The organism is Gordonia sp. GONU, from assembly GCF_024733855.1.
Lineage (GTDB): Bacteria > Actinomycetota > Actinomycetes > Mycobacteriales > Mycobacteriaceae > Gordonia > Gordonia amicalis.
On the sequence record NZ_JANRHB010000025.1, the window covers coordinates 1 to 57,671 of the forward strand.

45 protein-coding genes and 5 pseudogenes (1 of these 50 running past the window's edge) are annotated in these 57,671 nt (G+C 66.3%); 26 read left to right on the plus strand and 24 right to left on the minus strand.

The features are described from left to right. Positions 1-69 precede the first annotated feature (69 nt). Positions 70-4,026, plus strand: coding sequence for a DNA-directed RNA polymerase subunit beta' (locus NWF34_RS18560; RefSeq protein WP_024499812.1), 3,957 nt, complete (start codon positions 70-72; stop codon positions 4,024-4,026). Between the two features lie 65 nt (positions 4,027-4,091). Here NWF34_RS18560 and NWF34_RS18565 read toward each other — a convergent pair whose 3' ends face one another. The 6 genes and pseudogenes from NWF34_RS18565 to NWF34_RS18590 form a co-directional block, all read right to left on the minus strand. Next, the gene (locus tag NWF34_RS18565; protein ID WP_024499813.1) at positions 4,092-5,090 is read right to left on the minus strand and encodes an alpha/beta hydrolase; all 999 of its coding nucleotides are present in this window, start codon (positions 5,088-5,090) and stop codon (positions 4,092-4,094) included. 51 nt (positions 5,091-5,141) lie between these two features. After that, entirely contained in the window at positions 5,142-6,383 is a 1,242-nt protein-coding gene (gene glsA / locus NWF34_RS18570; protein ID WP_024499814.1) for a glutaminase A, read from the minus strand. Positions 6,384-6,419: 36 nt separating this feature from the next. Further along, positions 6,420-6,789 (minus strand): annotated as a pseudogene (locus NWF34_RS18575) (VOC family protein). 150 nt (positions 6,790-6,939) lie between these two features. Beyond that, positions 6,940-7,820 (minus strand): annotated as a pseudogene (locus NWF34_RS18580) (endonuclease domain-containing protein). 141 nt (positions 7,821-7,961) lie between these two features. Next, positions 7,962-8,900, minus strand: a complete 939-nt coding sequence (locus NWF34_RS18585; RefSeq protein ID WP_159405515.1) for a helix-turn-helix domain-containing protein — start codon at positions 8,898-8,900, stop codon at positions 7,962-7,964. 104 nt (positions 8,901-9,004) lie between these two features. After that, a complete protein-coding gene (locus NWF34_RS18590) occupies positions 9,005-9,331 on the minus strand; it encodes a hypothetical protein (RefSeq protein WP_024499816.1) in 327 nt (108 codons plus the stop codon). 470 nt (positions 9,332-9,801) lie between these two features. Between NWF34_RS18590 and NWF34_RS18595 the strand changes: the two genes are divergently transcribed. After that, positions 9,802-10,098: a hypothetical protein gene (locus tag NWF34_RS18595; RefSeq protein ID WP_024499817.1), complete on the plus strand. Its 297-nt coding sequence runs from the start codon at positions 9,802-9,804 to the stop codon at positions 10,096-10,098. A 16-nt stretch (positions 10,099-10,114) separates the two neighbouring features. On the opposite strand, the gene NWF34_RS18600 is transcribed toward NWF34_RS18595, so the two are convergent. Together NWF34_RS18600 and NWF34_RS18605 are read right to left on the minus strand one after the other, a co-directional pair. Further along, positions 10,115-10,654 (minus strand): RNA polymerase sigma factor, encoded by a 540-nt coding sequence (locus NWF34_RS18600; RefSeq protein WP_024499818.1) that lies wholly within the window; start codon positions 10,652-10,654, stop codon positions 10,115-10,117. A 73-nt stretch (positions 10,655-10,727) separates the two neighbouring features. After that, entirely contained in the window at positions 10,728-11,111 is a 384-nt protein-coding gene (locus NWF34_RS18605) for a hypothetical protein (RefSeq protein WP_024499819.1), read from the minus strand. Between the two features lie 211 nt (positions 11,112-11,322). Between NWF34_RS18605 and NWF34_RS18610 the strand changes: the two genes are divergently transcribed. The 5 genes and pseudogenes from NWF34_RS18610 to NWF34_RS18635 all read left to right on the plus strand — a co-directional run bounded on the left by NWF34_RS18610 (position 11,323) and on the right by NWF34_RS18635 (position 17,865). Next, positions 11,323-12,705 (plus strand): GTPase, encoded by a 1,383-nt coding sequence (locus NWF34_RS18610; RefSeq protein WP_236577681.1) that lies wholly within the window; start codon positions 11,323-11,325, stop codon positions 12,703-12,705. A 31-nt stretch (positions 12,706-12,736) separates the two neighbouring features. Next, positions 12,737-14,571 (plus strand): annotated as a pseudogene (locus NWF34_RS25390) (dynamin family protein). 55 nt (positions 14,572-14,626) lie between these two features. Next, positions 14,627-16,423: an Hsp70 family protein gene (locus NWF34_RS18625; protein ID WP_159405513.1), complete on the plus strand. Its 1,797-nt coding sequence runs from the start codon at positions 14,627-14,629 to the stop codon at positions 16,421-16,423. Between the two features lie 39 nt (positions 16,424-16,462). Then, the gene (locus NWF34_RS18630; RefSeq protein WP_159405512.1) at positions 16,463-16,972 is read left to right on the plus strand and encodes a hypothetical protein; all 510 of its coding nucleotides are present in this window, start codon (positions 16,463-16,465) and stop codon (positions 16,970-16,972) included. A 2-nt stretch (positions 16,973-16,974) separates the two neighbouring features. Beyond that, positions 16,975-17,865 carry a universal stress protein gene (locus tag NWF34_RS18635; RefSeq protein WP_159405511.1) on the plus strand — a complete coding sequence of 297 codons (891 nt, stop codon included), beginning with the start codon at positions 16,975-16,977 and terminating at the stop codon, positions 17,863-17,865. A gap of 7 nt (positions 17,866-17,872) precedes the next feature. On the opposite strand, the gene NWF34_RS18640 is transcribed toward NWF34_RS18635, so the two are convergent. Both NWF34_RS18640 and NWF34_RS18645 read right to left on the minus strand, forming a co-directional pair. Then, positions 17,873-20,233 carry a heavy metal translocating P-type ATPase gene (locus NWF34_RS18640; RefSeq protein WP_258325754.1) on the minus strand — a complete coding sequence of 787 codons (2,361 nt, stop codon included), beginning with the start codon at positions 20,231-20,233 and terminating at the stop codon, positions 17,873-17,875. 5 nt (positions 20,234-20,238) lie between these two features. After that, complete coding sequence (locus NWF34_RS18645; RefSeq protein ID WP_191834769.1) at positions 20,239-20,658, minus strand: Hsp20/alpha crystallin family protein; 420 nt, start codon at positions 20,656-20,658, stop codon at positions 20,239-20,241. Between the two features lie 183 nt (positions 20,659-20,841). Here NWF34_RS18645 and NWF34_RS18650 point away from each other — a divergent pair, with 183 nt between their 5' ends. Beyond that, positions 20,842-21,357, plus strand: a complete 516-nt coding sequence (locus NWF34_RS18650) for a flavodoxin domain-containing protein (RefSeq protein WP_258325755.1) — start codon at positions 20,842-20,844, stop codon at positions 21,355-21,357. A 39-nt stretch (positions 21,358-21,396) separates the two neighbouring features. Here NWF34_RS18650 and NWF34_RS18655 read toward each other — a convergent pair whose 3' ends face one another. After that, positions 21,397-21,951, minus strand: a complete 555-nt coding sequence (locus tag NWF34_RS18655) for a YdhR family protein (RefSeq protein WP_258325756.1) — start codon at positions 21,949-21,951, stop codon at positions 21,397-21,399. 244 nt (positions 21,952-22,195) lie between these two features. On the opposite strand from NWF34_RS18655, the gene ppsA reads away from it, so the two are divergent. Beyond that, a complete protein-coding gene (gene ppsA, locus NWF34_RS18660; RefSeq protein ID WP_258325757.1) occupies positions 22,196-24,517 on the plus strand; it encodes a phosphoenolpyruvate synthase in 2,322 nt (773 codons plus the stop codon). A gap of 16 nt (positions 24,518-24,533) precedes the next feature. Here ppsA and NWF34_RS18665 read toward each other — a convergent pair whose 3' ends face one another. Then, on the minus strand, positions 24,534-25,475 hold the full coding sequence (locus tag NWF34_RS18665) for a 1-phosphofructokinase family hexose kinase (protein WP_040004579.1): 942 nt from the start codon (positions 25,473-25,475) through the stop codon (positions 24,534-24,536). A gap of 248 nt (positions 25,476-25,723) precedes the next feature. Here NWF34_RS18665 and NWF34_RS18670 point away from each other — a divergent pair, with 248 nt between their 5' ends. Next, on the plus strand, positions 25,724-26,104 hold the full coding sequence (locus tag NWF34_RS18670) for a hypothetical protein (protein ID WP_006435347.1): 381 nt from the start codon (positions 25,724-25,726) through the stop codon (positions 26,102-26,104). Here the strand turns inward: NWF34_RS18670 and NWF34_RS18675 are convergent. The 3 genes and pseudogenes from NWF34_RS18675 to NWF34_RS18685 all read right to left on the minus strand — a co-directional run. Next, positions 26,098-28,845, minus strand: coding sequence for a cation-transporting P-type ATPase (locus NWF34_RS18675; RefSeq protein ID WP_258325758.1), 2,748 nt, complete (start codon positions 28,843-28,845; stop codon positions 26,098-26,100). The two genes, NWF34_RS18670 and NWF34_RS18675, sit on opposite strands and share 7 nt — an antisense overlap. 11 nt (positions 28,846-28,856) lie before the next feature. Next, positions 28,857-29,417, minus strand: coding sequence for a hypothetical protein (locus NWF34_RS18680; RefSeq protein ID WP_258325759.1), 561 nt, complete (start codon positions 29,415-29,417; stop codon positions 28,857-28,859). Beyond that, positions 29,395-30,081: pseudogene (locus tag NWF34_RS18685) on the minus strand (DUF4389 domain-containing protein); the annotation flags it as partial. The pseudogene NWF34_RS18685 and the gene NWF34_RS18680, both read right to left, overlap by 23 nt. Positions 30,082-30,413: 332 nt before the next feature. Here NWF34_RS18685 and NWF34_RS18690 point away from each other — a divergent pair. Both NWF34_RS18690 and NWF34_RS18695 read left to right on the plus strand, forming a co-directional pair. Further along, positions 30,414-31,151, plus strand: a complete 738-nt coding sequence (locus NWF34_RS18690) for a hypothetical protein (RefSeq protein ID WP_258325760.1) — start codon at positions 30,414-30,416, stop codon at positions 31,149-31,151. A gap of 53 nt (positions 31,152-31,204) precedes the next feature. After that, positions 31,205-32,341 carry a DNA polymerase IV gene (locus tag NWF34_RS18695; protein ID WP_258325761.1) on the plus strand — a complete coding sequence of 379 codons (1,137 nt, stop codon included), beginning with the start codon at positions 31,205-31,207 and terminating at the stop codon, positions 32,339-32,341. A gap of 56 nt (positions 32,342-32,397) precedes the next feature. Here NWF34_RS18695 and NWF34_RS18700 read toward each other — a convergent pair whose 3' ends face one another. Together NWF34_RS18700 and NWF34_RS18705 are read right to left on the minus strand one after the other, a co-directional pair. Next, complete coding sequence (locus NWF34_RS18700; protein WP_258325762.1) at positions 32,398-33,573, minus strand: alkaline phosphatase family protein; 1,176 nt, start codon at positions 33,571-33,573, stop codon at positions 32,398-32,400. After that, complete coding sequence (locus NWF34_RS18705) at positions 33,570-34,415, minus strand: GNAT family N-acetyltransferase (RefSeq protein ID WP_258325763.1); 846 nt, start codon at positions 34,413-34,415, stop codon at positions 33,570-33,572. The genes NWF34_RS18700 and NWF34_RS18705 overlap by 4 nt, the downstream gene beginning before the upstream one ends. Positions 34,416-34,500: 85 nt before the next feature. Here NWF34_RS18705 and NWF34_RS18710 point away from each other — a divergent pair, with 85 nt between their 5' ends. The 4 genes from NWF34_RS18710 (at position 34,501) to NWF34_RS18725 (ending at position 37,266) form a co-directional block, all read left to right on the plus strand. Then, entirely contained in the window at positions 34,501-35,022 is a 522-nt protein-coding gene (locus tag NWF34_RS18710; protein WP_096273275.1) for a hypothetical protein, read from the plus strand. Positions 35,023-35,108: 86 nt separating this feature from the next. Further along, positions 35,109-35,831 (plus strand): YcnI family protein, encoded by a 723-nt coding sequence (locus tag NWF34_RS18715; RefSeq protein WP_096273277.1) that lies wholly within the window; start codon positions 35,109-35,111, stop codon positions 35,829-35,831. Further along, positions 35,824-36,375, plus strand: a complete 552-nt coding sequence (locus NWF34_RS18720) for a copper resistance CopC family protein (RefSeq protein ID WP_096273279.1) — start codon at positions 35,824-35,826, stop codon at positions 36,373-36,375. The genes NWF34_RS18715 and NWF34_RS18720 overlap by 8 nt, the downstream gene beginning before the upstream one ends. A 3-nt stretch (positions 36,376-36,378) precedes the next feature. Then, on the plus strand, positions 36,379-37,266 hold the full coding sequence (locus NWF34_RS18725; protein WP_258325764.1) for a copper resistance D family protein: 888 nt from the start codon (positions 36,379-36,381) through the stop codon (positions 37,264-37,266). Between the two features lie 100 nt (positions 37,267-37,366). Here NWF34_RS18725 and NWF34_RS18730 read toward each other — a convergent pair whose 3' ends face one another. Further along, a complete protein-coding gene (locus tag NWF34_RS18730; RefSeq protein WP_258325765.1) occupies positions 37,367-38,284 on the minus strand; it encodes an alpha/beta fold hydrolase in 918 nt (305 codons plus the stop codon). Between the two features lie 30 nt (positions 38,285-38,314). On the opposite strand from NWF34_RS18730, the gene NWF34_RS18735 reads away from it, so the two are divergent. Next, positions 38,315-39,214, plus strand: coding sequence for an alpha/beta fold hydrolase (locus tag NWF34_RS18735; protein WP_258325766.1), 900 nt, complete (start codon positions 38,315-38,317; stop codon positions 39,212-39,214). A gap of 453 nt (positions 39,215-39,667) precedes the next feature. On the opposite strand, the gene NWF34_RS18740 is transcribed toward NWF34_RS18735, so the two are convergent. Further along, positions 39,668-40,915 carry an HNH endonuclease signature motif containing protein gene (locus NWF34_RS18740; RefSeq protein ID WP_258325767.1) on the minus strand — a complete coding sequence of 416 codons (1,248 nt, stop codon included), beginning with the start codon at positions 40,913-40,915 and terminating at the stop codon, positions 39,668-39,670. Between the two features lie 484 nt (positions 40,916-41,399). Continuing rightward, positions 41,400-42,202: pseudogene (locus NWF34_RS18745) on the minus strand (integrase core domain-containing protein); the annotation flags it as partial. 348 nt (positions 42,203-42,550) lie between these two features. Here NWF34_RS18745 and NWF34_RS18750 point away from each other — a divergent pair. After that, on the plus strand, positions 42,551-43,255 hold the full coding sequence (locus NWF34_RS18750) for a hypothetical protein (RefSeq protein WP_258325768.1): 705 nt from the start codon (positions 42,551-42,553) through the stop codon (positions 43,253-43,255). A gap of 58 nt (positions 43,256-43,313) precedes the next feature. Here NWF34_RS18750 and NWF34_RS18755 read toward each other — a convergent pair whose 3' ends face one another. Continuing rightward, complete coding sequence (locus NWF34_RS18755) at positions 43,314-44,141, minus strand: SGNH/GDSL hydrolase family protein (RefSeq protein ID WP_258325769.1); 828 nt, start codon at positions 44,139-44,141, stop codon at positions 43,314-43,316. A gap of 94 nt (positions 44,142-44,235) precedes the next feature. Then, positions 44,236-45,462 (minus strand): lipase family protein, encoded by a 1,227-nt coding sequence (locus tag NWF34_RS18760; RefSeq protein WP_258325770.1) that lies wholly within the window; start codon positions 45,460-45,462, stop codon positions 44,236-44,238. 66 nt (positions 45,463-45,528) lie between these two features. Here NWF34_RS18760 and NWF34_RS18765 point away from each other — a divergent pair, with 66 nt between their 5' ends. The 3 genes from NWF34_RS18765 to NWF34_RS18775 are packed head-to-tail and all read left to right on the plus strand — an operon-like array spanning position 45,529 to position 49,587. Next, on the plus strand, positions 45,529-47,274 hold the full coding sequence (locus tag NWF34_RS18765) for a cellulose synthase catalytic subunit (protein WP_258325771.1): 1,746 nt from the start codon (positions 45,529-45,531) through the stop codon (positions 47,272-47,274). Next, complete coding sequence (locus NWF34_RS18770; protein WP_258325772.1) at positions 47,271-47,453, plus strand: cellulose synthase (UDP-forming), glycosyl transferase family 2; 183 nt, start codon at positions 47,271-47,273, stop codon at positions 47,451-47,453. The genes NWF34_RS18765 and NWF34_RS18770 overlap by 4 nt, the downstream gene beginning before the upstream one ends. Before the next feature lie 16 nt (positions 47,454-47,469). Next, the gene (locus tag NWF34_RS18775) at positions 47,470-49,587 is read left to right on the plus strand and encodes an acyltransferase family protein (RefSeq protein WP_258325773.1); all 2,118 of its coding nucleotides are present in this window, start codon (positions 47,470-47,472) and stop codon (positions 49,585-49,587) included. Positions 49,588-49,749: 162 nt separating this feature from the next. Here the strand turns inward: NWF34_RS18775 and NWF34_RS18780 are convergent, their stop codons facing one another. Together NWF34_RS18780 and NWF34_RS18785 are read right to left on the minus strand one after the other, a co-directional pair. Next, positions 49,750-50,040 (minus strand): hypothetical protein, encoded by a 291-nt coding sequence (locus NWF34_RS18780; protein WP_258325774.1) that lies wholly within the window; start codon positions 50,038-50,040, stop codon positions 49,750-49,752. A gap of 62 nt (positions 50,041-50,102) precedes the next feature. Continuing rightward, on the minus strand, positions 50,103-51,122 hold the full coding sequence (locus tag NWF34_RS18785; RefSeq protein WP_258325775.1) for a glycoside hydrolase family 26 protein: 1,020 nt from the start codon (positions 51,120-51,122) through the stop codon (positions 50,103-50,105). A gap of 772 nt (positions 51,123-51,894) precedes the next feature. Between NWF34_RS18785 and NWF34_RS18790 the strand changes: the two genes are divergently transcribed. From NWF34_RS18790 to NWF34_RS18810, 5 genes are all read left to right on the plus strand, one after another. Beyond that, the gene (locus NWF34_RS18790; RefSeq protein WP_375295687.1) at positions 51,895-53,271 is read left to right on the plus strand and encodes a sugar transferase; all 1,377 of its coding nucleotides are present in this window, start codon (positions 51,895-51,897) and stop codon (positions 53,269-53,271) included. Continuing rightward, on the plus strand, positions 53,271-54,572 hold the full coding sequence (locus tag NWF34_RS18795; protein ID WP_258325777.1) for a UDP-glucose/GDP-mannose dehydrogenase family protein: 1,302 nt from the start codon (positions 53,271-53,273) through the stop codon (positions 54,570-54,572). Before NWF34_RS18790 ends, NWF34_RS18795 begins: the two co-directional genes overlap by 1 nt. A gap of 56 nt (positions 54,573-54,628) precedes the next feature. Further along, positions 54,629-55,672 carry a GDP-mannose 4,6-dehydratase gene (gmd, locus tag NWF34_RS18800; protein WP_258325778.1) on the plus strand — a complete coding sequence of 348 codons (1,044 nt, stop codon included), beginning with the start codon at positions 54,629-54,631 and terminating at the stop codon, positions 55,670-55,672. After that, entirely contained in the window at positions 55,669-56,640 is a 972-nt protein-coding gene (locus NWF34_RS18805; RefSeq protein ID WP_375295688.1) for a GDP-L-fucose synthase family protein, read from the plus strand. Before gmd ends, NWF34_RS18805 begins: the two co-directional genes overlap by 4 nt. A 61-nt stretch (positions 56,641-56,701) precedes the next feature. Continuing rightward, on the plus strand, positions 56,702-57,671 hold the 5' portion of the coding sequence (locus NWF34_RS18810; protein ID WP_258325779.1) for an NAD-dependent epimerase/dehydratase family protein. 8 nt of this gene lie beyond the right edge of the window; only the first 970 of its 978 coding nucleotides appear in the window; its start codon is at positions 56,702-56,704; its stop codon lies beyond the right edge, outside the window.

Below are 57,671 nucleotides of genomic sequence, written 5' to 3' on the forward strand. Positions count from 1 at the left end.
CGGCCGCCGGTTCGTTCGCCACGACCGGCGGCCCGACCCACTGACAACAGAGCTCTGGAAAGGTAACAAGTGCTCGACGTCAACTTTTTCGACGAACTCAAGATCGGCCTTGCGACGGCCGACGATATTCACAACTGGTCGTACGGTGAGGTCAAGAAGCCGGAGACGATCAACTACCGCACGCTGAAGCCCGAGAAGGACGGCCTGTTCTGCGAGAAGATCTTCGGACCGACTCGCGACTGGGAGTGCTACTGCGGCAAGTACAAGCGTGTCCGCTTCAAGGGCATCATCTGTGAGCGCTGCGGCGTCGAGGTGACCAAGGCCAAGGTGCGCCGTGAGCGCATGGGCCACATCGAGCTGGCCGCACCGGTCACGCACATCTGGTACTTCAAGGGTGTGCCGAGCCGCCTGGGCTACCTGCTCGACCTGGCGCCGAAGGATCTCGAGAAGATCATCTACTTCGCCGCCTACGTCATCACCGCGGTCGACGACGAACTCCGTCACAACGAGCTCTCCACGCTCGAAGCCGAGATGGAGGTCGAGAAGAAGGCCGTCGCCGATCAGCGCGACGCCGACCTGAACGAGCGTCAGCAGAAGCTCGAGCAGGATCTCGCCGAGCTCGAGGCCGAGGGTGCCAAGGCCGACGTGCGCCGCAAGGTGCGCGACGGCGCCGAGCGCGAGATGCGTCGTATGCGCGACTCCGCTCAGCGTGAGCTCGACGGTCTCGAAGAGATCTGGGACAAGTTCGTCAAGCTCTCACCGGGCGACCTCATCATCGACGAGAAGCTCTACCGCCAGCTCGAAGAGCGCTACGGCGAGTACTTCCAGGGTTCGATGGGTGCCGAGGCGATCAAGAAGCTCCTCGAGACCTTCGACATCGACGCCGAGGCCGAGTCCCTGCGCGAGACCATCCGCAGCGGCAAGGGCCAGAAGAAGCTTCGTGCTCTCAAGCGCCTCAAGGTCGTCGCCGCGTTCCAGCAGTCGGGCAACTCGCCGCTGGGCATGGTCCTCGACGCCGTGCCGGTGATCCCGCCGGAGCTGCGTCCGATGGTTCAGCTCGACGGTGGCCGCTTCGCGACCTCCGACCTGAACGACCTGTACCGCCGCGTCATCAACCGCAACAACCGCCTCAAGCGTCTGATCGACCTCGGTGCTCCCGAGATCATCGTGAACAACGAGAAGCGGATGCTGCAGGAGTCGGTCGACGCCCTGTTCGACAACGGTCGTCGTGGCCGTCCGGTCACCGGACCGGGCAACCGCCCGCTGAAGTCGCTGAGCGATCTGCTCAAGGGCAAGCAGGGTCGTTTCCGTCAGAACCTGCTCGGCAAGCGCGTCGACTACTCGGGCCGTTCGGTCATCGTCGTCGGTCCTCAGCTCAAGCTGCACCAGTGTGGTCTGCCGAAGCTGATGGCTCTCGAGCTGTTCAAGCCGTTCGTGATGAAGCGTCTGGTCGACCTGAACCAGGCCCAGAACATCAAGTCGGCCAAGCGCATGGTCGAGCGTCAGCGCCCCGCGGTGTGGGACGTCCTCGAAGAGGTCATCTCCGAGCACCCGGTGCTGCTGAACCGTGCACCGACGCTGCACCGCCTCGGCATCCAGGCCTTCGAGCCGCAGCTGGTGGAGGGCAAGGCCATCCAGCTGCACCCGCTGGTGTGTGAGGCCTTCAACGCCGACTTCGACGGTGACCAGATGGCCGTGCACCTTCCGCTGAGCGCGGAGGCGCAGGCCGAGGCCCGCATCCTGATGCTGTCGTCGAACAACATCCTGTCGCCGGCATCGGGTCGCCCGCTCGCCATGCCGCGTCTGGACATGGTGACCGGTCTGTACTTCCTGACCTCCCTCAAGGAGGGCGCGGCAGGCGAGTACACCCCGGCAACCGCCGACGACGTCGAGCGCGGTGTCTACTCGAGCCCCGCCGAGGCCATCATGGCCGTCGACCGTGGACAGCTCACCGTTCAGTCGCGCATCAAGGTGCGCCTGACCGGGCAGCGTCCGCAGGCCGAGGTCGAGGCCGAGCTGTTCCCCGAGGGATGGCGTTTCGGTCAGCCGTGGACCACCATCACCACGCTGGGCCGCGTGCTCTTCAACGAGCTGCTGCCGATCGAGTACCCGTTCGTCGACGAGCAGATGCCGAAGAAGCGTCAGGCCGCGATCATCAACGATCTCGCCGAGCGCTACCCGATGATCGTGGTCGCCCAGACCGTCGACAAGCTCAAGGACGTCGGCTTCTACTGGGCCACCCGTTCGGGCGTCACCGTGTCGATGGCCGACGTGCTCGTGCCGCCGCAGAAGGCGGAGATCCTCGACCGTTACGAGGAGCGTGCCGACGGCTTGGAGCGCAAGTTCCAGCGCGGTGCCCTCACGCCGGATGAGCGTCGCGACGCACTGGTGGAGATCTGGAAGCAGGCCACCGAAGAAGTCGGTAAGGCCATGGAGGACTTCTACCCCGAGGACAACCCGATCATCATGATCCCGAAGTCGGGTGCCACCGGTAACCTGACGCAGGTTCGTAACCTGTCGGGCATGAAGGGTCTGGTGACGAACCCGAAGGGTGAGTTCATCCCGCGTCCGATCAAGTCCTCGTTCCGCGAGGGCCTGACCGTCGCCGAGTACTTCATCAACACGCACGGTGCCCGTAAGGGTCTGGCGGACACGGCTCTCCGTACCGCCGACTCGGGTTACCTGACCCGTCGTCTGGTCGACGTGTCGCAGGACGTCATCGTTCGCGAGACCGACTGTGGCACCGAGCGCGGCATCAACGTGCCGCTGGGTGAGAAGCAGCCCGACGGCTCGATCATCCGCGACGCGCACGTCGAGACCTCGGCCTACGCACGCACCCTGGCCGCCGATGCGGTCGACGCCGACGGCAACGTCATCGTCGAGCGCGGCCACGACCTCGGCGACCCCGCCATCGAGGCTCTCCTCGCTGCCGGCATCGCGCAGGTCAAGGTTCGTTCGGTCCTCACCTGTGCCACCGGCACCGGTGTGTGTGCGCACTGCTACGGCCGTTCGATGGCCACCGGCAAGCTCGTCGACATCGGTGAGGCCGTGGGTATCATCGCGGCCCAGTCGATCGGTGAGCCCGGTACCCAGCTGACGATGCGTACGTTCCACCAGGGTGGCGTCGGTGACGACATCACCGGTGGTCTGCCGCGTGTCCAGGAGCTCTTCGAGGCCCGCGTCCCCAAGGGCGTCGCGCCGATCGCGGAGGTCTCCGGCCGGGTGCGTCTCGAGGACGACGACCGCTTCTACAAGATCACGATCATCCCGGACGACGGTTCCGAAGAGGTCGTCATCGACAAGATCTCGAAGCGTCAGCGTCTGCGCGTGTTCAAGCACGAAGACGGTTCCGAGCGGCTCCTCGCCGACGGTGACCACGTCGAGGTCGGCCAGCAGCTCATGGAGGGCTCGGCCAACCCGCACGAGGTCCTGCGTGTCATGGGTCCCCGTCAGGTGCAGATCCACCTGGTCAACGAGGTCCAGGAGGTCTACCGCAGCCAGGGTGTGTCGATCCACGACAAGCACATCGAGACGATCGTTCGTCAGATGCTGCGTCGCGTGACGATCATCGACCACGGTGCGACCGAGTTCCTGCCCGGTTCGCTCGTCGAGCGTGCCGAGTTCGAGGCGGCCAACCGTCAGGTGGTCACCGAGGGTGGCGAGCCCGCCGCCGGACGTCCGGTGCTCATGGGTATCACCAAGGCCTCGCTCGCGACCGAGTCGTGGCTGTCGGCGGCGTCGTTCCAGGAGACCACGCGTGTCCTGACCGACGCGGCGATCAACAGCCGCAGCGACAAGCTGATCGGTCTCAAGGAGAACGTGATCATCGGTAAGCTGATCCCGGCCGGTACCGGTATCAACCGCTACCGCAACATCCAGGTTCAGCCGACCGAAGAGGCACGTGCCGCGGCCTACGCGGTGCCGTCGTACGACGACACCTACTACAGCCCGGACGGCACCTTCGGTGCTCCGGCCGGCGCTGCGGTGCCGCTGGACGACTACGGTTTCTCCAACGAATATCGGTAAGCCGTACTGAGCTGAAAAGCCCTCGCACTCGTTGAGTGCGAGGGCTTTTCGCTTGTCTTCGAGCCTCAGCGCACAGGGAGTGTGGTGACGGTGCGTGTCGCGAGCAACAGGTCGTAGTAATCGCCACCCGGATAGTAGGTCGCGGTCACCGAGCCGGTGACCATGTCCGACGACCATCCGGTGGCCAATGCGCGGATGACCCGACCGTTGCGGGGTCGCGGCGTGCCGACCTCTGACAGTTCGCCGATCAGGTCGGTGGAGTCGCCCTCGGCGTCGATGTGGATGCCGGTGACCAGCCGCGAGCCGAGAAACTCCTGCCGTGTCGTCCGCTCGAGGACGGCGACCCCGGACCCGAAGGAGTTGGACACCGACGGCTGCGATGCGATCACCCGGATGGGGAGCCGGTCAGCGCCGAGAGATGATGCGGCAGAAGCGAAGTGGCCACCGAAGAAGGAGTTGACGGGGTCGAACAGCATCAGCCCGGCCAGGCGCCGGAAGGCGACCGGGTCCGCGCGTCGGAGTGCGTCGGCTGCCACGACGACGAATTCGCCGCCGGCCGAGTGGCCCGCGAAGACCATCCGGTACGGCATCGTCACATCGGGACGGTGGGCGGCTTCCCGGGCTCGGATGAGGCTCGTCGCGAGCGGGCTGCCGGCTTCCCGGCCCGACCCGAAAACCCCGCCGATGGTCCGGGCGAACGCCGCATTGTCGGCGATGTTGAAGGCGACGGCGCACCCGCCGAGGTTGATCGAGTCCAGCGTCGGGCTCACCACGAGGAAACCGGCGTCGGCGTAGGCGCGAGCCACGGCGCCGAGATTGGCCGCGGTCCGGGAGAAGCCGTGCTGCAACCAGACGAGCGCCGTGGGCCGGCCGGGCGGGAAGTACCAGCGGGCGGCGACCCGGATGGGCTTGCCCGCACATTCGGTCGCGACGGAGGACGACGAAACGACCACCGGTGGGCGGGCGGCCGGTGCGGCCAGAACCGCCGATGGCGTCACACCGAAGAACATGGCGATCGCAGCGAGGGTCGCGACCCACGGCCGGCGGAATCTTCGTCTCGACATCCGCCCAGTCTAGGGTCGGGCGGATGCCGGGAACGGGGATCTCCGGGGAGTTCAGGCGCGGGGCTGGTTGGTGTCCCGGTCGTCGGTGTCCCGGTCGTCGGGGCCGGATTCCATGAGCTCGTTCGGGTCCTCGATGTGGACGTCGTGGTCGTCACCGAGGCGCCGGGCCACCTCGCGCAGCAGTTCCCGTGCGGCGTCGTCCATCACGCGGACATGGGTGAGGTCGAGGATGACCTCGTCGGTCGAAAATCCTTCGCACGCACGGCTTGCGATGATCTCCGCGCCTGCGAAGCGGACGTCGCCCTGGAGTTCGACGACGGTCGCACCGTCGCGTTCGTGTACCGACCGAAGCGCGGGCATTCCCGACGGTGCCACGTGCATCATGTGCAATTCCATGTCGCGGGAAAGTCTTTCGAAGACGGCGACGCCACGCACGCTGTTGCCCTGCTCGTCGAGCCGCGGCGACCACACCGCAACCCCGACCTGGCCCGGAAGCACTCCCAGGATCGCCCCGCTCACACCGCTTTTCGCGGGAATCCCGACCGTCGCCATCCAGCTGCCGCTACCGTCGTACATGCCGCAGGTGGCCATCACCGACAGCAGGTGCCGGGTGATCCAGCCGTCGAGGAGGCGTTCGTCGTCCGTGGTCGACAGTCCGCCGTTGGCGAGGACCGATCCCATGACGGCGAGATCGCGGCAGCTGACCTTGATCGCGCACTGTGCGGCGTAGCCGTCGACGACCTCGTCGGGTTCGTAGTCGAGCTTGCCCGCGGAACGCAGCAGATACGCCAGTGCGGTGTTGTGGTCGTCGGAGGCGAGTTCGGCGGAGTGAACCTCCCGGTCCACGGACAGTTCTCGCCCGGCGAGCGTGCCCATCAGGTCGACGATGCGGTCGACCCGTTCGGTGGCGCCGTCGCCGTCGAGCATCCCGTGAACGGCGATGGCACCGGCGTTGATGAGGGCGTTGCGGGGTCGTCCGGTCTCGGCTTCGAGCGAGATCTCGTTGAAGGCGTCGCCGGACGGTTCGGTGTCGACGCGGTCGAGGACGCCATCGAGCCCCCGGTCCCGCAGTGCGAGTGCGTAAGCGGGCAGTTTCGCGATCGACTGCATGGAGAACTCGTGGTCGGCGTCGCCGGCGGTGTAGACGGTTCCGTCGACGGTGGTCAGAGCGATCCCGAAGGACGACGGGTCCGCCCGCTCGAGTTCGCGGTTTCCGGACATGACGTCCCCGGCGTCGTCATCGCGGCAGTCGCGGAGAACCTCGTGGAGATAGTCGTCGATGGGGGATCGCATATCCCACCGTAGCCGCGACCCTCGGTGGTGCTGCGTTCAGTTGTCGCGATACGGCAGGTACTGCGCCGACCACTGATTCCCGTCGGGGTCGGTGAAGTACACGAAATGACCCCACGGCTGCACGTCGACGTCACTGGCGTCGACGCCGGCGGCGAGCAGCTGTTCGCGGGCGGCGTCGATGTCGGTGACGCAGATGATGATCGGGCCGGTGGACCCGGGCGCCTTGTCGGTCAGGCCCTTGCCGAAGGCGATCGAGCAGTTCGAACCGGGAGGGGTCATCTGGACGAAGGGATCTCCTCGCTCACGGTGTGGTCGTGATCGGGGTTGAATCCGATCGACTCGTAGAACGCCTTGTGCGGTCGACGTCCGTGACGGGCAGGGTGACGACTTCGAGTGTCCAGTTCATGCTTCCTCCTGATGTCCTGGGTCGTGCGGTCTGAGACAACCATCCCAGGAATCGAGGACGGTTTCGGTCCTCGTTTGTCGTGGTGTGTGAATCGGCCGGAAAATCGTCCATCTGAGCGCGATCCAAGGGCATATTGCCCCTCGGTGGCGCTCAGATGGACGCGGTTCCCCGACGGCGAGGGTCGTTGTCCCGCCTGATGCGGTGCCGGTCGCTTCGGGTGACGGCCCGAACATCCTCGAGTACCCCGTCCCAGTGGTAGAGAACGTCGTCGTAGGTCAACCGCATCGTCATCCATCGGTCGATCATCGTCATGCGGTCGCGGCGGCGATCGTTGCGAAAGGTCTCCACATCCGAGTGGTAGGCCCTGCCGTCGCATTCGATCAGCAGTGCTCCGACTCGGAGGTCCGCGTGTTCATGTGTGCCGATGCCGGGTTGGACCTCTACCTCGAAACCGGCCGCGATCAGGCGCAACCGGGCGATCGATTCGGTTCCGGATTGGGAGCGGGCATCGCACCGACCGAACATGGCCGTCACCGCCCTGGCCACGCGACCCATCTCGGCCTGGATGTCGGGGATGGTCAAGTCGGTCGAGTTGAGGACGGAGTCGACGGTCGCAACCCATTCCTCGGCAGTGAGACATCGTGCCGCGCAACCGAGTGCGATCGGGATCGAGTCGACCGCGGTGACCACCGGTAGTGGTTGGCCGTAGCCCTGACACCATCGGAAGGGTCCGCTGGGACGAGGTCTGCCCTTCATGTGCTTACTCAGAGGACATGGGTCTCGGTGTACCCGGGTGGAACCCAGATTTCGCTCGATCCGTGCGTCTGGTGAAAGCGCAGCGCGCCGACGCACGACAACGCGCCCCCCGCCGCCACCGCTGCGACCACTCGGGGGTCGGCGGTCGCTGACCGTACCCACCCGTGAGCCACCGGGATCAGGGTTCCCGACCGTCGAGCGCGCGTGATGTCGTCGGGCGACCAGTCCATCGCCGCCAGTTCCTTGAGCGTGTACACGCCAGAATCCGAGGTCATGACGACTTGGACGCATGCGGAGGTCGATCGGTTTCCGGAGTTGGGGAATTCGCGTCCATCTGGCGGTCCCGCAAGGGCAGATTGCCCTTCGAAGTGCCTCAGATGGACGAGTTTTCGCGCTGCTGGCTCGGCGGAACGGTCTCAGACCGACGAGAACCGCACCGCCGCCCGAACCTGGGCGGCGAGCGCACGACCGGCGCCGAGCGGCCAGCGGTGCATGACGTATTCGGCGGCCTGGTCGACGCTCAGCTGCCGGCTCGAGTTGCCGGCCCGCACCCAGAACTCGGGTAGCGCGTTGTTCTTCATGCCACGCAGGTACACCGGCCTCGGCGACGGAGTGCACTCCACCCGGCACACCAGGACGTCGGTCGGGCTCGCGGAGGCTTCGGCGTCGCCGGCGGGTCGCGCGACCTGCTCGAACGAGATGCCCACCTCCGCGGCGGTGCTCTGGCCCAGCGTGGCGGTCAGCAGGTCCCGCAGAAACAGTTCGAACCGGTCGGCGTCGGGATGGCGGAGCGTCGTGAAGTCGGCGTCGAGGCCCAGGGGAGTGCCGTCGTCGACTCCGATCAGCAGGTTCCCGCCGTCGGAGTTGAGGAATGCGGCCACCGTCTTCACGATCACCGTCTCCATCGCGACGTCCCGCTGCTTGGTGTGCAGGTTCACGCGGGCGGTCGACTTGAACTCGACCCGCTCGGATTCCCCGGATGCGAGCAGTTCGGCGACCGGGATGCCGGTCGGGACCTGCAGCCGTGCCGCGACCATCGCGTAGGCGCCGACCGCCACGATCGAACTCGCCAATCCCAGCACGATGGTGACGGGGTGCCACACGTTCATGCGATGGTCGATCGCCCCGGCGATGAACAATCCGACGGCCGTACCGAGGATCGACAGCACCATGCAGGTGGTGGTGTTCAGTCGTGCCCGGTGACGCAGCAGCCATTTCGCGACGGAACCGAAGAACCAGGCCACGATCAGCACCAGCACCAGCGCGGTGGCGGTCGCCCACACCGGAATGGCGAATTCCAGCGATCCGATGCTTCCGCGATCGTTTTCGGCCAGGGGGATCAGGTCAGCTCGCACACCGGACAGTATGACGAATCGGACATGGGTTCGGGCCACCCGGACGCACAGCGAAATCCCGGTCGCGTGCGACCGGGATTCGGCGTGCGAGTGGACTCGTCAGATCAGACCGCGTCGCCGCCGTCGACGCTGCCGAAGTCGCCTACCTCGACATTGCCCTCGTCGTCGACGGCGGTGTCGAAGGTGCCGTCGCCATCGGTGTCGGCGACCGCGAGGTCGGTGTAGCCGTCGCCGTCGGTGTCGGCCTCGATGACGTCGATCTCGCCGTCGGAGTCGGTGTCGTAGGCGACGGAGTCGGCGTGGCCGTCACCGTCGGTGTCGAGGACGGCGTCGGTGGTGCCGTCGCCGTCGACGTCGGCCAGTGCGGCGTCGATGGTGCCGTCGCCGTCGGTGTCGACGAGTACTGCGTCTTCGGGGATCTCGGTGCTCATGGTGTTTCCTTCCAGGGATGGTGTGGCTTGTGGTTTTTCGTGCTCTGGTTACTTGGAGATGGACCGGGCGGAGTTTGTTCCCTGGGAGGAGTCGACTTGTCGTCGATCATCCGATCAGATGACCCGGTGCCCGCCGGTGAACACGTCGATGATCGTAATTGCGCGGCGAGCGGTCCACGCATAATTCAAGTGGCTGAAACAACCGACAGCAGAGCGCGATTCGTTAGCATCGCGCACTTGGATCTGTCGCTCACGCGAAGGAATGTCCAGCCGAATGTAAACCGTCGTTGCAGTGGTCGTGCGACGGTGAGGTCATGCGGATACTCGGACGTCGTGTTCAGGTCGGGATCGCGGCCGCAGGTCTCGTTGCAGCGGTCACCGGGATTGCCGGGGCAGGTGTTGCGGCAGGCGTCTAACCCGCCAGGGGCCCTGCGGGATTCGCGCGCATACTCCAGGCGGCTCCCCACCCCGTGGCCGGCGAAGTCGTCCTCGGTCGTGCCGACAATGAGTACTCGGTCGGCTATGGCACCGCGCGGCCGGCGACGCTTTCACTCAATTCCCTGTGCGCGAACACCATCAGCGACATCACCTGGTCCACGTGGGGTGGCCCCGAGGCGAATGGCCGGGGAGTGCTGTGCGCACCGGCGGGGTCACCCGAAAGCGGTGGGCCTGTGACCCTCACCGCCACCGACCGCGGCACCTGCGCGGGGCGCATCGCCTACCGGCAACTGTGGATCGACGGCAAGCCCACCTGGAAGGTGTGCTGAACCGGGAAGAAGGCCCCTACCGCAGATCCGCGAGCAACTCAGCCAGGATCGACCGTGCCCGCGAGATCCGGCTGCGTACGGTCTGTAAACCGATGCCCTGGGCCTCGGCGATCTCCGAGTAGCTCAGCTCGCCGTAGACCCGCAGCACGAAAGTGGCGCGGTACGCGTCCGGGACCTGCGCCAACGCCTCCTGGATACGGTCGGAGACGACGACCTGCTGCGCGACGTCCACCGAACTCATCGGGTCGTGGTCGTCGATGTCGTCGGCGTCGGATCGTTTACGGATACGCGCGAGCGCCGCATTCGACCCGATCCGGTACAGCCACGTCGACACCTGTGCGTCGCCCCGGAAGCCGCCGATCGCGCGCCAGGCGGCGACCAATGCGTCCTGAAGGGCGTCCTCGGCGTCGTGCTGGTTGCCGGTGATGCGTAAACAGATGGCCCACAGCCGATCCCGGTGCTGCTCGACAAGCGCGGTGAAGGCCTGCTGGTCGCCGGCGCGCGCACGTTCGAGAAGGTCTGTGCCCGACTCGGATTCGTCGATCAACGTACACACCCGCTCATCGTGGGGCGCAGACCTGTGGATGGCCTGGGACGTTCGGGCAGTGCATGTCCAGAAGTCTCCATCCTCAGAAGTCGTCACCGAGGGATGAGTCGTCGAAAGTCGTATCCCCGAATGACTCGCCGCCGTCGTCGTCGTCGCCGAAGACGTCCGGGGTGTCGAAAGTGTCCTCGAAGTCCCCACCGGGACCGTCACCGAGATCGTCGCCGAATCCCGCGAGTTCGGTGTCGCCGGAGAGGGAATCGTCGGATTCCTCGGACAGTGGGTCCGGGCCGGGCACGGCGGTGAGGTCCTCGGACAGTTCGTGCGACGGGTCGAAGGCGGTCTCGACCGCCGAATCCCAGGTCGCGGCCGGTACGGCCAGCTCACTCGGCGGATCGCTCTCGCGCAGCCAGGAGTCGAAGTCGTCCCCGTCGAGGGGGTCGTCCCAACCGGTGTTGCTGTCGGTCATCGTCGTCGGCTCCTGCTCGGATCTGCGACGCGCACGACGCCGGCCCGGATACCGTCATCCGGTCGACTGTCAGGGCGTCGACGGTGGTGGAGAATTCTCGTCACGTGACTAGGAGTGTCGGCGACGCGGGAATGTTCCCGGCGGTGACGACACGGTGGACTATCACGAGGCAATGTCCGTGAACTGGAGGACCGATCGCGTGGAGCAACGCATGACCGTGCGGGGACGCGTGGAGCAGTTGCTCGACGAGGTCACCCCGCTCGCGCCCGACGCCACGGTGATCGGTTCCCTGCGTGCGCAGCTGGCGAACCCGCTCACGGTCGCGCTCGTGGGACGCGTCAGCGCCGGCAAGTCGACGCTGCTGAACGCGCTCGTCGGCGACCGCGTCGCGCCCACCGACCGCGCCGAGTGCACCAAGGTCGCCGCTCTCTACACCGAGGGCAACCCGCAGCGCGTCGAGGTCGTCGGCCTCGACGGCACCGTCACCGAGATCCCCGGAACCATGCGCGGCGATCTGGGCCGGCGTCCCGACGACATCGACCACGCGGTCGTCCACACCCCGTCACGCCTGCTCCGCGAACGGTTCCGGGTCATCGACACCCCGGGTCTGTCCGGGTTCACCGACACCGCCGAGATCGCCACCCGCCGGGTGTTCTCCGGGGAGAGCCGCCTCCCGCGACCCGACGTCATCCTGTTCCTGCTCGACGACGCCGCGGGCCCCAAGGCCGACGAGGTGGCGTTCCTCTCCGACGCCGGGGCGTCGGCGCAGAACACGATCCTGGTGATCTCGCACGCCGACCTCATCGCCGCCGACAACCCGATGCTCAAGGCCCAGGAGATCGCCCGACGGGTCTGGCGACGGTTCCCGGCGATCGCGGGTGCGGTGGTCGCGGTGTCGGGACTCATGGCCGAGGCCGGGGTCTGCGGGGTGACCGAACGTGAGACCGCGCAGATCTCCCGCCGAGGAGCCCTCGAATCGTGGGAGCTGCTCAGCATCCTCGACGGCGCGGCCCCGCCGCCACCGGGTCTCGACGTCGACCTGCTCGGCCGGCTGGAGGAACTGGTCGGAACGTACGCGATGGACGCCGGCGCCGACGTCGCCGGCCAGGGTGCGCGTGCGTATTGCGAATGGCTGCACCGGGTCTCGGGTATCGACGAACTCCGCCTCGCGATCGGCCGGCGCTTCCTCGCGGTCGGCGACATCCTCAAGGCCCGCACGGTGCTGGCCGAACTGCGCGAGGCGGCGTACCGCAGCGCACGCCGCGACGCCTTCCTGGAGGCGATCGAGGAGGCCGAGACCGCTCCCGAGCTGCACCGGGTGCGCGAGGTCGCCGCGCTCGAGGCACTCGCCCGCTGGCAACCGGACAGCGAGCTGATCGGCGAGCTGAACCTGGTCGTCGCGAGTCGCGATGTGCGCGTGCTGTTGTCGCTGCCGCCAAATGCCGCACCGCCCCAGATCGCCGACGCCGCACGGGAACGCGCCACCGACTGCCGCACCCGCCGTGCCTTCGCCGCGACGTCGGCCGAACGAGAGGCGTTGCTGGTACTCGAACAGACCTATCAGCTGGTGCGCCGCGGACGGTGGACCCATTGAGCCGGCCGGCAGTGAGACGAGGAGTGGCCCGATGAGTCTGGAGAAGACACCCGCCAAGCCCGCCGCTCCCACCCCCGACGCCGTGCTGCGGACGGCGGTGGACATGCTGCGCAAACACGGCGAGGACGCCATCGCCGACCGTACTCTGCGCGTGAAGGACCGGCCCGCCCCGCAGGGGACCGTCGTGGTGATCGGCGAGGTCAGCCGGGGCAAGAGCTCGCTGGTCAACAGCCTCGTCGGCGTGAGCGGACTGGCGCCGGTCGACACCGAGATCACCACCTCGGTCTACGTCCGGTTCACCCCCGCGACCGAGGATCTGCCCGCCGGTTCGGCACTCGTCGAGTTTCCCGGTGCGGCACACCGCATCCCGGTCGCCGACCTCGCCTCCTGGGTCACCGTCGGCGGCCGGCACGCGGCGGGCGTCCCCGCCGAACGCCTCGCCCCCGACGCCGCGGTCGATTCCGTTCTCGTGCCGCCGGTCTCGGCCCGCGTGGCCGTCGACTCCGCGCTGCTGCCGGGCGTCACCATCGTCGACACCCCGGGCGTCGGGTCGCTGGTCCCCGAACACGTCGAGGCGGCGGTCAGCGCGGCCCGCGGCGCGTCGGTGCTCGTGATGGTGTGCGACGCCACCGCACCGCTGTCGGCCCCCGAACTCGCCTTCCTCGGAAGCGTCAGCGAGGAGGTCGCCTCGGTGGTCCTGGTGGTCACCAAGATCGACGTGGTGATGCGGCAGTGGCGCACCATCGTCGCCGAGAACCGAAAACTCATCGGCGCCAACGCGCCTCGGTTCGCGCACATCCCGATCATCGGTATCTCCAACCGCATCGCCGAACAGGCGGCCGCCATCACCGACCCCGACCGCCGCGAACGCGCCTTCGCGTCGTCGGGCATCGGCGAGCTCGTCGACGCGCTCACGCCGCTGGTGGCCGAGGGCGCCGCGTCGCCGGAACGCAATGCGCTGCAACTGACCTTCGCCGGACTCGACGACGTCCGCAAGCGCCTCGTCCTGGAGATGAGGCCGCCACCGCGACCCCCGCCGGACGCGCCGACATCGAAGCCGAACGGGATCGCCTGCAGCGACTCAAGGATCGACGACGCGAGTGGCGCGCACGGCTCAACCAGGACATCACCGCCGCGTCGTTGCAGACCGACGACCTGATGCGCGACCGCTTCGACAAACTCCTCGGCCAGTGGTCGACGCGGATCGACAAGCTCCGCTTCTACGAGCCGCACCGCGCCGGACAGGAACTGATCGGGCAGATGACCGTCGACCTCGAGGCCGCCGCACGCGAGGTGAGCGCGTTCTTCGTCGCCGCGATCGAGCGCATCGCCGACGCCCTCTTCGCCGATGCCACCATCTCCGGTGAACTCGTCGACCGGATCTCCGGCAACGTCGCCGACCTCAAGCTGCGTGAGCAGGAGAAGATCTCGCCCTGGAAGAACATGGTCGACCCGGTGCTGTTGTCGATCGTCGCCGCCGGCGGCCCGCTGGCCATCATCCCGGTGATCAACGTGGTGGCCGTGCCCGTGTGGGCGGGTGTGGTGGTCGGGTTCCGGGCGTCGAAGGTCGGTAAGGAGAACCACCGCAAGTGGCTGACCAAGGCGGTCAACGACATGAAGGCCGACGTGCGGTCTCAGCTGCAGTCGATCAAATCCGAGGCGAGCGCCGACCTGCAGATCGCCTACGACGAACTGCTCGAACGACTCCTGGCCGAGTCGACGAAGATCATCAACGACGCCGCGGTAGAGGCCAAGAAGTCGGCCGCCGAGCGGGAGAAAACGGCCGCCGATCTGCGCAACCAGATCGTGGCCGTCGACAACGTCCGCAAGTCGATCGCCCGAGTTCTCCGGGCGCCCACCGGATGAACGCCGGTCTCGTGTGTAACGATGTGCCCCGGGGCGGATGGCGGGAGGTGTTCAGGTGACACAGGAGAGCCGCAGGCGACTCTGTATCGACTTCGGTACCAGCAACACTGCGGCCGCATACCGCGTCGGGCTGGCCGAGCCGGTCATCGTGCCGCTGGGCCCGGGCGGCCCGGCCATGCCGTCGGCGGTCTTCGCCGGCGACGGCGGGATCGTGGTCGGACAGGACGCCGTGCTGCGCCGCGTGCAGGCCCCGGACGCCTACGAGGACTCCCCGAAGTCGCGGATCGACGAGGGCGAGATCGAACTCGGCGACCGGTTCTGGCCGATCGAGGACCTCATCGGCGCCGTGCTGCGTCACGTACACCGGACCGCGCTGCACCACAGTGGTCTCGCGGCTTTCGACTCGATCATCCTGACCCATCCCGACAAGTGGAGCGAACGACGCAAGGGTGTGCTCCGACGCGCCGCCGAGCGCGCCGGTATCTCCGCTGACCGTCTGCGTATCGCCTCCGAATCCCTGGCCGCCGCTTGGTATTACGTCTACCGCGGCCACGACGTCACTGGCGACGAACGCATGTGCGTCTTCGACTTCGGCGCAGGCACCTGCGATGTCGCCGTCCTCATCCGCGCCGGGGCCGACGGCTTCACGGTCACCGGGTCCGGCGGCGACAACAACCTCGGTGGCCGCGATCTCGACGCCCGCATGACGCGCTGGGTTCTCGACGAAGCGGCCGAACTCGACCCCGAACTCCCGGCCCGCCTCCGCGCCCCGGCCGCCGCCATCGCGCTGGCCGACCACGTCCGCTCGGCCAAGGAAGCCCTGTCCGACACCGCGCAGGCCGTCATCGAACTGCCCGGCACCCGGCACACGCTGTTGCTGACCCGCCGCGAGTTCGAGTCGATGATCGCGCCGTTCGTGGAGCGGGCGGTCGAACTCACCCGAGACGCCATCGCCCGCGCCGACGCCGCCGGCACCGGCCCCAAGGGACCGGTCATCGTCTACGTCACCGGCGGCACCAGCAGCATCCCGATGCTGCAGTCGGCCTTGTCCTCGGTGGGACGCGTCGCCCGGATCGGCGACCCGAAGGTCGTCGTCGCCCAGGGCGGCCTGCTGCGCTCGACCAACGTCGTGCCCGGCGCCGAGACGGAGAAGGTCGGAGCCCGACAGCACCGGGCCCAGCCGTACGAGCCGCGCCCGAACGACCAGCCGTCGACGACCGCGGTGGACGCCTCGGCACGCCGGATCGCCTTCCCCGCACTGCCGCCCGGCGCGGTGATCAGCGGCGTCCTCGCCCGCACCGGCCAGATGGTGCGGGCCGGCGAACCGCTCGCGACGCTCGAATCGGCGTCCGGCCGGCTGACGGTCGACGCCCCGGCGGCGGGCGTACTGCACGGACTCGATCTGCGTCCCGGGGTCGTCGGCCAACCCGGCGTCGTCTTCGGTGCGGTCGGTCCGGCCGATCTCCGCCCCGAGCAGTGGGCGCAGCTTCACCGCGCGCCGGCCGGGGTGTCCGCGGCCCCACCGGTCGCGCCGCCCCAGCCGGTCCACGCGCCATCGCGGCCGCCGTACCCGCCCCCGCAGCCCGGCTATCGTCCGATGGAACTCGCTGGGGCGCAGCCGGTTACGGCGTCCTCGTCGGGTGTCGACACCTACGGCCTGGCGGGACTGATCGTGGGCATCCTCGGGTTCCCGATCTGTCTCGGCACCATCGTCGGCATGGCACTGACCGTCATCGGCCTCAACCGGGCGGAGGGTCGCCGCGATGCCCTGCTGATGACGGCGCTCGGCGTCAACATCCTCGGCACCATCGCCTGGGTCGGGTTTCTCATCTGGATCCTCGTCAGCGGCTGAGGGAACCCGCGCCGGTACAGGACTTTCCGCCCGACACCGGTGACCTTCGACTACGGTGTCGGTATCGGCGCCACGGCGACGATGAGAGGTGCCGGAGAGGAAGGGCTGACCGTGACCACCTCGGAGTCTTTGTCGCACCACCGGCCGGACGCCATGCGACGGCGGGTCGGTTACTCGGTGAGCATCGTCGTGAACTCCGTTCTGCTGGTTGCGATTCTCAGGGTGCCCGGGTGGGATGTGCTGCCCTTCATCACCGATGATTTCCGTCAGGTCCTCGGCTGGGTGGTCGCCGGGCTGATCGCCGGGGTGGTCGCGAATGCGATCTACGTCGTCGCCGACCCGCCGGCGATCAAGGCCCTCGGTGATCTGGTCATCGACGCGCTCGGACTGGTCGCCCTGATCCGGCTCTGGCAGGTTTTCCCATTCGACTTCGGGGACAGCACCTTCCCGTGGTCGACGATCGTCCGCGTCGTGCTCGTCGTGGGTATGGCCGGCACCGCGGTGGCGATGATCGTCCTCATCGTCCAGACGGTTCTACGGAGGAGATGAAGATGGCAGATGCAGGAACCGACCCGTCCGCACCGATCGTCGTCGCCGTCGACGGCTCGGAGTGTGCGCTGGCCGCGGTCCGGTGGGCGGTGGGTGCCGCCGGGCGCGAGAAGCGGCACCTGCGGGTGCTGTCCGCGGTGGGGATGGTGCCGGGGGCCTATGCGCCGATGGTGATGATGACCTCGCCGGCGGTGGTCGAGGCCATGCAGGCCGAGGCATCTCGTGCCGTCGACGCGGCGATGGCCCTGGCGAAGGAGGTCGACCCGGACGTGTCCGTCGACGGCAAGATCGTCGGCGGCTCACCGATGCTCGCCCTGCGGTATGCGTCCAGCGAGGCGCACCAGCTCGTCGTGGGGCGTCGAGGGCTCGGCGGGGTCAGGGGCCTGTTGCTCGGCTCGGTGAGCGCCGACGCCGCCGCGCACGCCGAATGTCCGGTGGTGGTCGTCGGTGGCGAACCGCCCACGACGGGGCCGGTCGTCGTCGGCGTCGACGGTTCGCCGACGTCGACCACCGCGATCGAGCATGCCTTTCGTCAGGCCGACCTGCTGCAGACGTCGTTGCTCGCGGTGCATGCGTTCGGCGGTTTCTCCGGTGCGGCCTTCTACGGCCGCCAGGAAGAGCAGATCATCCGTCAGCTTCGCGACGAGGCCATGGAACTGCTGGGCGAACAGCTGGCCGGATATCCCGAGGACTACCCGGACGTGCAGATCGAACGCCGCGTGGAGATCGGGTCACCGGCGGACGAGATCGTCGACGCCGCGGAGTCGGCGCAACTGGTGGTCGTCGGGACGCGGGGTCGTGGTGGCTTCCGGGGGCTGCTGCTCGGATCGACGAGCCGGGCGGTCCTGCAGGTCGCGTCGTGTCCGGTGATGGTGACGCACCACAAGCCCTGAGCCGCGATCAGGGACTCGTCGTCTCGCCGGTCACGGGATCGGCCGGTGACGTGCTGGCCAGCGCGAAGTAGGTCTGCTCCTCCTGCGAGAAGTGGAGACGCAGCAGAGCATGCAGTCCGTACAGGGTCGCGATGACGTCGATGCGCTGGTCGTCGGTCACCCGGCCATATCGATCCGCGCGCAGACGATGAGCATGCACCCGGCGGCCCAGGCGGTCGATCTCGGCGTGCATGCGACTCATGGTCACCGTGGCTTCGCTGCTGCCCAGGGGTTTGGCCAGTGCCGGGTAGAGTAAGTCCTCCTCGGCGTGCTCGTGGGGCAGGATCGTGGTCGTCAGCAGGTCGTCGACCTCGCGTAACCCGTTGAGCTCGGCCGCCTCGTCGGTGGTCTCGGGATGGTGTGCGGAGTACAGGTCGACGAGCCGTTGGGCGGTGATCGTCAGCAGTGCGAGTTTCTCCCGCAGCGCATCGTGTTCGGCGGCGAACCGGTGCAGCAGCACATCGGTCGACTGGTCGATCTTGATGTCGCTCTGTGGTGCCCGGAGCGCGCGCAGCGCGTTGAGGATGACCGCGACGTCGATGGCCTCCTGGAGCAGGGCACCCGCGGTGGGCGGCAGAAATCCGAACGCCGCCACGATCATCGCGGCGAGGGACAGGCCCATCCCGACCCCGGCGCTCTGGAGCGCGATGCGGCGGGAACGGCGGGCGATCTCCATCGCGGTGGCGAGCGGCTCGATGCTGTCGGTGGTGAGGATGACGTCGGCTGCCGCCGCACTGGCGGTCGACCCGCGTGCGCCCAGCGCGACCCCCACGGTCGCGCCGGCCAGGGCCGGGGCGTCGTTGACCCCGTCGCCGACCATCACCGTGGACGCCGCCGCCCGTTCCTCCCGGACGTGGGCGACCTTGTCGGCGGGACTCTGGTCGGGGAACACCTCGTCGATGCCGAGCAGGGTGCCGATCTCCACGGCGGTGGCCGGATGGTCGCCGGTGAGCAGCACGATCCGCTCGATCCCGGCGCTGCGGAGGCGGCGTAGTGTCCGCGGCGCGTCCGGGCGGATGGGGTCGCTCATCGCGATGGCACCGGCCGGCCGGCCGTCGACCTCGATCCAGGCGACGGCGGCACCGTCGAGTTCGCTGCCGCGCGCGACGGCCCGCGCCCAGTCGCCGTCCGGGGTGCTCCGCGCGCCCACCTCGACGGCGCGGCCGTCGACCAGGCCGGAGACGCCCCGTCCCGCACTTTCCTGCACAGCGGTCGGGACGGTCAGTTCGAGACCGCGACGGTTCGCCTCGCCGACGATGGCGGTCGCGAAGACGTGCGGCGACAGCTGTTCCAGCGACGCGGCCAGCCGGAGGAGTTCGACGGGGTCGTCGCCGGGGGCCGCGGTCACCGCGACCTGCTCCGGCCGGCCCGTGGTGAGGGTGCCGGTCTTGTCGACCATCAGCGTGTGGGCGCGCCCGAGGCTCTCCAGTGCTCCGCCGTCGCGGATGATGACGCCCATCCGGGAGGCCCGCGACAGGCCGGCCACGATCGCGATCGGCGCGGCCAGCAGCAGGGGACACGGCGTGGCCACGACGAGGACGGCCACCGCCCGGGTCATCGAACCGCTGACCAGCCAGCTGATGCCCGCGACGCCCAGCGCGAGCGGAACGAACCAGACGGCGAGACGGTCGGCGATCCGGACGACCGGCGCGCGGTCGGCCGCGGCGTCGCCGGCCATTCGCACGATCCCCGCGAAGGTGCTCTCCGCGGCGACCGAACGTGCGGTCAGCTCGAAGGTGCCGCCGGCGTTGACCGCGCCGGAGCGGACGCCGTCTCCTCGTGCACGGGTCCGCGGGAGAGGTTCGCCGGTGAGGACGGACTCGTCGAGCACCGCGTCGTCGTGCAGCCACCCGTCGGCGGGAACGATCTCGCCGTTGCCCACCGACAGGACGTCACCGGGCCGCACGTCGTCGACGGCGATGACCGTGACCTGGGCACCGTCGCGGCGGCGGGCGAGGGACGGGGACCGGTCGATGAGGGCGCTGAGATCCTTGCGTGCGCGCCGGGAGGCGGACGCGTCGAGCAGCCGGCCGGTCGCGAGCATCACGCCGATCAGCGCTCCGGCCGCGTATTCGCCGACGATCAGCGTCCCGCCGAGGGCGAGGGACGCGATGATGTCGACCCCGAAGTTCTGGCGCCGGAGGCCGGCGACGACCCACCACAGCGACGGGATGAGCGCGATGACGGTGCCGGCGATCCACAGCCAGTCAGCGGGCCGGTCCGACCCCGCCACCCAGAACACCCCGCCGACGACGAACGCGGTGACGGTCGCCGCCAGCAGGAGCGCCTCGGCCGAGGGTTTGGCCGGCAGGTGCACGCGAGTGCTCAAGTGTCTCAGGAGCTTTCGATCTTGATCTGCTTTCCGGGGTTGCTCGGTGCGGTCAGCGGCACCGTGACGGTGAGTATCCCGTCGCGGTAGCCGGCCTTCACGTCGTCCTCGACGAAGCCCTTCGGCAGGGACATCGACCGGGTGAACTCACCGTAGGAGAACTCGGAGCGGCCGTCGTGGCTGCTGCGTTCGGTGCGCTGCGCGGTGATCGTCATGATCCCGTTGAGGATGGTCACGTTGATGTCCTTGGCGGGATCGATGCCAGGGAGTTCGGCGCGCACGACGTACTTGTCGTCGGCGAGCTCCTCTTCCACCCGGATCAGGTGGCCGCTGGGGCGGAGCATCCCGACGGCGGGGATGGTCGAGAAGAGGTCGGCGATGTCGGGCAGGAGGGAGCGGGTCGTGTGGTGTGCTGGTGTGGCCATGATGGTCCTCCGTCGTCGCGAGTGAATGGGGACACCACCATTGAACGCTCGGGCGCACCCCCGGCAGGAGGGTCGAAGGACATCTACCCGACCTCTTGGCCGAGCGGGCCGTTGTGAGCCCGGAGCGCGGGTGAACGGGGATACCATGACGGCGTCGTCCAGCTGAGAGATCGGGGTTTCGACATGCACACCGTGGTCGCGTACGGGAGCGCTCATGGAGCCACCGAGGGAATCGCACAACGGATCGCCGACGGGTTGCGGAACGGCGGGGACTCGGTGGAACTCTGGCCGCTGCAGAGCGACCGGAGCCCGGACCGGGCCGACCGGCTCGTGATCGGCAGTGCCATTCACAACGGGCAGTGGCTGCCGGAAGCCGAGCAGGTCGCCGAGTCGGTGGCGAAGGACTCCGGAAGCCCGGTGTGGGCGTTCTCGGTCTCCTCGGTCGGCGCGACCTCGACCTTCCTGTCACCGCGGGTCGCACGCTTCCTGCGTCCACGCACTCCGCTGCCGCGCGCGGTCGCCGCGATCGAGGCGAGCGGGGCCCTGCGATCCCATCGTGCGTTCGCCGGTGCCATAGCCCGGGGTGACTGGCCGGGATTCGGCCGGATCGTGTTCCGGCTCATGGGTGGGAAATACGGTGACGCCCGTGACTGGGACGACGTGGATCGGTGGAGCCGGGAGATTCTCGACGCCGGCTGAACAGCCCCGCCGCATCCGCCCCGCCTCATCCGCCGTGCCTCATCCGCTCACCGGTCGCCACCACTCACGCTGATCCGGGACGGGGCCGCCACCGGCCAGGAGCGAATCCCGCGTCCGGTCGCCGACCACGTGATAGTGGATCGAATCCCGTTCGGCGACCACCATCAGCGGCCACCACAGGGCGTTGACGTAGTCGACGGCGCTGTCGTACCCGTCCCAGTCGTAGATGCCGCGGTAGCGATTGTCGCCGTCGGCGGTCATCCACAGCTTCGACACGAATCCGTCGAAGCCCGCGAACAGGACGGTGTTGCACACGCTCTCCACCCGAAAGATCCGGTGCGCCAGCCGGTTGCCGTCGACCCACCGCAGCCGGAAGCAGACGACGAGGCTGACCGGCTCGGTGACCGGATGGTTGTCGCGACGCGTCTCGCGGTAGACCGCGGCGGTGGTCCCGTCGGCGAAGGCGACGACGCGCCCGAGGTTCGGCAGCGGCTGGTGGAGTCGCCGCCCGATCAGGGACCGCAGGACCTCGGCGAAGCATCGCCCGAAGGCGATCAGCGCCCGCGGCCACGGTGCGGGATGCGGAGTGGCCATCTCAGGTGCGAGTCGAGTCTCGGAAGTTCACCATGATTCCCCGGCTTCCGTCGGACGGTTCCGTCACCGTCATTCGACCCCGCCGACCCGCCGCGGCTCAAGTGCCGAACGGCCTCCGGTCGGGAGAAGAACGTCGGAACACACCTCGTGTCGACCTCGTCGAACCGAAGACATGGACTTTGGTCACTTCCGCCGTCGCCGTTGGTCACTAGGGGAAGGCCCGAGGAAAGACCATCGTGGGTATATGACGCACGTGCTGACCTTCTCGGAGCTCGGATTCGATCAGTTGTCGCTGGTGGGGGGCAAAGGTGCGAACCTGGGCGAACTCGTCACCGCGGGACTCCCGGTGCCGGACGGATTCGCGCTGAACGCGGACTCGTTCGCGGTCTCGATGGAACACGGCGGGGTTCGCGCCGAGTTGCTCGCCACCCATCGGGAGGCGCTGTCGGCCGTCGGCGACGACGCACGCATGGCCGACCTGAGCAACCGGATGGCGGAGATGGTGACCAAGGCGGGTATCGCGCCGCAGATCGCCGCCGAGGCGCTCGCTGCATACCGGCGGCTGGCCGACGGCGGCTCCGACGTCAACGTGGCGGTGCGGTCGTCGGCGATCGGCGAGGACGGCAAGGACGCCTCCTTCGCGGGGATGAACGCCACGTTCACCAACATCGGCGGTCCGGACGATCTGCTGGTCGCGATCGTGCGGTGCTGGGCATCGCTGTTCTCACCCCGCGTGATCACCTATCGCGCGGAGAAGGGCCTGACCTCCGAGCCCCTGATGGCTGTCGTCGTGCAGAAGATGGTGGCGTCGGCGACCGCGGGCATCGTCTTCACCGCCGACCCGGTCACCGGGAACCTCGATCATCTGGTCGTCGAGGCCGTCGAAGGACTCGGCGAGGCCGTGGTGTCCGGCGCGGTCACCCCCGACACCTTCCTGGTGTCGAGAACGGACTGTTCGATACTGCAGACCAGTCTGGGCAACCAGGAGTTCCGGATAGTGCGCGGTGACGACGGCCATGATCGCCGTGAACCGGTGGCGGCCGGCCGGTCCGAGCCGGTCATCGATCCGGCGACCGTGCAGGCCATCGCGCGGATGGCATTGCAGGCCGAACAGCACTACGGCCGCCCGCAGGACATGGAATGGGCCGTCGATCCCGAAGGTCACATCTGGATCGTCCAGTCGCGGCCCATCACCACGCTGTCCGATGAGCAGACCACGACGGGCCGCGCCGATACGCAGGGGTCGGTGGCGCCACCCCGCGCGAAGGTGCTGGTGCACGGCCTCGCGGCCGCCCCCGGGGTCGCCACCGGACAGGTCCGCATCCTGCACTCACCGCGCGACGGGCACCAGCTCGTGGACGGCGAGGTGCTGGTGGCCCCGATGACCGACCCCGACTGGTTGCCGACCATCCGGCGCGCGTCGGCGGTGGTGACCGATCGGGGTGGCATCACCTGTCACGCCGCCATCGTCGCCCGTGAGGTCGGCGTGCCGTGCATCGTGGGAACACGCACCGGGACAACCGATCTGCAGCAGGGTGCGACGGTGACCGTCGACGGCGGCTCCGGTGAGGTCACCGCCGGCCGGACGGCGCGGCCCACTGTCGCGCGGACGACGGAAGCCTCGGCGCCGCAACCGCGTTCGGATGTGATCACCGCGACCAAGATCTACGTGAACCTGGCCTCCGCCACGCATGCCGCGGAGGTCGGGGCGACCGACGTCGACGGCGTGGGTCTGCTGCGCGCCGAGTTCATGCTGACCGAGGCACTGTCGGGCCGTCACCCGCGGGCGGTCATCGCCGCCGGCGAGTCGGACGCCTTCGTCTCGGCGATGGCGGACACGTTGTCGTCCATCGCCGGACCGTTCGGCTCCCGGCCGGTGGTCTACCGGACGACCGATCTGCGCAGCAACGAGTTCCGTGGCCTCGACGGTGGTGCGGAGTTCGAGCCGGAGGAACGCAATCCGATGATCGGCTTCCGCGGCTGTTACCGATACGTCCGTGAGCCGGAGGTCTTCCGGCTCGAGCTCGAGGCGCTCGCACGGGCACGCGAGAGCCACCCGAACCTGCATCTGATGCTGCCTTTCGTGCGGACCCGCTGGGAACTCGAACGCTGCTTGGAGCTGATCGACGAGAGCCCTCTCGGTGATCACCGCGGGCTGCATCGCTGGGTGATGGCCGAGGTCCCCTCGGTGATCTACTGGCTGCCGGAGTACGTCGACGCGGGCATCGACGGGGTGTCGATCGGCAGCAACGACCTCACCCAGCTGATGCTCGGCGTCGACCGTGACTCCGAATCGTGCGCCGAACTGTTCGACGGGAGTGACCCGGCGGTCCTCGACGCCATCGCCCAGATCATCTCGACGGCGCGCCGCTGCGGGATCACCTCGTCGCTGTGCGGGCAGGCTCCGTCGACCAACCCGGCATTCGCGGAACTGCTCGTGAAGATGGGGATCACCTCGGTGTCGGTGAACCCCGACGCCGTCGCCGCGACACGGCTGCACGTCGCTCGAGCCGAACGGCGCCTGCTCGTCGACGCGGTGATCCACGAACGGCTCGGGGACTCCTAGTCGCCCGCCCCGGTGGTCACGCCGACGACACCGGGGATGTCTGCCCGTACAGCCGATCGACATCCTGTGCCCGGCACGGCTCGGTACCCGGGGTGAGCATCGCCGCGGCACCGGCCGCGGTGCCGTAGCGGACGGCGTCGACGATCGGCCATCCCCGCGTGAGGGCGACCGCGATGGCGGCGACCATGCTGTCGCCCGAACCCACCCCGGTCCCCACGCCTGCCGGCACCGGCACCCCGGCGACATCGTGATCCTCGTCGGCGGTCACCACCAGCGCGCCCTGCGCGCCCAGCGACACCACGACGACCTCACTGATGTGGTGACGGATCAGGTCCCTGGCGGCCGCGACCTGCGCGGCACGATCGGGTAGTGGGGCGCCGGTCAGGTCGCGCAGTTCCCGCACACTGGGTTTGACGAGAAAGGCGCCGGTCACCCAGGGCAGCGCGGCGCCGTTGGTGTCGACGACGAGGAGGCACCCGTGATGAGCGGCGATTCGCGACACCGCGCCGAAGAAACCCGGTGAACACCCCGGCGGGAGGCTGCCGCTGACCACCAGCATCGAGGCCGCCGAGGCATTCTCGTAGATGACCTTCAGGCACCGCAGCTCCTCGTCGGCCTCCAGGTGGGGACCGGGCAGCACGAACCGGTAGCACTCGCCGCTGTGCTCGTCGACGATCACCAGTGACTCACGGGTGGGTTCGGCCACCGGTACCGGGCATGCCTCGAGGGGGTCGGCGGCGAGCAGCGACTCCACCCGCTGCCCCGTGTACCCGCCGCTCGTGAAGACCGCGGTGGCGGTGACGCCGAGCCGCGTCGCCGCGCGAGCGACGTTGATACCACCCCCACCGGGGTCGTAACGCGGATGGCCACAACGCATCTTGGAGCTCGGCAGCAAGCGCGGGACGGTCGAGTGGATGTCCAGCGTGGGATTCATCGTGACGGTCAGTATGTGCGGCACGTGAATCACCTCCGGAAGGGTATGCGGTCGCCAGATGGCCTCCGATCCAAATCTCCTCCGGTCCGGGCCGTCCCGTAAGGGCATTTCGACTCATGCCGTGGTGTCCGGCACCGGGGAGGAGATCGGGGCTCCTCGACGCGGGCGGGCTGACCTGCGCTCACACCCGTCGAATCGGGGCACTGCGACCCTTTCGGGCACACCCGATCCGGTGCATTGTGGAAGGATCCCCGACGAAGGGAGGAGCGGCGATGAAAGCGATCGAACGCGCCGCGATACGGGTGCACATCCTGGGTATCGCATTGCAGCCGGGCACGCAGGACCGAGTCCTCGAGGAGCTGGTGCGCCGCGGCTACCGGGTGCAGCCGAGCGACCTACGTCTGGTTCTCGACGAACTCATCGGACGCGGCCTCCTCGCCGCCCAGGACGAGATGATCGGATACCAGAAGCGCCGCACCTACGAGACGACGCCTGCCGGACGGATGTCCTGGGCCGAGGAATGTCGCGCACTGAGCAAACTCACCCACGAGGTGTTCGGAACCCGCCTGCCGCCGTTGCCTCCGCACGTCGGCATCGACGATTCGCAGGCCTGGTTGTCCGGAGCCGACCTCGAGGACGTGGACGATCAGTGAGCGGAGTGGGCTTCCGCCTGCCCTCGGCGCCGCGCCCACCGGTACAGTTCGTCGGCACCCCAGACTACGACGGGCATGGGTAGCAGCCACACCAGGAGATCCGCCGGCGGTGTCGTCGTGCCGAAGAGGTCCTGACACGCCGGCACCGTGACCACCACCACGACGAAGGTGAGCTCGAAGGCGAAGCCCCACAACAGCAGCCGATTGCTGAACACGCCGATCGAACTCAGCGGTGCGCGTTGGCACCGCGAGGCCATCGCGGTGCCGAACTGGCAGGCGACGATGCCGAGGAAGGTCATGGTCGTGGCCAGTTCCCACGTCGAGTGGAGGGGGCCGCTGTCCACCGGGTCGCCGAAGTGCCAGCCACCCCGCCACAACGTGCCGAGGAACAGGGCCACCACCAGGATCGTCGACACCCCGCCGAGGAGTCCCCACGACCGAAACAGGAGTTCCCGGTCCACGACGTTCTGGGTCCGGCGGCGCGGTGCCCGGTTCATCAGACCGGGTTCGGCCTTCTCGCGACCCAGGGCCAGGGCGGGAAGTGTCTCCGTGCCCAGGTCGATGGCGAGGATCTGCATGACCGTCAACGGAAGTGGGATGTTGCCGCCGGACAGGGCGTACATCAGGAACGGCACGACCTCCGGGGTGGCGTGCGCGAAGATGTACACGATGAACTTGCGGACGTTGTCGTAGACACGACGACCCGCGGCCACCGCGGTGACGATGGTGGCGAAGTTGTCGTCGGTCAGCACCATCGTCGCCGCCTCCCGGGCCACGTCGGTGCCGTTGCGTCCCATCGCGACACCGATGTCCGACCTGCGCAGCGCGGGTGCGTCGTTGACCCCGTCCCCGGTCATCGCCACCACCTCGCCCAGATCGCGCAGCGCGTCGGTGATCCGCAGTTTGGCCTCGGGGGAGGTGCGGGCGAAGACCAGTTCGGTGCGGCGCTTCAGGAGCCGGTCGAGTTCGGTCTCGGGCATCGCATCCAGATCGGGTCCGCTGATCACCTCGAGTCCGTGATGGGAGCCGATGCCCACACCCTCGGCGATCCCCCGCGCGGTGAGGGCATGGTCGCCGGTCACGACCATGATGCGGATGCCTGCGCGATGGCAGACGTCGATGGCGTCCCGGACACCCGTGCGGGGAGGGTCCATCATCGCCACGATGCCGTCGAGCGTCAGATCACGTTCGGCGCCGGCACGGTCGATGGTGCCCACCTGTCCCGGGCCGACGGACTTCGACGCCACGGCGAGCAGCCGCAGACCCTGACCGGCCCAGCTGGCGATGAGCGCGTGGAGTTCCGCATGGTCCGCGGCGGTCAGCGCTCGATCGGCGATGTGCGTGCACAGCTCGAGGACCTCCTCCGGTGCGCCCTTGACGTTGACCCGTCCGCCGTCGGCGGTAGGCACGACCGTGGACATCCGCCGCAGTGCCGGATCGAAGGCGAACGTCCGGCGCACAGCGGCCGGCCCGTCCGTGGTGCGGGAGGCCGTGGAATCGCCGGCACGGGGCGGGGTGACCCCGAGACCGGACGCCGCCCGGAGCAGCGCCAGCTCGGTGGGGTCGCCGAACTCGGTGATCGTCCCGGACTCGTCGACATCGATGGTCGCCGAACAGCAATCGGTCATCACCTGTGCCACGTGTCGCAGCGAGGCCGACGGGGTGCCGTCGAGGGGGAGTCCGACGACGCCGGCCGGTGTCCAGATCTGCGTGACCGTCATCCGATTCTGTGTCAGGGTGCCCGTCTTGTCGGTGCAGATCACCGTCGTCGACCCGAGTGTCTCCACCGCCGAGATCCGTTTGACCAGCGAACCGTTGCGCGCGAGGATGCGAACGCCCAGCGCCAGGGCGAGGGTGATGGTGGGCAGCAGTCCCTCGGGGACGTTGGCCACCAGCAACCCGATCGCGAAGTTGACCGAATCGCGCAGCGAGAGGCCGGCCAGCGCCGTGCCGAGCGGGATGAAGGCGAGTCCCATCGTGACGGCCACGGCAGCGATCAGCCACGCCACTCGTTTCACCTGCCGCTCCAGCGGACTCTCGTCGTGTCCGATCCGCTGCGACAGCGAGGCGATGTGCCCGAGTTCGGTGCGCATCCCGGTGGCGAACACCACCGCGCGGCCGTCCCCGCCCACGACATTCGTTCCGCTGAACACGATGTCGGTCGCCTCGACGATCGGCCCGGTGCCGGCGGCGGCCTGCGTCTGCAGGTGCACGGGAACCGACTCGCCGGTCAGTGTGGACAGATCGACCTCGACGGAACCGCCGATGAGTCGTGCATCGGCCGACACCCGGTCGCCTTCGGCGAGGTGGATGACGTCACCGGGCACCAGTTCGGAGGCCGGGATCTCCTCCTCCGGCCCCTCCCTGACCACGCGGGCCGTCACCGGGATGATGTCGGCCAGCGCTTCCACCGCGCGTTCGGCATGACGTTCCTGGACGAAGGCGAAGGCCGCGTTGATCACGATCACCACGACGATCGCCACGGACAGCGGCTGCGAGCCGCTGATCCACGCCAGCAGTGCGGCCACCCACAGCAACAGCGCGAGGGGGTGGGTCAGCTGGCGGAGCAATTGACCGAACCAGCGGCTCCCGCGGGTTCGGGTGAGTGTGTTGGGTCCGTGGATCAGGCGGCGTCGCTCGACCTCCCGGGGGGACAACCCGTTCGGGGACGATCCGAGGTCGCTCAGCAGCTGCTGGATGTCTTCCTGGGGATCGATATCCATCTCGTCGGGCACGGTCATCGTGGCGGCCCTCAGCGGTGGCTGTCGATGTCGAACTCCAGCCACTCGGCCTCCCACCGTCGCATGCGACGCCGGTCGGCGGCGGCCCGGACCAGAAGGACCAGTCCCCACCAGCCCAGGGTGGTCAGCATGACGACGCCGAGCCCGGCCATGATGCCCTCCACGACGGCGTCGGTGGTGGTGCGCGGCGGGTCCGCCGGCTTGTCCTCGTCGTCGAGCCAGATGACGCGGACCCGGCCGACGCGGTCGTGCCGTTCGGTGTCCACCGTGGCGGTGGCGCGCGAGCCGTCGGGCCGCCGCCAGGCGACGATGGTCGAATCGTCGTCCGGCTTGGGCATCGTGACGACGGTGGCGCTCACCGAATGTCGCGGTCCCTGGACCTCGACGGCGGCCTTGTGGGTGGCATACGTGTTGCCGCCGATGGTCAGTGCGACGAGCAGACCCGCCAGGGCAGACACCCAGAGCGCCAGCAGTACAAGTGTTTCCACCCGGTCCGTCGGACGGACGAGCCGGTTGGACGAGGCGTGCATCAGCCGCCAGCTGTGCAATTCACGGGAGAGGAACCGCAACATCGCGGGCTCCTGTCGAGTCGGTCGGTTCTTCCCCGCCCTGATCGAGCCGAAAGGGCGGGTACTCGTCACGCATCAGCGCCGCATACGCCCACACCCGATACTGCCAGCGGTTGATGCCCATCGCGAAGTCGAACAGTCCGCGGGGGTACGCGCCGGTGAAGAGCAGCGCCACTGCGGCGAAGAACGCCACGAGCGCCAGCACCGGCGCGATGGTCACCCGGCCGTCGTCGCCCTGTGCCACGTATCCGATGGCCAGCGGGCCGCCCAGCCACCCGCCGGAGAGTACCGCGAGGACGAGGTAATGGGGGATCGCCAGCAACCACCACTTCACCAGCGCGAGGCCACGGGACAACCGCTCCGGGTACACGACGTCGAAGTCGGCGGGATAGTCGGTTCGACGCAGCGCGAACGGCGGATACCGGTCGGTGGCGAACGCGGAGTGCGTGTAGAACGCGACGCGCCAATTCCACCGGATGACGCCGACGTTGAAGTCGAACAGGCCACGCGGATAGCGGCCGGTGAACAGGATCGCGAAGCCGGCCACGACCGTGCAGACGAAGAACGCGATGTCCAGCGCGATCAGTATCAGGAAGTGCGGTATCGCCAGCAACCATTTGATCAGCCACAGCCACCGCGACAGCGGTTCGTCGAGATGTCCGGTCAACGTCACTGCGTGCATCGTCTCGAGTCCTCCCGTCGAAGCCTCTGAATCGAGTGAAACCCGCCGGGCGCGGGAAAGGAAGGGTCTTCGATGAAGTGTAGGGGTCGGCGTACCGGCCCGTCTGGGTAGAAAGGCCCCTGTGCTGCCCGTCGGTATCCGGAATGACCGAATTTCTCAGTCTTCAGTCATTCGACTCACACTTTTTCCGAATCCTCGCTATGGTGATCGTGCGCTTCGTTAACGGCATCGAAGGGGGTGTCGAAGCGTAGGGGGTCAACACCGGGGTGGGAATGCCACTTCGGAGCATCGGTGGTCTACATGTGTGGAGGGCTCAGTTGACCAGGACTCTGTCGGCGCGCGCGTCCAAGCGAAGCGTCCGCAAATTTCTCGAACCGTCGGCAATCGCCGAGGCCATCGCCATCGAGCAGCACATCGTGTTGCCCGGATATCAGGCGCTGACCCACTATTCGTCGACCTTCGGACTGACCGAAGATCTGGTCCGTGAGATCGACGACGCGGCGCGACGCCACCAGGCGATCGTCGCCCAATTGCGGCGGATGCATGCCGATGCGCTTGCCGCGGAAACGGTTTCGTCCGCTCAACAAGAGGTGTTGGCTACACTGGGGCTCCTCGAGCCCGGCTCGGGCGAGGCTGCCGACGCCACGCCGCCGCGCCCGGTGCAGGTGTGCCACCTCATCCAGTCGTACCCGGGCCGGGCGGGGGATCCCACCTCGCGGGCCGTCGTCTCACTTGCTTTCCTGCTCGTCGCGGTCCATGCGCTCACCGATCCGACGAACTGTGGAACAGCTTCTCCCGCACTGAATCTGGTGCCGCCACCACTGCATCGTGACCGCGCGCTGCTGGAGAAGGTGCTCACCCACACGGTGGCCGCATTCGACGCATCGTCGCTCTCGGCGCTGACCGGGTTCATCGCCGACGCGGGTGAGTCGTTCGCCGGCTGGTCGACCGAGACGCAGCGCGGGCTGTCGGTGCTGCGCTACAACCCGCATTCGCTGCGTACGTCGTGCCGGAGCGTGGGACTCGGCGAGATCGACGTCCGTATCGCCGGCTGACTTCGGTGACCGACTGCGGCGACTGATCGCCGGTCCGTGGTTACCCTGGCGGGGTGACCACGTCGGTTTCGCAACGCTATCGGTGGCTGTTGCACGTCGACCTCGACCAGTTCCAGGTGTCGGTCGAGCGGCTGCGCAGTCCGGAGCTCGTCGGTGTCCCGGTCATCGTCGGCGGCAACGGCGATCCGACCGAGGCCCGCAAGGTGGTGACCTGCGCGTCGTATGAGGCGCGGGATGTCGGCGTGCGGGCCGGTATGCCGCTGCGTGCTGCCTACCGCAAGCTGCCCGACGCGGTGTATCTGCCGCTGGACATGGGCGCGTACGACGCCGCGTCGGCCGATGTCATGGATGTGCTGCGCGGGACCGGTCATCCCGTCGAGGTGTGGGGCTGGGATGAGGCGTACCTCGGTGTCGGTGCGCGGGGCGCCGAGGTCGACCCGTTCGACGATGCCGCCATCGTCGACTTCGCCGAGCGGGTCCGCCGCGACATCTTCGATCGTTGCGGTCTGACGAGCTGCGTCGGCATCAGCGACAACAAGCAGCGCGCCAAGATGGCCACCGGATTCGCCAAGCGGCCGCCCGGTGCCACGCCCGACGACGGCGTCGATGCGCCGCGCGTGTTCCTGCTCGACGACCGCAACTGGCTGGACCTGATGGGGGAGAGGGCGACTCGCGACCTATGGAGCGTCGGACCCAAGACGTCGGCCAAACTCGCCGCCAACGGCGTCGAGACCGTCAACGACCTCATCGCCACACCCCGCGACGACCTGATCGCCACCTTCGGCCCGCACCAGGGCAACTGGCTGTACGTGTTGTGCCGCGGCGGTGGCGATTCGACGATCACCGCCGAACCGTGGCTCGCCCGCTCGCACTCCAAGTCGCGGACCTTCGCGGCCGACATCGCCGAACCGTCCGAGATGCGCACCGCGGCAGCCGAACTGCTGCGCGAGCTGCTCGACCAGGTCGTCGCCGAGGAACGCCTCCCGTTCCGCGTGGCCGTGACCGTCCGGACCACCACCTTCTACACGCGCACCAAATCCCGGAAGCTCCCCGCCCCGAGCCTCGACTTCGACCAGCTCGAAGGCGTGGTCGCCGACCTGCTCACCAGGTTCGACATCGACCGCCCGGTCCGCCTCCTCGGCGTGCGCCTCGACCTGGTGACCGACGACGAGGACGCGCCGGTGGCGTGACCTCGATACGCGGCGTCCTCGCTGCGCTCGGTCGTCGCTACTCGGCCAGCAGGGGGTCACCCCTGCGCGATCACCAGCGGCACAAGCTGTTCCGCGGCCGTCCAGGCTCCGTGGTGGCCGATCATCTTCGACTCCATCGTCTCGCTCGTGGAGCGCGTCAGCGTCACCGAGTCCCGCGCCACCGCGACCACGTCCCCGATCCGACGCGCCACGGCGTCGGTCACCTCGGGTCCGAACCATCCCTCGTCGATGGTCTGCTCCCGCGTGACGACGTGCGCCGCGTCACCGAGATACCCCGACCATGCCTTCAGGACGTCATCGGCACCACCGGACGTCGCGTACACATGTCGCGCACGTGCCTCACCGGCCACAGCGTCGACGCCGTCGAGAAGTCCTGGCGCGGTGTCGATGTCGATGGCGCGGTCGGCGGTGATCATCCCGTGGTCGCCGGTGACGAGCAGTGTTGTCCCGGAGGGCAACTCGGCGGCGAGATCGGCCACGAGCCGATCGACCATCCGAAGCTTCTCCTGCCACGTCGATGAACCAGGACCGTGGATGTGTCCCGCGGTGTCCAACTCGCTGTAGTACGCGTAGACGAACCGGCGATGACGACTGTGTCCGCGCACCGCGGCCAGGACGCCGTCGCGCACGCCGTCGGGGGTCACCGCCGGCACGTACTGGCCGGGCGCGCGGAACGCTGCCAGGGTCAGACCCGTGCCGCGGAACTCCCCGGGCATCACGTAGGTCACCCGAACACCGTCATCCGCAAGAGCTTCCAGGCTGCCCGGGTGCGTCCGCACCAGTGCCGGGGGATAGGTGACCAGCGCCGACGGGCCGTGCGCGTCGTCGAGAGTCCAGCGCAGCGAGTTCAGCACCCGGCGTGATCCCCGTGTCCGACAGTCGTCGTCGGGCCGGAAGCTGTATCCGATGATCCCGTGCACGCCACACGCCGCCCCGACCGTCAGACTCAGGATGCTGGTCGCCGTCGTCGCCGGGAATCCGGCACGCAGCGTGGTCGCCGTCAGCTCGCGCAGCGTCGGCGCGGAATCCGCGTACTCCTCCAGCAGCGTCGCCCCGAGCCCGTCGATGAGCAACACCACCACCGAATCGCCAGGTGGCACAACCAGGTCCGACGACGCGGACATTCCCAGCGCAGAGGACACCGCGGGCAGGACGTCGGCGAGTGTGTGCGGGTACCGGTCCCAATCCGCGGGAGTCAGTTCGACGCTCACCGCACCCCCGACCCCGCCGGACCGAACATGTAGTGACCCGACCGCAGGAACCGCACCGACCGTCGCGCCTCGCCTTCGAGGAGCAACGGCGACATCGCGTCCCGCAGCGCGATCCGCCACCGCGCCGCGTCGAGCGGATGACTCGCCCGCATCGCTTCGACGTCCCGCGGCAACGCCACCACCACGGTGGCGTCCGGGGGCACCCGCTCGTGATGGGCGACCGGACGCGACCGATCGGAATCGTCGATCACCGGCACCGCACCGTCGGCGATCAGCGCCTCCACACTCCCGACATCATCGACGGCCTCGGGCAGCCCGTCCTCGGGCGCCCACGACATCAGCACCCGGTCGGAATCGGCGTCGCCGCCCAGCTCGTCGCCGAGCTCGCCGTAGAAGTCCTCGTAGTAGTGGACCGGCATCGCGCCCAGCTTCGTGATGTTGAAATACGCGTTCCGCGCGACCAGCGGATCGAAGGTCCACGTGATCGTCGTCAGTCCACGCGCCAGCGCCCACTTCCGCTGATGCATTTTCAGCAGGTAGCCCACATGGTGGCCGCGTCCGCGTCGGGAGACACCGGTGATGTGACTGTGCAGGGCCTCGCCGGCCGGCGCCGACAGGAACGCGACACTTCCGCCGGCCAGGTGATCGCCGATGAAGGCGCCGGACACGTAGTTGCCCGAATGCGACAACGCCCGCAGCATGTCGATGCCCACCGGGCGTCTCGTCGGGTCCGGCCGCCACACGTCGTCGAAGATCCGCATCAGTTCTTCGAGTTCGTCGGGCGAGGACAGCTCGCGGACCTCGACCGTGCGTACCTCGACAGGAGCCGGTGAAAGCGACATGCTGTCGATTCTTTCACCGCGCACCGACGAGTTGGCCGGGTTGGGTGAGTCGGTTGCGCGGGGGCCCACTCCTTAGGATGGGGCCATGTCACGCACCGTCCGCACGCCCGACGTGTTCACACGCGTCGCCGCGGCCGGTGTGGTGCCCGCCGTCGCGATCGCCGCGCACGGTGCCGCCGGCGGCCAGATGCCCAGCTCAGGTGGCCTGGTGCTCACCGCGGCGATCGGTGTGGTCGCGGCGATGCTCCTGCAACCGGCGACCCGAGGCCGGCGCCTCGTCCCGGCCACCGCGTCGGCCGTCGGCATCCTGACCGCCGCGCAGGTCGCCAGCCATTGGTCGCTCGCCGCCGACGCCGCACACGCCGGCCACGACGCCCCGGCGTTACCGATGCTGTTGACGCACCTCGTCGCGATCCCGCTCAGCGCCGTGCTGATCGTCGTCGGCGCGCAGCTGCTGGCCGTCATCGGGTCGGTCATCGCGTCGCTGACGCCGCCCGCCGCACTGCTCGCGCCCGGTGCATGCCCGGTCTTCTGGACGCAACCCGGTGTTCTCGCCGATCCGCCCGTCGGCGGGACCGGCGTTCGTGGACCTCCGCCCGGATTCTGACCCGCGCCACCGCACCGAACCCGCGACGGTTCGGTGCTGTCGTGCGCGCAACGCACAGACTTCCGAACTCTTGAGAAAGAACGCAGATGAAAAACCTTGTCCTGACGCGGGCCACGATCGCTCGCCGCCTCGTCCTGCCCGCCGCCGCTGCCGCAGTCGTCGGTGTCGCCTCCCTGACCGGGGCGGGTGCGGCGTCGGCGCACGTCACCGCCAACGCCCCGACCGTCACCCAGGGTGGGTACGGCGTCGTCACGCTGGTCGTCCCCAACGAGTCCGACGCGGCTCCGACGACGTCGCTGCGCGTGACCCTGCCCGGCCTGAAGTCGGCGCGCCCGGAGGTGATGAGCGGCTGGAAGTCGGTCGTCACCAAGAAGGACGATCTGGTCACCGAGATCACGTGGACCGCCGCACCCGGTTCGCCCGGTGTCCCGGTCGGCCAGTTCGGGCAGTTCCGCTTCTCCGGCGGCCCCTTCCCCGAGCAGGAGACCGTCACCCTCCCGACGCTGCAGACCTATGCCGACGGCGAGAAGGCCGACTGGAATCAGCCGACCCCGGCCGACGGCACCGAACCCGAGAAGCCCGCGCCGACCATCACCCTGGCGGCGGGCGGCGACGGACACGGTGCACACCATGCCGCAGCGCCCGAGGCCGCCACCGACGCGACCGAGTCGCAGGCGACGGAGACCGCCCAGGCCGACTCCGCCGCCCGCTGGCTCGGCGGCATCGGACTGGTCGTCGGCGCACTGGGCACCGTCTTCGGTGTCGCGGCGCTGATGGTTGCCCGACGCAATGGACGCGGCAATGCGTAAGCGCGCGCTCCCGCTGAGCCGTTCGGTCCTGTTGACCTTGGCCGCGCTCGCCTGCCTGGGTCTGGTCGGCACCTGGTCGGCGCCCGCGGCGTCGGCGCATTCGCGTCTCGTGTCCTCTGATCCCGCCGACGGCGCGAGCCTGCCCGCGGGCCCGTCGACCGTCACCCTCACCTTCAACGAGGGAATCCAGTCGGCGTACGCGGTGCTCAACGTCGTCGGACCCGACGATCATTTCTGGCAGTCCGGTGACCCCAAGGTCGACGGCAGCGTTGTGAGCGTCGGCGTGCGTGAGCTCGGCCCGACCGGGAAGTACACGATCAACTACCGGGTCACCTCCGCCGACGGACATGTCATCAGCGGGCAGCGCAGCTTCGAGCTGACGGTCGCCGGTAATGGTGAGCCGGGTCCGCTCGCCGACGCGTCCGCTGACCAGTCCGATGACGGAATCCCGGTGTGGTACTTCATCGTCGGTGCCGTCGTGGTGCTGGTCGTGGGTCTCGGTGTCGTGTTCTGGCTGACCCGCCGCCCCAAGACGCGGAGCTGACGCGTGAGGGTCGTGGCCGGTGTCCCGGCCCTGTTCGCCGGACTGCTGGTGAGCTGGTTGCTCGCCCGCCCCGACGGACCGGACACGGTGGCGATTCCCGCGACCCTCGCGCTCGGCGTCTGCGTCGTGGTTCTCGGCCTCGGCCTGTTGCCCACGGTCGACGCCGAGCCGTCGTCGAGACTGATCGGTGCACTAGCGGGCGTCTGGGTGGTGGCGACGCTGATCAGCGCCTGGGTGCGCACCGCCGATCGGTCCGGCGCGGACGTGCTCGACGTGAGTGCCGGCGACTTCGGTGAAGTCCTCAACTCCGGCGCCTCCGAGATGGTCGCGCTGGTCGCGGGTCTACTCATCGTCGTCTGGGCGGTGCTCGATCTGCTGACCGCGGTCGAGATCCCGGTCCTGGTGGTCGGGGTGCTCGCGGCGGTCGGGGTGCTGGCCACCGCGATCGCCGGGCACGCCGGCAACGACGCCTTCGGCCCGTTCCTCGTCGGCGCCCACGCGCTGGCCGCCGCCTGGTGGTGCGGTCTGCTCGTCGCGATGGTGATCGCGGTCCGCGGCCGGTCCGGGTGGGCGCGCAGTCTGCCGGTGTTCTCGCAGCGTGCGCCGTGGGCCGTCGGCGTGATCGCGGTGACCGGCGTGGTTGCCGCACTGACGGAAATCGACGGCCTGTCAGCCCTGTTCACCACCGGTTACGGTCGGATTCTGCTGGCGAAGGTCGTCATCCTGGCGGCGCTGGTGGGCGTCGCCCTCTGGCATCGACGACGATGGGTGCTCGCCGCCGAACGCCACCGACTGACCGAGGCCGCGTCGATCCGCAACGCCGTCGTCGAACTGGTGCTGATGGCCGTCGTGCTGGGCCTCGCTGCGGGGCTCTCGGCGACTGCGCCCTGACCTCTGGCTGCCTGATCCGAAAGTAGCGACCCGACCCCTCGCTGCCTGAGGTGCGAGGAGCGTAAGCGACGAGCCTCGAAGGCCTGGTGAGGTCGACCCCCTACTTCAACGCCCGCGACTGGTCCCAGATGGCGAGCAGTTCGTCGATGATGTCGGTGGCCATGTGCAGGGTGCTGAGGTGGCTTTCGCCGGGCAGTTCGAACAGCTTGGCGTCGGGCAGCAACGACACCATGTGCTCACCGTGGGCGTAGGGAATGATGTGGTCGTGGTCGCCGTGCCACCAGCGCACGGGGACCTGGATGTCGGAGACGCGGAAGCCCCAGTCCTTGGCGAACACGACGACGTCGGCGAACGGCGCCTCCATCGCACGTCGGCCGCCGTGGAGCAGATCGTCGAGGAACATCGCCCGGAACTCGGGCCGTTGCAGCAGTTCGCGGTCGGCGGCGGGGGACAGCCGTCCGTAGACGCTGATGGCCGGTTCGGCGACAGGCCGTGCGAAACGGAGCGCGACACTGAGGACCTGCCCGATCTGCGACCCCGCGACACCGACCGCCGGCGCCAGGAACGAGCCGAGTTTCATCGCGCCGCCGGGGATGCGGTCGGGGCCCACGGTCGGTGCGACACCGCCGAGAATGCCGACCGCGACCACCCGGTCGGGCATGGCGTGAGCCACACCGAGCGCGTACGGTCCGCCGCCGGAGAGTCCGATGACCGCGAACTCGTCGATGCCGAGTGCTTCGAGTACGTCGGCGAGGTCGGGCGCGAAGGCGGCGATGTTGTCGTACCGGTACGGCGTCGACGACCCGACACCCGGCCGGTCCAGTCCGATCAGACGAACCCCCCGTTCAGCGGCGAATCCGCGGGCCTCGACGGGGATCTGCCGCCGCGCTCCGGGTGTGCCGTGGAGCCAGATGATGGCTCGTCCGGTGGCTGATCCGTACTCGGCGAACCCGATGCGACGATCACCGTCGGCCACGGCGATCGACCCCTCGATCTTCGGACGGGCGATGTCGATCATGTGACCAGCATCTCACGTAGCTTTGTAAACGTGATTCCCGAGTTTCTCAACGGTGCCGCCAGAGCAGTCCGCCACGTCTTCAAGCCGTACCCGGCGACGGACATTCCCAAAGGTCAGATGCTCGACTTGCCCGGCCGCGGCCGCGCTTACGTCACCGATTCGGGACCCCGCGACGCGCCGGCGGTGTTCCTGCTGCATTCGGTGCTGACTACCGGACTGCTGTGCTGGTATCCGACGATCCCCGCGATCAACGACCGCTACCGGGTGATCACCCTCGACGCCCGCTGGCACGGTCGCGGTATCGAGTCGGAGAACTTCGATCTTCGTGACTGCGCCGACGACGTGGTCGCGGTCGCCGACGTCCTCGGCATCGACCGGTTCGTCGCCGCCGGCTTCTCGATGGGCGGCGGCATCGCCCAGCTGGTGTGGCGTCGTCATCCCGAGCGGGTGTCGGGCCTGGTGCTTTGCTCCACGGGACCGTTCTTCAGCACCCGCGACCCCCGGCACCAGAGGTCATCGGAAAGGACCGGTCGCATTCTCGTGCCGCTCTACCGGATGCTTCCGCGTATTTCCGACAAGAGCCTCGACAAGACGACGTCGCACACGTCCGTCTGGGCGCTGCGGCAGTTCTTCTCGACGCCGCTGTCACATCTCGGTGAATTCGGGAACGGATTGGGGCGATTCGACTCCCGCAGTTGGCTCGACGAGATCGACGTCCCGACCGCCGTCGTGGTGTCCACCCGCGACCGCGTCGTCGAACCCGAACGTCAGCAACTGCTGCTCGACGGCATCCCCGGGTCGCAGCGCTTCGAGGTCGACGGTGGTCACGCCTGCTGCGTCCTCGGTGCCCGGTTCTTCATCCCGCCGTTCACGGACGCGCTCGACGCGGTGACCACGCACGCGGCGGTGAGACCGAGCACGCGGCGGTGAGGGTTCCGCCGACAGCCCCCGCCGGCTGAGCGGGGGCATCACGCCACCATCGGTCGCAACGCCACACCTGCCGTTAGCCCCGCAAAGTTGTTTCGCCCGTGCAGAATTGGTCACGCGGTTTGTCGTCATTGGTCCGTGCGGAGGCTCGACTTCTGTGCGCCGCAGTGCGGCGCCGAACCGGACATACTGAATTACCCAGCTCCTGGCAAGATTTCAGGTCAAGAAGGTTCTGCACCCGGGCTGCCGTCCTCGACGGGCTACAGTCCTCCGCGCTGCGAGACTCTCGGCGACCGCGCCGTAGTCGCCGGACCCGTTCCCGCCCATCGATGCTGGGCGGGAACGGAACCGATTGAGCCGCCGGTGTTTTCACTGTGGAGTTGTCAAGGTACGGATGCGGTCCCGGTTGATGTTCGGTGAACGTCGGGTGCGGAAGGTGCTGCGCGTAAGTCTGTGTCAGGCGGCGATGTCGTCGAGTCGCATGGTGCGGCGGTTGTAGGCGGGTAGGGGTCGGCGCTGGGGGTCGATGTCGGCCGGCGGGATGAGCCAGGGGTGGCGGTCGAAGCCCATCATGATGTCCCAGCCGTTGTGGTGGACCTGGGTGTGGCAGCGTTGGCAGAGCAGGCACCCGTTGTCGAGCTCGGTGTCACCGTCGTCGGTCCAGTGCTGGATGTGGTGGACCTGTGTATGTGAGGGCGGTGCACCGCATTTGATGCAGGTCTGGTCGCGGATGATGATCGCTTTGCGCAGATGTGGTGGGAACAGGCGCTTTTCGCGGCCCATGGCCAGGGGCACGGTCTCGCCGTCGATGATGATTTCGGTGAGGGTCCCGTCGCAGGACAACCGTTTCGCGGTGGCGTGGGTGACCGGTCCGGTCCAGGGCAGGAATGCGGGATTGCCGCCGTCGGCGGGGATGGTCAGCACTGTCTGGTTTCGCGGGCTGCCGATGGTGTCGACGGCGGCTTGGTCGAGCAGTACTTCGAGTGCGTCTGCTCGTCGTTGGGTGGCCGAGCGTGGGTCGGGGGAGCCGTCGGGTTCGGGGCGCGGTGTGCTGCGTTCGTCGATCATGGCGATGAGTTTCTCGCCCACGACTTGTGTCACGTTGGCGTGGATCTCGACGCGACTGTCGTCGGTTGTGTGGTGGGAGAGCGTGTCCAGGGATCGGTCGTCGCTGGCGGGGATGCCGTCCTCGGAGGCGTCGGCGATGGTGTTGCCGATCATTTGGGCGTGCTTCTGTATGTCGGTGGGTGTGGCGCCGGACAGGGCCTGGGTGAGGAGTTCGGTTTGGTAGATGGTTCGGTCGTCGTCGGAAAGTGATGTGGGGGAGCGTTTCTCGATCGTGGACATCCCGCGGACGATGGCGTCGACGACTTCACCCGCGAGGCGGCCGTCAGCTGCGCAGGTTTCGATCTTGTCCAGCGTGCCGAGGTGGTCGGCGATGCGGGCGGTACGAGTGGCTGCTGCGGGTGGGAGTCCCATCTCGATCAACAGGTTTTTGGTGGTGGAGCCGGCTTTGGCGGCGACGCCGAGCTCATCGAGTTGTGCTGTGAACGAGGCGATGCGGTGATCGGCGAGGTTGCGCAGCAGTATCCATCGGCGCAGCTGTGAGTAGGTGTGGACGCCGGTGGGGTCGTCGGTGGGTGGGGTGATCTCGACGAGTTGATCGAGGATTGCGTCGAGTGGAGTCGTGTCGGTGTCGATCATGACGGCAGCCATCCCTCTTCTGAGGTGTACAAGCGGTTGAGTGGGACCGTCGTTGACTGCTGCTCTGTCATGAATTTTCTGTGTCTTCAGTTCTACATCGGGGGTCTGACAAGAACTGTGGACGGGTTGCACCTACGGTTTTGATCGATGAGGTGGTCGAGAGGTGTGGTGAGCTCCGCCATGACTCCAAGGTACACGAACGCATGTTCGAGTGCCAGGTTTCTCCACAGTCGACGTCTCGTGTGATGTATCGGGTCTTCGGTGACAGTTCTGCATCAGGACTTCGGTGACAGTTTGTGTATCAGGACTTCGGTGACGATTTGCTTGAGTTCGTTCGCGGACCGCAGGTTGTCCGTTACCGACGTGCTTGATGCCCGGGCTGGGTCAGATGTGCTCAGTGAGTACTTCGCCCCTCGGTGTTGGCCACGATGATCGTGTCGGCCTCGGCGAAGACCAGTACCTGCTCGAAGGCATGGCGCACATCAACCATGTAGATGACTGACTCGAATGAGAATGTGCCTGAGTTGTTGATCCGTCGCACTACGGCGCCTTCGGGCACGTGCACGGGTTCTTGCGGCTCGGGGACCGAGCGCGTTGGGAGTTGATCAAACAGGGGCGCAACGGATTTGGGATCGGGGCGTGGTGGATCGGCTTTCTGTGTAGTGCACCATGCAGTCAGTGGTGTGACCCGCCCGGGGAGGCCCTGGTGTGGCCGCTCGGTGTTGTAGACGTGGTCGAAACGCGTCGACCTGGGCTTGAAGTTCGGCGACGTTGTCGGCCAGTGGTTGCTTGTCCAGATATCGGAACAGTGTCTGGTGGAAGCGTTGTTCTTTCCTTCTTGCGTCCGCCGGCCAGCACGTACTCGGTGCCATCGAACTGCCAGCATGCGTTCGGAGCGGGATAGACAAATCGTCGCCACGCGCAGCGGGGCTTCTTCTTCGGCTCACGGCGCGCCACGCCCGCCTCTCGGAAGATTCGCGCCAGCGACGCTCTGGATGGGACCTCATCCAGCCCCATCGACCGAATCTTGTCGTGCACGCTGATTGGTCCGTGATCAAGCCCGGAAGCCTCCAGCGCTGCCCGCACCGCCAGGGCCTGCGCCTTGACCTCATCACTCAACATCGATGGACTCGACTTCGGGCGGCGAGTCCGCGGTTCCAGCACCGCCGACGGATCCTCGGTCCTCGCGCGTTTACGCAACTCGTAGAACGATTTTCGGGAAATTCCATGCTCGGCGCAGAACGTCGAGACCGCTCCACGCGGCGCATCGTCACGCCACTGAGAGATCGCCAGCCGAACTACAGGATCGCTGGGTCCATTGACAGCCACCGAAAACAGCCTCGGTGGGAAAGTGTCACCACCAAGACCCCCAACACTGTCACCGATGTCTTGATGCAGAACTGTCACCGATGTCCTGGGAGATAACAACAGTCGACGTCTCGGTCAAACCAGCGGTATGACGACGTCTTTCGCAATGCGAAAGCAACTCGCAACACTGACGCACCGGTCTGCGACCTTCAACTTGTGGTTCCTCCGGGACGCTCGACAGGTGATCTGTCGGAGTCGCTTGTTAGTCTCGCGTCCTCATCTGACAGAGCGGATACGGGGGATGTCCCAATCCGAAGGGAGTTCAGGGTGGCAATTCCTGTCGACCCGCAATTCTATGTGGGGCTTCTCGCTGCGCTCGTCCCGGCGTTCTCTGCGCCGGGGGCCTTGTACATTCGGCAGAAGCAACGCCGATCGCACTATGAACAGGTAGAGCAACTGATGGCGTTGCTGCCTGATGACGATGTCGATCCCGCCGTTGCGTCGCTCAAGCAGCGTTATCGCTGGGCCGAGGCTCTCCGTCGATTCGACATGATCACGCTGCCCCGTCCTCAGCGCGGGCGCGCATTTGTGTTCTCCACTATTGGCTGGGGTAGCGCCTTGATCGGTAGCGCCTATTTTGTCGGCGCTCTCGTACCCGGCGTGCTGACGGCTTCGTCGCGGGTACTGGCGGTCCTGTTCGCGCTGGGGATGCTTATCTGGGCCTGGCTCGCGTTGCTCACAGCCCACGACTTCCGGCAACCGGTGTACCGCCTCGCCGGCCTTCCTTTGCCCGCGTACTCCCCACATGCCACGCAGATTCGACGGATACGGGCAGATTACGGACTCTCCACTTCGCTCGACGACGCCGCCGAAGAGGCGACCCGAAAGCGGATTGAGCGAGGTCGTCGAGCTCGTCGGTGGTACACCCGCAGGCGCTACGAATTTCGTTCGGTGGCACTGGTTTTGAGAAGGCCTGTCGCAGTACGCGCGTTCCGCGTGAGTCGGCAGGCTTCCGCCAGAGGGGCACGATAGGCACGCTCGGTCGGACGAACCTGCAGCGCGTGAAGAGTGACCGTTGTGACGCTTGAACCTACGCCTGGACTTCGAAGGCTTTGAGAACCGTCGTCGTCCAGATCTGCTGTCCGGCAGGGCTCGGGTTGACGGTGTCCTTCAGCAGCGGCGCCAGCGACGCATCGTCAGTGGGGAAGGCTGAGTAGACGTCGATCACCTGGATGCCCTCGGCGTCCATGGCCGACGCGAAGCCGGCGGTCACTTCACCGGTGTTCTTGCCCTGCGCCGGGCTCTGCTTGATCGCGACGAGGTCGGCGTTCGGGTATTCCTTGCGGAGCTGAGCGACGAGCGGCTGCAGCTGTTCGGCGAGCGCGGTCTTCGGATCCTGCGTATGTCCGAAATTGAGCATGATCAGATCCGGCGAGGCATCCGCGGGAATCATCTTGTCGAGATTTTCGAGCGCGTAGTTCGCGTCTTTTCCGGAAGCGCTGCCATTCCAGAATCCGATCGGTCCGTTCGGGCCGTCGCCGAGTCCGACCATTGCGCCGTAATCGTTGGTCGTGGTGTTCCAGAATTTGGTGGCCATCGGCCGCTGGAGGGTCTGGCTGATCGCGGTGCCGACCTTCGGTGCCCAGCCGTCGCGGGCGGCACCGGTCGAATCACCGAGCAGCACAATTGTTCTCGGCTCAGCCGCATGCGCCTTGGCATCTTCCATGAAGGCAAGGGTGGCGGGCTGCTCGAGCGGGGTCGAGCTGGTCGGGGTCATTGCCGCCGCCGCGTCCGACGTCGGAGCGGTTCGATTACTCGACACGATGAGACCGACAACGAGCACCACGGCACACACGACCATGACGATCCAAGCCCAGATCGGTGCAGAACCTGCAATGCGCTTTACGGCATTGAACATGTAACAAGTCTCCCAACCCGCGTTTCTCGTCTAGCGACTTTGTCACCATAGCGGCCATTTACCGACCACGCGCGAGGCGTCGGGCTCGTTTGTTTCAACAATTACTCGGTGCGGGCAATCCAGCAACTCGGTCGCGGACCCAGGTCGCCATAGCGGGACCAGGGTTGACGATATGCCCCTGCTGTTCTTGCCGGACACTCAGTACCCGATCCCCGACCTCGCATGCGCGTCGAAGTGTGTCTTCCATCACATCACGAGGGATGACATTGTCGGCCGCGCCGTAGACCGCCAAGATCGGCACCTTCGTCGCGGTGCGGGGGAGGGTGTAGGCCGCGAGGCGCGCGTGCAGGGTCTGGGCGGCTGCCGGCGTCACGGCGCCCAGCGAGGTATCCGCGGGCACCGACAGCAACGACAATGCGGTGCGGTCGTCGCCGCACACCGGCACCGCGGAGCTGTTCAGCGCGGAGAGGTGGTCGCCGGGTTTCACCGCCGGGTCGGCCTGCGAGACTCCGTGCACCACCAGCGGATACAGGTGCTGCTGAGCCCGTGTGAGGGTGTTCTCCTGCGCGCGCGTCGCGAAGTAGCGGGGATCGAGCAGCGGCGCGACGGCCACGACGCCCAGTAGTTCGCCGCTGCCGCCGCCGTAGCCGGCGAACTCCTCGGCGGTCGACCAGACCGCCGCGCCACCCTGCGAGCGGCCCGCGGCCAGCCAGCGCGGACTGATACCGAGACCTGCGGACTGGGCCGCGCGGGCCGCGTCGATGACGTTGAATGCGGCGGTGCGGGGTTCGAGATACGGGTGCGGCGCCTGACGGCCGGTACGTGTGCCGAGTCCCTGGTAATCGGTGGTGACCACGGCATATCCCGCGTCGAGGAAATCCTGGACCGCGGTCAGGTCGCCGAACATGTCCGCCTGGTCCGACGGTGCGCAGTCGGGCGTGATGCCGGTGGTTCCGTGCGCGTAGGCGATCAGCGGCCAGCCGCCGGCCGGGGGAGTGGAACCCGGAACGAAAACCGCGCCGCTCACCGAGGTCGTCGACCCGTCGACACCGGAGGTGGACCGATAGACCAGTCGTTTGGCGACGGTGCCATACGGCAATGACCAGGAGTCGGGAGCGTCGTCGGTCCGAACGATTTCCCCGCGCTGCTCGACCGCCTCCGCGCTCAGCACGACGCTCGTCGACGACGCCGTCGAACTCGGTGTTCCGGCCGTCGAGTCGCCCCCCGGCGTCGACGCGCATGCCGAGATCCCCATCCCGAAAACGGACACGACGGCGACACATACGCCGACGTGCCGCACTCGCCCCCACCTGGAATTCACCCGAGAACGGTAACCCGTCGATTCGGGCGGTTTGCGTCGACGTATTAGTTGAATGATTCTGGGTGGGTGGAGTTATCCGTCGGGGTTCGGAGAACAGGTGTGGCGTCGGCTGATGGGCCGGTGCTGGCCGACGTCGATCAGGCACGGGTGCCGAGTACCCGGCGCCACGCTGAACCTCCTGCGCCGCAGCATAACCCGCTGGCCGTGTCCGCGCCGGGCGACGACGAGGTCTACGAGTATCTCGGTCCTCAGATGCGCTGGATTCAGCTGGTTCTGGTAGCTGCGTTCGTGCTGGTCTCCGTCTCACTCGTCGCATTCGCGACGACCCATCCGTGGCTCACGCCGGTCCTCGTCATTCTTGTCGCGAATGTGATCGGGAACACATTTTCATTGTTGACCGGCATGAACAAACGACGGGTGACATGGTCGTCGCATCAGGAGCGGGTTACTTCCTGGAATCCGCCCGACGGCCGATATCCCAGCGTCGACGTCTTTCTGCCCACCTGTGGTGAAAGTCTGGAAATCCTGCGCAACACCTATGAGCATGTCGTCGCGATGAACTGGCCCGGGAAGCTGTTCGTCTATGTCCTCGACGACGCGGCGCGCGAGGAAGTTCACGATCTGGCAGCATCTTTCGGTTTCGACTACGTGGTCCGCCCGGACCGCGGTCACCTCCGTAAAGCCGGCAATCTGCGACATGCCTGTCGGATCAGCCATGGGGAATTCATCGTCATCTTCGACGCCGATTTCTGTCCCCGCTCCGATTTTCTCGGCCATCTGGTCCCGTATTTGGACGATCCTCAGGTTGCGATCGTGCAGAGTCCGCAATGCTTCGCCACCACCGAGTCGATGAACTGGATTCAGCGCACCGCCGGTGCGACGCAGGAATTCTTCTATCGCTGGGTGCTGCCGTCGCGTGATCGGATCGGCGCGGCCAACTGTGTCGGGACGTCGGCGATATACCGGCGCAGCGCGATCGAGCGGGTCGGTGGTTTCGCCGCGATCGAGCACAGTGAGGATCTGCACACCGGACGTCACCTGCAGCAGGCCGGCTACACGATCCGCTATGTGCCGGTGATGTTGTCGCGCGGGCTGTGCCCGTCGGATCTGGCGGGCTTCCTCAACCAGCAGTACCGCTGGTGTCAGGGGACGTTGACGCGCGTGCGCTCGCTCCCCGGACTGCAAACGCCGCAGTTCCCCTCGCTCCCTGAGGAGGCCCGGAGCTTGCGGAGGGCCGTCTCGAAGGGCACTTTCCGCCAACGCGTCGCCCGATGGGCCGGCGTCCTGTACTACATCACCACCGCGATGAACGTCTTCCTGCTCTTCCTGCCGGGCGTGATCATGGCGGTCTTCTATCCCGAGGATGTGCGGCCCGCGCAGTTGGTCCTGTTCCTGCTCGGCCTGTGGGTGTATGTGGTGCTGTTCCCGCTGGTGTCGCGTACCCGCTGGCGTTTCGAGGTGCTCCGTATCCAGATGGCCTACAGCTACGCGCATGCGGTGGCGATCTGGCACAAGATCATCGGCCGCGAGATCGGCTGGGTACCGACGGGCGTGATCGGCCAGTCGAACTCGCTCGCCCGCTCCATCTCCTGGCTCGGCGCCACGGTGCTCGGGGCGTCATTGGTCGCGTTCTGGGTGTCCATCGTCTGGGACGTGCTGGAGTACGGGCTGGCCCAGTTCTGGATGATGGTCGGCCTGATGCTCGCGTACACATACCTGGCGTTGCCGCTGTTCATCGAGTTCGTGAAGATCTTGGTGCCGCGGCGTCGTTCGCGTGCAGCAGAGGTCGAACCAGAGGAGATCGCAGCATGACGGCGTTCGGTCCCGAACCCGACGACGCGCGCCCCGTAGCCCATCCCGAGCGCCCCAACCCGACGAACTGGAATCGCATCTCGGTGTGGGAGGTGGTCGGCTACACGCTGGCAATCCTGTTCATCGCGGCGCTGGCGCTCGGCTGGTTCGACATCATGCTCCCGTGGGACACCAAGTGATCGGCCGGGCGGGCTGATGCCGTACGAAGCCCCGACGCAGCCGATGCGTGCGCTGCAGGTGGAGTCCGACGCGGCGCCCACCTCACCGATGCGGGTCGCGCCCACAACGTTCTTCGACGACATCGCCGGCCTACGCGGTGTCGCGGTGCTGCTCGTGGTGCTGTTCCACTCGCACGTTCCGTATCTGACCGGCGGTTTCGTCGGTGTCGACGTCTTCTTCGTGATCTCCGGGTTCCTGATCACCGGCCTGTTGGTCCGGGAGTACGAGCGGCACGAGCGGATCTCGTTGCGCGGCTTCTTCGCTCGCCGTGCCCGTCGCATCATCCCGCCGGCCGCGCTGGTGATCGTGGTGTCGATCATCGGCGCCGCGATCTTCATGCCGCTGCTGAAGGTGTTCAAGCAGGCGCTTGATCTGCTGGCCGCGGCGGCACAAGTGGCGAACTGGCATTTCATCCAGCAGAACGCCGACTATCTGGCCGGCGCGATCGACGGCAGCCTGGCGACGCACTTCTGGTCGCTGGCCATCGAGGCTCAGCTGTACTTCATCTGGCCGTTCCTGGTCATCGGCGCGGGTGCGCTGGCGACCCGGACCCGGCTGCGAGAGCGTCTCTCGGTCCGCTGGTCGGTCGGTATCGCGGTGCTGGTGGTCAGTGTGGCGTCGCTGGTGTGGGCGATCGTGCTGACGCCTACCGATCCCGCGACCGCCTACATGGCCACCTACACCCGCGCCTGGCAGTTCGGCGTCGGTGGTCTGGTGGCGATCGTCCTGCCGGTGCTGGCGCGGTTCGGTGGTCTGCGTGCGGGTGGTCCTGTTGCCCTGGTGCTGGGTTGGGCCGGCCTTGCCGGCATCGTCGTCGCGGCGTTCATCGTGAACGCCCACACGCCGTATCCCGGTACCGCGGCGCTGCTCCCGACCGCGGGTGCCGCGCTGGTCATCGCCTCCGGTTGTGCCGTCGGTTCGGGTTCGGTGTTCGTCGGACGGCTGCTGGCGACGCCGCCGCTGAAGTTCCTCGGACGGGTGTCATATGCCTGGTACCTGTGGCACTGGCCGGCGATCGTCCTGTACGAGGCGGTCGTCGGGTCGTCGAGCTGGCCGGTGCTGCTGGCCGTGTCGGCGGGATCGCTGGTACTCGCAACGATTTCGACGCTGCTGTTCGAGGAACCGCTGCTGCGTAACCGCGAACTCAAACGCAATGATTCGGCGTCGATCTCGCTGGGGTTGACGGGCGTGATCGCGGCACTGGCGGTCACGATGACCGCTGGTGTGATCACCGTGCAGGTGGCCAGCCGCGACACGGTCGCGAACGCGTCGCTCACGTATCAGTCGGTGTTCGGGACCGACAGCGGCGAGCAGTCCGGCCCGGTGACACCCAATCCGTTCCAGGCGTTCGACGATCGGCCACGGCCATTTGAGTGTTTGATCCCGGTGGGGGACACCGCACCACGCGAGAACTGCGTCTTCGGTCCGGCCAACGGCATCCCGGTGGTGCTCTTCGGCGACAGTCATGCCGATCAGTGGGCGGAGTCGATCCGCAACATCGGCGCCGACCACGGCTGGCGGATTCACCAGTTCACCAAGGCTGCCTGCCCGGCCCAGCACCTGCGGCCGCAGTCCGGCATCCCGGACCCGTATGTGAAGGCGGACTGCCAAGAGTGGCGCGAGGAGACGCTGAAGCGCATCGCCGAGGTGGGGCCGCGGATCATCTTCGTCTCGTCGCTCTCGACCTATGTGCCGGATCGTGTGGTCGCCGAGGCCGCGTGGACGCACACGATGATCCAGCTGCGGAACACCGGCGCCAAGCTCGTCTACATCGCCGACACGCCCTACCCGGGGTTCCAGGTGGCCGACTGCATCTCGGGCTCGATGGACGACTGGTCCAAATGCGAGTTCAACTTCGACGACTACCCGCGCATCGAACCGATCACCGACGTCGTGTCACGTCGCGAGTATCGGGATGTCACGACGCTGAGCGTCAACAACCTGCTGTGTGAGGGCAACTCGTGCTTCGCCGCGCACAACAAGATCCTCTTCTACCGCGACGACTCGCATCTGACGGCCACCGCCGCGCGGGTCCTCGAGCCGGCATTGCGTGCGCAGCTGGACAAAAAGAGGTTCGACTACAACGCGCGATAGTCTCCGCCCCCCGCTTCCTGAGGTGCGACGAGCGTTAGCGAGAACCCCCTTGCTCCCTGAGGTTAGCGAGAACCTTCTTGCTCCCTGAGGTGCGACGAGCGTTAGCGAGGAGCCTCGAAGGGCAGGCGACCGGACGTATCAAACCCCAGCCCCAACCACCACCTACTCCTCGTACCGCCGACGTTCACGTGTACGCGTGAAAGTGACTGCGGCGATTGCCACTCCCAGGATCGAGAGAATGTCCGACTCAGTGAAGCCGTGGTTGATGTTGATCGAGATCAACACTCGGCCTTCGACCGGTCCGTTCCACATGAACCACGCCACGGATGCTGCTACGAGCACCGCAGTCGCCCTGTAGGTGGGCCGTGCGAGGCACCACGCTCCTGTAACAAACAGCAGGTTCAGTAGTACCAACGCATAGAACACAGAAGGATCGACGGGTTGGTCAGGCATCGCACCAGTATCCCTGTCCCGATTCCTCCTGCAACCCGACGGTCCAACAACCTGCAGACGCACTAGGTAGGACGACCGCTACTCATCCATTGAGCAAGTTCGTCGCGAAAGCTCCTGGTGCTGGCAGGTGTCGAGTTGAACCGCCAGTCGCGCTCCTTGTCCATCTGAAACCAGAGGAACCCCGCTACATCTGGGTGGGACTCGATGATGCGGAAGAATTCCGAGATCCACTGTGCTTTCTGATCAGGGTCGTCGCCCTCCGCACACCCGACCTCAGTGATGAGGATCGGACGACCCGGGCCTAAGCGGCTTAGCTCCTCGAGACTACTTGAGAACAATTTGTCGGCAGATTGCCACTGGTGGCCAGGGGACCGGCCCCAGTTGTAGCCGTCCAAACCGAGGTAGTCCACGACGCTGTCCCCGGGGTAGCAGTCGGCAAAGTCACGAGTGCCTTCGGTAATTGCGTTTGGAGCCCATACGAAGCGAACCTGTGGTGCCTGTGCCCTGATTATGGAGTGCATCCTCGACCACGCTGCGCGGTAATCCTTCGCCGTGTTGCCGTGAAGTCCGATTGACCACGGGTACCAAGTCCCGTTCATCTCTTGCGCAAACCTGAGTAGGAGCGGGTGGGACCATGCGGCGAGTTGAACTGCCCAACGAGACAGGGCTGCATCATGCTGGCCAGCAGCGATGGTGGCGAGTGAGTACTCGGGTTGGTTGAGGCCTTCGCGAGGGCGCCAAGGTTCTAGCGAGAGAAGTGGGGTTGAGCCGATGCCACGGACGGAGTCAAGCGTTCCGGCGGGAAGTGAATCGTCGATCGCAGAGAACAGGTGCACGACTTCGGGCTTAGCGCCAGCGAGTATCGCGAGTTGGTCGATAGAACCGACAGTTGAGGCCTGTGCGCTAGTAACAGTTGGCAGGAAGGCGCCCCAGGAGCGGTGAGGGATCAGCGGCTCCGGTCGGCCGCCTCGGGTTGTACTGCATGAGACTACAAACGTTGCCGCCAGCCCCGTAAACGTCGCGAAGAAGGCGCGGCGAGGGAAGTTGCCGGCAACCGGGCGCGGCCTGCCGTCTTCGATCATGTAGTCATTCTGGCTGGTCGCTGACCGCAACGAGAACTCGGGAGGCGGACCCGGGTACACGGCTCGTTCACGGATTAGAAACCGTTTGTCAACCTGCGCTCGAAAACGATAGGTGAATAGCAGGGCAGATACGTCCGATTCTGAAAATTTGCTAGCCCTAGTCAATGGGTAGAGAAGATTAAATTCTTGCCGCGTTTCTCCTCCACTTCTGGCCCCTGCGAGTTGGCAAATCGCGCCGTCGTGCTGCAACACCACGCCAGTAAACGGCAATTGTGATGCTGATCACACAGGTTTGGACGAGCGGCTGGTCGGGAACCCGTTGTGGCGCATCGGCATTCGCGAGGGACTTTAGTCCCTAGCGGATGAACGGAGGTGCGGTGCTGCGGAGCGATCACAACGTCTCGGTGCAAGTACATCGCCTTTGCCAGCGGGATGTTTCTGCAAATTAGCAACGCAAAGTGTCGTCCGGTCAGCCTACAAAGGCGTTCAAGTTGTACATGTGACCACTCTGAAATACCCTCACTAACAACCGCGAAGCCAATTGCGGGCGGACGTCGTCGACGTTCTGGTGGTTGGGCGTAGGGGCCGATCGCCGCCTTCGAGTTCATCTTTTTGTTTTGGGAGGTTGGCTGTGGCCCATCGTCCGGCCTACGACGCATTGGGACGGAGTTCGGAGCGCACACCCCTGCGACTGCGGTTTGCTAGTAGAGACCGGGAGCGTTCGCGTTCCTGGATTCACGGGTATGTGGCTCGTCTCGCTTGGACCGATGCGATGATCGTCGTGGCGGCTGTGTTCGCTGCCCAGTTCGCCCGATTCGGTGCTGACAACGCGCTGGCGCCCAACGGGGCTGCCCAGGTGCCGGCAACGATGGTCTCGACTGTCCTTGTTGTTTGTTGGCTGGCATCACTTCGCGCTGTTCAGACCCTGGACCGACGAGTCGTCGGGTCGGGCTCCCAGGAGTACAGCAGGGTTGTCACCGCGTGCTTGGCACTTTTCGGAGTGCTGGCGATGGTTGACCTGCTCTTCCGATTGAACATCGCGCGAGGATTCATCGCGATAGCACTCCCGGTCGGAACCACTGGGTTGTTGCTCTCCAGATGGCTTTGGCGTCAGTGGCTCGGGCACCAGCGCCTGCGATCGGAGAATGTGGAGAACGTTCTGGTTGTAGGTAGCGAGGCTTCAGCGGGGCCGGTAATGGAACGCCTTCTGGCGCAACCAAGTCTCGGGTTCCGGGTAGTAGGAATTTGCCTACCGAGTCGGGCGGGAAAGCCGAAGTCCGTGTCGGTGGGCAGCACCAAAGTGCCGGTCTTCGGGACGTTCGACGACGTTAGTGAATCTGTGCTCGAGTCCGGTGCAACAACTGTGGCGGTGACCTCGGCTGAGGCACTAGGCCACGATGCAATGCAGGCACTGTCGTGGGACCTCGAAGGCATGGATGTCGACATGATGGTGTCCCCGGGTGTGACGGATGTAGCTGGACCGCGCGTGATGGTCAGACCAGTGGCGGGGTTGCCACTACTACACATCGACAAGCCGCGGTACGAAGGCGCGAACCGGTTTCGAAAGGCCTTCGTGGATAGGGTGGGCGCGGCCATCATCTTGTGCGCCCTTGCTCCGGTCTTCGTTATGGTTGCCATCGCGATCAAGGTGGATTCTCAGGGGCCTGTCTTCTATCGCGCAACGAGAGTGGGCTTGAACAATGTTCCCTTCTCCATGTGGAAGTTCCGGTCCATGGTTCAGAACGCAGACTCGCTAAAAGACAACTTGCGTGGACTGAACGAAGGGGCAGGCGTCCTTTTCAAGATGCGCGACGATCCGCGAATCACGAAGGTTGGGATCTTCATCCGGCGATACAGCTTGGATGAGTTGCCACAGCTATTCAATGTGCTCGGAGGAACGATGAGCCTCGTCGGGCCACGTCCGCCGTTGCCAGACGAGGTCGAACGATATGACGGCCGGGTGGCGCGAAGGATGCTCGTGAAGCCTGGGATTACCGGGCTCTGGCAGGTCTCGGGAAGATCCGATTTGTCCTGGGAAGAGTCTGTCCGACTAGATCTCTCGTACGTAGAGAACTGGTCGATAATGCAGGACGCTTTGATTCTGTGGAAGACAGTCAAGGCTGTCGTGGCGAAAGATGGTGCGTACTAATGCGGATGGTTGTACTCGGACTCGGCTACCTCGGCGCAACTCACGCGGCCTGCATGGCAGAGCTCGGACACGAAGTTCTCGGCATCGAGGTCGTGCCTGAGAAGCGAGCACAACTCGCTGCAGGCGAGGTCCCGTTTTACGAACCCGGGTTGCCCGAACTCCTGAAGCGCCACATCGACTCGGGAGCACTTACGGTGTCGGGCTCGTACGCAGATGCCGCTGACTTTGCCGACGTCTTTTTTATAGCTGTCGGAACACCACAAAAAAAGGGCGAGTACAGCGCCGACCTTCGGTATGTGGACGCTGCCATAGAGGAACTTGTTCCCCTCCTAACGCGCGATGCGTTGATCCTCGGCAAGTCCACAGTGCCGGTGGGCACGGCACGCCGGCTATCGGAGCGCGCAGATGAGCTGGCGAAGGATATTGATGTGGAGGTGGCCTGGAATCCTGAGTTCCTCCGCGAGGGGTTCGCGGTCGATGACACGCTTCATCCAGACCGGGTGGTACTAGGTACGTTCCCCGGTGGAAACGCTGAAGTTGTGTGCCGCGAGATCTACAAGTCCATGATCAGTGATGGTACGCCCTTCATCGTCACTGATCCGCCCACAGCGGAGCTGGTGAAGACGTCGGCGAATGCCTTTCTTGCCACGAAGATTTCGTTCATCAATGCGATCGCGGAAGTATGTGACGCGGCGGGTGCGGACGTCAAGGCGATTGCCGACGCAATCGGCTACGACGCCCGAATCGGAAGAAAGTTTCTGAATGCAGGCCTTGGATTTGGCGGAGGATGCCTCCCAAAGGATATCCGAGCTTTCATGGCTCGTGCCGGTGAGCTTGGTGCCGCTGAGGCTCTGACGTTCCTGCGCGAAGTAGATAACGTGAATATGCGCCGGCGTACCCGAATGGTTGAGCTCACACGTGAAGTGTGTGGGGGATCGTTGCTGGGCAAGCGGATTGCGATCCTGGGGTCCGCATTCAAGCCGGAGTCCGACGATGTCCGCGACTCGCCAGCCTTAAATGTTGCCGGACAGATTCAGCTACAGGGTGCCTCTGTTACAGTCTTCGATCCGAAGGCAATGGACAACTCTCGTAAGTTGTTCCCAACGCTGGACTATGCGGCCACTGCACTCGAAGCTTGCGAAGCAGCGGATGCCGTTCTGGTACTTACTGAGTGGAAAGAGTTCATTCAGCTCGATCCGGTCGAGGTGGCCAAGGTGACACGTACTCAGAACCTGATCGATGGGCGTATGTGCCTAGACCCGCTTGCGTGGAAGCGAGCCGGGTGGTCCTACCGAGTCTGATCGCAGGACCCGAGAATTCATTTGACTACAGCTTTGCTGTATCTAAGCGAGGGATCATGAAGAAAGCGCTGATTACGGGCATTACTGGGCAGGATGGTTCCTACCTGGCTGAGTTACTCCTTTCTAAGGGGTATGAAGTGCACGGTTTGATTCGTCGGTCGTCGACGTTCAACACGTCGCGCATTAACCACTTGTACCAAGACCCACATGAGCCGGATGCCCGCCTGTTTCTCCATTACGGCGATTTGAGTGACGGTGCACGCCTGGTCACGCTCGTGTCATCTATTGATCCCGATGAGGTGTACAACCTCGCGGCACAGTCGCACGTGCGCGTCAGCTTCGATGAGCCTGAACATACCGGAGACACAACAGGCATCGGGTCGATCCGACTGCTCGAAGCTGTTCGACTCGCCGGGGTGAAGTGTCGCTTCTACCAAGCATCGAGCTCTGAGATGTTCGGTGCATCGCCGCCTCCCCAGAACGAGGACACCTTGTTCTACCCGAGGTCGCCTTACGGTGCAGCGAAGGTCTACTCATACTGGGTCACACGCAATTACCGCGAAGCGTACGACATGTTCGCCGTGAACGGCATCCTCTTCAATCACGAATCGCCGCGGCGGGGCGAAACATTCGTTACCCGTAAGATCACCCGTGCTGCCGCTCGAATCAAGGCGGGCCAAGAACAGTACATCTACATGGGAAATCTTGACGCTGTTCGAGACTGGGGCTACGCCCCCGAGTACGTCGAGGGAATGTGGCGCATGCTCCAGGCGGACGAGCCGGACGACTATGTCCTGGCGACGGGCGAGAAATGTTCTGTGCGGGAGTTCCTCATCACCGCGTTCGAGCACGCGGGCTTAGATTGGCAGGAGCATGTCAGGTTCGATGACCGGTACCTCAGGCCGACAGAGGTCGACGCTCTGATTGGAGACGCGAGTAAGGCTGAGCGGGCGCTGGGATGGAAGCCTCGTGTACTTGCTCCGGAGTTGGCGCGGATCATGGTGGATGCCGACATCGAAGCTCTAGATCACGAGGGACGGCCCTGGATTGATACTCCTGCGCTCGATGCGTGGAACGTGCGAGCTGGAGATAGCGCGTGAGATCCGGGTCTCTGGCACTGGGTCCGCTCGACCGTTCCGCAACCACTTTCATCGCTGGGCACAGAGGTCTGGTGGGCTCGGCTATATGGCGGTTGATGGAGCGGGAAGGATTCACGAACTTGGTCGGTAGGCCGCGTTCGGAACTGGACCTCACCGACAGAACAGCCGTATTCGAGTTCTTTGGAGCTGTTCGCCCGGAGGTAGTCGTGTTGGCGGCAGCCAAGGTGGGCGGAATACAGGCGAACAACAACTATCCTGTCGATTTCTTGTCAGTAAATATGCAGATCCAGACAAACGTAATGGATGCAGCGGTTGCATATGAGGTTCCTCGGCTACTCTTCCTTGGCTCGTCATGCATCTACCCAAAGTTCGCTGAACAACCGATTCGCGAGGATTCGTTGCTCACCGGACATCTTGAGCCCACCAACGATGCATACGCGATCGCAAAAATTGCGGGAATTATCAACGTGCAAGCTGTTCGCCGGCAGCACGGGCTGAGTTGGATCTCCGCGATGCCGACAAACCTGTATGGACCCGGAGATAACTTCTCGCCCACTGGTTCGCATGTCCTACCGGCGCTGATCCAGCGGTACCACCAGGCAAAGCAATCAGGTAGCCAGTATGTCGAGAACTGGGGGACTGGAACACCGCGGCGTGAACTACTTCACGTCGATGACATGGCAGCCGCATGCTTGTTCTTGCTCGAGAACTTCGATGGGCCTCAGCAGGTGAATGTCGGAACAGGTCTGGACCATACTCTGAAGGAGATAGCGTCGATCGTTGCCGAGGTGGTGGGGTACGAGGGCGAATCTCGGTGGGACGCCAGTAAGCCAGACGGGACGCCTCGGAAGGTTCTCGACGTCTCCACCCTGACCAATCTCGGATGGTCGGCATCCATTTCCCTCGAACAGGGAATCGCGGATACCGTGAAATGGTATCGAGAGAATCTCGCCGAAATTCGAACCTAGGATCCGTAGCTAGGCGTCTAGGCAAGTTCAATCAAATATTAAACCGTCAAAGGATAGACAATTGACTGCGCTCATTACCGGTGTCGCCGGATTTGTCGGCCATAGTCTGGCCGCGGCGCTCCTGGCGCGCGGTGAGCGCGTTATCGGTATAGACGCAATCACCGACTACTACGATCCCCGCATGAAGCGTGAGAATCTCCGCTCTCTGACGAGTAGTCCAGACTTTGAATTCCATGAGATTTCGCTCGCGCAGGCACCTCTAGATGAGTTGCTGAAAGGTGTTACAACCGTTTTTCACCAGGCCGGCCAACCCGGGGTTCGGAAGTCGTGGGGTCGGGACTTCGCTACGTATTCAGTAAACAATGTTGAGGCGACACAGATACTGCTCGAAGCGGCCATGAGAGCAGATGGTGTGGAGAAGGTTGTGTATGCATCGTCCTCCTCAATCTATGGTGACGCTGAAAAGTACCCCACTTCGGAGTCGACGATTCCTTCTCCTCGAAGTCCGTACGGCGTAACAAAACTCGCGGCGGAGCATCTTTGCAGCCTGTACGCTGCGAACTTTGGTTTGCCGACGGTGTCGCTGCGCTACTTCACCGTGTACGGGCCGGGACAACGGCCAGACATGGCGTTCACACGCTTTCTCACCGCAGCTCACCTTGGTAGCGAGATCACGGTCTTAGGCGACGGGGAGCAACGTCGAGACTTTACCTACGTTGCAGACGTTGTTCGAGCGAACATTGCGGCGAGCGAGGCTAGTTCGCAGCCTGGCGCTGTCTATAACGTTGCCGGTGGTTCCAACGTCTCGGTGAACGAGGTTCTCGCCACTATTGCGACGCTGTCCGACAAGAAGCTGAACATTGTCTACAAAAAATCGGTTGCCGGTGACGTACGGAGGACTGGTGGCGATACGACCGCCATTCGACGGGACCTGGGCTGGACGCCGAGCGTCTCGCTTAACCAGGGTCTCGAGCAACAATTCGTATGGGCGAAGGCTACGGTCGAATCAGGGATTCTCCGTACGGAAACGA

Coding starts and splice junctions, on each gene's coding strand:
- NWF34_RS18565 (WP_024499813.1), bottom strand. CDS start 5,090: ATGTCGAGACGAAGATTCCGCCGGCCGTGGGTCGCGACCCTCGCTGCG.
- glsA (WP_024499814.1), bottom strand. CDS start 6,383: ATGCGATCCCCCATCGACGACTATCTCCACGAGGTTCTCCGCGACTGC.
- NWF34_RS18590 (WP_024499816.1), bottom strand. CDS start 9,331: ATGAGCACCGAGATCCCCGAAGACGCAGTACTCGTCGACACCGACGGC.
- NWF34_RS18605 (WP_024499819.1), bottom strand. CDS start 11,111: ATGACCGACAGCAACACCGGTTGGGACGACCCCCTCGACGGGGACGAC.
- NWF34_RS18610 (WP_236577681.1), top strand. CDS start 11,323: ATGACCGTGCGGGGACGCGTGGAGCAGTTGCTCGACGAGGTCACCCCG.
- NWF34_RS18635 (WP_159405511.1), top strand. CDS start 16,975: ATGGCAGATGCAGGAACCGACCCGTCCGCACCGATCGTCGTCGCCGTC.
- NWF34_RS18645 (WP_191834769.1), bottom strand. CDS start 20,658: ATGGCCACACCAGCACACCACACGACCCGCTCCCTCCTGCCCGACATC.
- NWF34_RS18650 (WP_258325755.1), top strand. CDS start 20,842: ATGCACACCGTGGTCGCGTACGGGAGCGCTCATGGAGCCACCGAGGGA.
- NWF34_RS18655 (WP_258325756.1), bottom strand. CDS start 21,951: ATGGCCACTCCGCATCCCGCACCGTGGCCGCGGGCGCTGATCGCCTTC.
- ppsA (WP_258325757.1), top strand. CDS start 22,196: ATGACGCACGTGCTGACCTTCTCGGAGCTCGGATTCGATCAGTTGTCG.
- NWF34_RS18670 (WP_006435347.1), top strand. CDS start 25,724: ATGAAAGCGATCGAACGCGCCGCGATACGGGTGCACATCCTGGGTATC.
- NWF34_RS18675 (WP_258325758.1), bottom strand. CDS start 28,845: ATGACCGTGCCCGACGAGATGGATATCGATCCCCAGGAAGACATCCAG.
- NWF34_RS18680 (WP_258325759.1), bottom strand. CDS start 29,417: ATGTTGCGGTTCCTCTCCCGTGAATTGCACAGCTGGCGGCTGATGCAC.
- NWF34_RS18705 (WP_258325763.1), bottom strand. CDS start 34,415: ATGTCGCTTTCACCGGCTCCTGTCGAGGTACGCACGGTCGAGGTCCGC.
- NWF34_RS18710 (WP_096273275.1), top strand. CDS start 34,501: ATGTCACGCACCGTCCGCACGCCCGACGTGTTCACACGCGTCGCCGCG.
- NWF34_RS18715 (WP_096273277.1), top strand. CDS start 35,109: ATGAAAAACCTTGTCCTGACGCGGGCCACGATCGCTCGCCGCCTCGTC.
- NWF34_RS18720 (WP_096273279.1), top strand. CDS start 35,824: ATGCGTAAGCGCGCGCTCCCGCTGAGCCGTTCGGTCCTGTTGACCTTG.
- NWF34_RS18730 (WP_258325765.1), bottom strand. CDS start 38,284: ATGATCGACATCGCCCGTCCGAAGATCGAGGGGTCGATCGCCGTGGCC.
- NWF34_RS18740 (WP_258325767.1), bottom strand. CDS start 40,915: ATGATCGACACCGACACGACTCCACTCGACGCAATCCTCGATCAACTC.
- NWF34_RS18755 (WP_258325769.1), bottom strand. CDS start 44,141: ATGTTCAATGCCGTAAAGCGCATTGCAGGTTCTGCACCGATCTGGGCT.
- NWF34_RS18770 (WP_258325772.1), top strand. CDS start 47,271: ATGACGGCGTTCGGTCCCGAACCCGACGACGCGCGCCCCGTAGCCCAT.
- NWF34_RS18775 (WP_258325773.1), top strand. CDS start 47,470: ATGCCGTACGAAGCCCCGACGCAGCCGATGCGTGCGCTGCAGGTGGAG.
- NWF34_RS18780 (WP_258325774.1), bottom strand. CDS start 50,040: ATGCCTGACCAACCCGTCGATCCTTCTGTGTTCTATGCGTTGGTACTA.
- NWF34_RS18785 (WP_258325775.1), bottom strand. CDS start 51,122: ATGATCGAAGACGGCAGGCCGCGCCCGGTTGCCGGCAACTTCCCTCGC.
- NWF34_RS18790 (WP_375295687.1), top strand. CDS start 51,895: ATGATCGTCGTGGCGGCTGTGTTCGCTGCCCAGTTCGCCCGATTCGGT.
- NWF34_RS18795 (WP_258325777.1), top strand. CDS start 53,271: ATGCGGATGGTTGTACTCGGACTCGGCTACCTCGGCGCAACTCACGCG.
- gmd (WP_258325778.1), top strand. CDS start 54,629: ATGAAGAAAGCGCTGATTACGGGCATTACTGGGCAGGATGGTTCCTAC.